A 55,228-nucleotide genomic window follows, 5' to 3' on the forward strand; every position below is an offset into this window, starting at 1 on the left:
GTGGTCGACCACGGCATCGAGGAAATCCCGGTCGTGGGAGATCAGCATCAGGGTGCCGGGATAACTCTTGAGCCACTCTTCGAGCCAGATGATGGCGTCGAGGTCCAAGTGGTTGGTCGGTTCGTCGAGCAGCAGCAGGTCCGATGGACACATCAGGGCCTGCGCCAGGTTCAGACGCATCCGCCAGCCGCCGGAGAAATCCCCGACCTGGCGATCCATCTGCTCGTTGGTGAACCCAAGGCCGGCCAGCAACTTGCGCGCCCGGGCGTCGGCGGTGTAACCGTCGGCGCTGTCGAGCTCGGAGTGCAGACGGGCCTGAGCGGCACCGTCATGGGCCGCTTCGGCGGCCGCCAGGTCGCGTTGCACCTGGCGCAGGCGCAGGTCGCCATCGAGCACGTAGTCGACCGCCAGGCGCTCGAGGGTGTCGACCTCCTGGCGCATATGGGCGATACGCCAGTCGGCCGGCAGGAAGCAATCACCCGAGTCAGGGTGCAGCTCGCCTCGAAGCAAGGCGAACAGGCTCGATTTGCCGGCGCCGTTGGCACCGATGAGGCCGGCTTTCTGGCCGGCGTGCAGGGTCAGCTCGGCGTCTTCTAGCAGACGTTGCGGGCCACGCTGTAAAGTCAGGTTCTGAAGTCGAATCATAATGGCGGCGGAGTCTACCAGCTTCGCTCGCAACTGGCGCGAGTAGCACTATGTCCTCTGACCTGTGGAGCTTTTCCCTGACCACTTACGCCCGTCCGGGTGTTGAGCAGGCTTGCCTGCAATTGCAGTCGGCGGGAGCCAATGTGTGCCTGTTGCTGTGCAGTGCGTGGCTGGGACAACGAGGCGTGGCCTGCGATGAGCAGCGCTTGCAGCAACTACGCAGCATGGCTGTCGCCTGGGACACCGATGTCGTGCGACCGTTACGTGCCTTGCGCACACAGTGGAAAGCCGCGGCCATGGAAGACGCTGAATTGCATACCCTGCGTGAACAGGTGAAGGCACTGGAGCTGGAAGCCGAACGGCATCTGTTGTTGCGGCTGGAGAGAGCGGCGCAGAGTTGGCCGCAAAATGCCGAGACCGATCTATCGGCCTGGCTGGAAGGTGTGGCAGCTGAAGCCGCCCACCTGCACCGCGACGCGCTGCATCAGCTGCGCGTCGCGGTAACCGGCACTTAGGAAGCGCTGGCTGGGGTGGTTACAACACTCGAAGTTGCGGCAGGCGTTGGCGCTGGCGCGGCTGTCGAGGTAGTTGCTGCCGGAGCAGGTGCTGCCGGCGCAGCCGGAGCGGCTGGCTTGGCAACCGGCGCGGTGGCTGGCTTGGCGGCAACCGGCTTTTTCACTGCAGGTTTGGCTGCTGGTTTTGCAGCGGGTTTTGCAGCAGCCGGTTTGGCGGCAACTGGCTTGGCAGCGGCTGGCTTGGCGGCAACGGCTGGTTTCGCTGCAGCTGGTTTTGCGGCTGGTTTGGCAGCAGGTTTTGCTGCCGCTTTTACAGCAGGTTTGGCAGCCGCTTTTACAGCAGGTTTTGCCGCTGGCTTGGCAGCGGGTTTTGCTGCCGATTTCGCAGCGACAGGTTTTGCAGCCGGTTTGGCAGCAGGTTTCGCCGCCGCGGTGCGGGCAGCTGGTTTAGCGGCCGGTTTTGCAGTTGGTTTGGCAGCCGGTTTAGCGGCAGCGGTTTTAGCCACGGCTGGTTTGGCAGCAGCAGCTCTTGCAGCGGCAGGTCGGGCGGCGGCTGGTTTGGCAGCCGTGGTTTTAGCCGCAGGTTTTGCAGCGCTGGCAGCAGCCGGTTTTCTCGCAACCGGTTTGGCAGCAGGTTTGGCTGCGGCAGTTTTAGCGACTGGCTTGGCAGTGGCTGTTTTGGCAGCAGCAGGCTTGGCCGGTGCTTTTGCAGCAGCCGGTTTGGCGGCGGCTTTCTTCGCAGGTGCCGCAGCAGGCTTGGCTGCACGCAGGGACAACGCCTTGCCGACAGCCTCTTGTACACGACCGATGCCCTGGGCCAGTTTCAGGCTTTCCTGAGCATCGCGCTTGAGTTGCAGAATGTAGCCACGGGTTTCCGATTGACGATTCTTGAGGGCATCGAGCAGCTCCTCAAGATCGCTCACCGCGCCCTTGGCCTTGGCTTGTGCCTTGGCTTTTCCGGTCGCCGCGGCGTCCTGCAATTTGGTGCGGGATTTGTGCAGTTTTTCTTGCGCTTTTCCGCGCTGCTTTTCCAGTTTGGCGAGCAGTTTTTCAGCATCAGCCAAGGCTTCGGAACAAGCGGTTTCCAGATGCTCGAGCAGGCTGCCCGAGAGTTGTTGGAGCAAGTGCAACGGAGTGTTTACTGGCTTCTTGGTGGCCGACATGGTTTACCTCCTGGCTGAAGTGCGTGCGGCTCATACTAGACCTCTGCTGCAACCGCCGCTAGGGCATGTTGACACTATCGAAAGCGCTGTGTTGCAAAGGATTGAAAAACTTCTGCATCAGCGCAAAAGCAGTTCACCGCTGTGCGCATTCTCGCTGGCATAATCGCCCGCAATTCAGGTCGGAGAGTGATCATGTCGCGCTACCTTTTTTTATCGCTGTGCGTGTTTTTTTCGGTGGCCCAGGCCGGCGAAACAACGCAGGAAAATGAAGCCCGCGATCTCGCTTACAGCCTGGGTGCAAGCCTTGGCGAACGCTTGCGCCAGGAGGTTCCCGACCTGCAACTCCAGGCACTGGTCGAAGGATTGCAGCAGGCCTATCAGGGCAAACCGCTGGCGCTGAAGGACGAGCAGATCCAACAGATATTGGCCGAGCATGAGGCCCGGATCGCCATGCAGTCAGCCGGGCCGCAAAGCGAAATGGCACTGGAAAAAGAGCAGCGCTTTCTCGCCACGGAGAAAGCCAGACCCGGCGTGCGCGAACTGGCTGATGGCGTGTTGCTGACCGAGTTGACGCCAGGCACTGGCGCCAAGGCCGGACCGAACGGCAAGGTGCAGGTGCTGTACATCGGTCGCTTGCCCGACGGTACGGTGTTCGATCAGAACAGTCAGCCACAATGGTTCAGCCTCGACAGCGTGATCGCCGGATGGCGCAGCGCGCTGCAAAACATGCCGGTCGGGGCGAAATGGCGACTGGTGATTCCATCGGCTCAAGCCTATGGCGCCGACGGTGCCGGTGACGTGATCGCTCCGTTCACTCCGCTGGTATTCGAAGTCGAATTGCGCGGCGCTACCGGCTGACAACACAAATGAAAAACGGCGTGCCTTGGCACGCCGTTTCAGGGTCTTGCAGGAAGCGCTTCAGGCCTGAACCGGATCGGCTTCCTTGTGAGCGGTGTGCAGCACTTCGATCAGGCAATCTTCCAGTTCGAAGCGTTCGTGCAACAGGCCACCCAGTTCCTTGAACTTCTGCGCAACGCATTTGCCTTCGTCGCAAAGGTCATTGAACGCAAGCAGCTTTTCAGTGATGACATCGATGCGCGGGTAGATGGTCTCGGCGAGCTCCAGCCCACGCTTGTCGTTGAAGGCCTTGGCCTCCCCCGTCAGTTGCTCGTAGATCTCGAAATGCCCAGCCGATACATAATCGACCAGCACGCCGCAGAACTCCTGCAAAGGCTTGCGATTCGTGGACAGTGTCTCTGGATCGGCACCGAGCTTGTCGTATGCATCGATCAGCTCTTTGCGCTCCTGCAACCAGCGATCGATCAGCAGGTGCACTCCACCCCAGCGTTCCTGAGCATTCTGACAACTTTCGAGCATGGTGATCTCTCTTCCCTTGTGGGTCAGCTGCTCAATGCCCGTCGCCCTCTTGTTACGTCGGGGGCGATTTCAGGCAGAGCGTCATCGAGCAACATAATTCCAATGACACGTGCGGGCCAGATTATGCCCGCACGACACTGGCTTCAAGGTACGCAGGCGATAAAGTTCATACAAGTGTTTAATCGCCCGCAAGGGCCCGGTGCGACGACTCGCCGCTGAGTGGTCGCTGATAGCGGGTCCAGACCAGTCGCAGCGACTGGTAAACGGCCAGAATCATCATTGCGACAAAGAACAGCAGGCTCCACTCGGTGAGACTCAGATCGAACAGCGTCCAGGAAATTTCCACGCAATCGGCAGCACCCTTCAACATTTGCTGTACGACCGATAGCCACGGCGAATTGGTCAACGGGTCCGCCAGATGCGTCGAGCACGCTGCGACCTGTTCAGCCGGAAGGCTTTGCAGCAGGACTTGTCGCCATGCAGTGACAGTGCCGGCCAGGCTGCAACAAAGATTGAGCAGCCAATACAGAACGTTACCGATGCGACCGGGGCCATGGACCGAAGCTATCAGGCAGACACTGGTAAGGAGCGCCAGGCAAAACCGCTGCACCAGACACAAGCCGCAAGGCCGCAGGCCGACTGCGTATTCCAGGTAATAGGAAACACCCATCGCCAGGGCACCCGCAATGAAAGCCATGAAAAACAAGGAGCGTGAGCAGGCCAAAGACATGGCTTTTCCGTAAAAGTAGTGACAGACCATTACGGTAGAGGAAAGCGCGACGGCCTTTCAAGGCAAGCGCCCACGGAGACTTCAGCACAGGTGTAGGGAAATCCCGACGCAGGCGAGAGGATAAAATGTAGTCCTCTGTAGGACTTTGCCCGCGACGAAATTTTGCGACTGAATTTCAACGATTCATCGCACGGAGGCGAGGGCGATTGCTCTCTCGCCGCAGGTCATCGCTCAGGCGCCGGAGCCCGGCGCAAGCGAATGGTTCAAGCGCGGACCGGCACTGGCAGAGGGGCCGCGAGCAAGCGTTCATCCAACAACCCAAGGCCTTCCTGAAACAGCTGGTTGCTGCGCTCGGCATCGCCCATTTGCGCCAGCAAGCGTGCCAGCTCGGCACAGGCTTCCGGATTGCGCTGTACACGCAGGCTGCTTTCCAGATAGTCCCGGGCCTTGCCCCACAAACTGTTTTGCAGGCATAGACGACCCAGTGTCAGCAGCAGGCCCGGATCAGCCGGATGGTCCTTGAGCCAGCCTTCGGCGGCCTGCAACTGGCGGGCCGGATCATTGCCGCGAACCAGTCCGTAGAGGCGTGCCAGATGACTGTCGTAGCTGCGTTTGAGCGCAGTGCGCAGCACTTCTTCGGCCTCGACCTGCGCCCCCAGTTGCCGCAACTGCTCGGCATACGCCAGCACCAGTTGCGGCTCCTGACGCTGTGCCGAAGTCAATTGTTGCCAGGCACGCTCCAGCGATTGCTGCCCCACCGTTCCGTCTTCTTCCCGTTGCGCCGCCAGGGACAGGTTCGCCCCCCAGGCCCGACGCTCCAGTTCGGCGAGTTCGGCCGCCGGAAGAATTTTGTCCTTGCGCAACTCCGGAAGCAGGCGAATCACCGCCGACCAGTCACCACGCTGCGCAAGCAGGCGCTGCAACTGCCGCAGGGTCTGTGCGTTATGAGGATGGCGTTCACGCATCGCTTGCAGGGTGGCGAGGGCACCTTCGGTATCACCGCGATCGGTCTGCAACTGGGCGTGGCTCAAGGCGATCGCCAACTCGGCCTGAGGCTGACGCTCCAGGGCGCGCTCCAGCAAGTTGTCGCTTTCTTCGTAGTTGCCGAGTTCGTTCGCCGCACGAGCAGCGCCGAGGTAGTAAAGCAACGGTTGCCGCTCGGCTTCGGCAGCCCGATACAAGTGCCGTTGCGCGCTGGCCCAGCGACCCTCGGCCAGGTCCAGTTGACCGTGCTCGATCGCCACTTGCACCCGACGGCTGCGGTTACGTCGTGACCACGGATTGACCACGCCACTGGAAGCCATCACCAGCTCGATCAGCGACTTGATGCCCCAGATCACCAGCCAGAGCACAGCCACCAGCGCCAAGGTAGCCCACAGGCTCGACTCATAGCGGAAGGTCTTGTAGGCAATCAGCACGTAGCCGGAGTGTTCGGCAATCGCCAGCCCCAGCGCAGCGGCAGCGGCGATCACGAGGAACACGATCACATAGAGGCGTCTCATGGCGTGGCCTCCGGCGCGGCATTCGCGGCAGGCCTGGCGAGTGGCTTGACCGAATCCTCGGTGTTGACGTTGCGCCGCTCCAGATACCCCTGCACCGCGCTCAGGGTGCCGGTCATATCCGGCGTGACGACCGTGACGGGTTGCACGCTCAACTCTGCCACCTGCTCAAGCATGACTTTGCTTTGTGCGTTGTCCGGGTTGAAGTTGCCCTTGAGGATGTCCCGCGCTTCGTCCAGCACTTGGGAGTAAACCGCCGCCTGGCCATTGAGTGCGGCCCACTGCGCTTGCTCCAGCGCCAGGCTCAGGGCCAGGCGTACCTGACTCAGGCTCTGGCCGGCCAGCAATGGGCGAACGTTTTTGTCGGCATTGAAATCGATACGGATGTAGCGCGAAATCTGATCCCACCATTGCGCCCAGCGACTGGCACCGTCGCCATCGGCAGTCAGGCCCAGCAACGAATCGCCACGGTCCTTGTACTCCGGTGCCAACTCGGTGAGGCTGGCCACTTGATCGCGCAGCGCGCCCAGACGCAGGAACAGCCCGGTGCGATCCGGTTGTTCGGTGCTGCGCAAGGCGATCAGGGTCTTGGCCACCTGCTCGCGAGCGGCAAAGGAGCCCGGGTCGTTCTGCTCGCGCAGTATCTCGTCGGCACCCTGGACCAGTGCCTGGGCGCTGCTGATGTCCTGCAAGGCGGACAGTCGCAGGCTGGCCAGACGCAGCAGGTGCTCGGCCTCGGCCAGGCGCCAGTCCTTGCGACTGGCGCCGAGTACGGTTTCCAACCGTTGGTTCAACCGCTGCTGATCACCTTGCAGTTGAATCACCAGACGACTGCGTGCCTCCAGTTCATCGGCGGGAGGCAATTGCGCAAGGCGCGCGCTCAGGCGTTCCTCATTGAGCTTGAGGCTTTGCGCCTGGTCATTGAGCGCCTGCACCTGGCTCAGTTGCTGCTGATTATTGGCCTGCAGGTGACGCACCTGCCAGACACCCCAGCCGCCCACCGCTACACCGGCCGCGCCCAACAGCAGCGCGATGATTGCCAGACCATTGCCTCGACGCTGCTCGGCAACGGGTGGTGGTGGCGGCATTTCATCAACAGGAGCATCAACAGGTGCATCGAGCACCCGTCGCGAGTCATCTTTAGGCAAGGCTGTTTCGCTCACGTATCCATCCTTTGCATCAGAAAACGGGTACGGGATGCTCCCGCAACGCCGTCAGCAAGGCCGCGGCACTGGCGCCGCGACAATCCACAACTGTTTTGGCCCCGGCGGCACGTGCCATTTCGGCAACCCTGGGGCTCGGTACAAACAACGGCAACCGTGCCAACTGCGGCCAGGCATCGCCGGCCAGTTGATGCAGGTGCTCAAAGCCTTGTCCACTGCTGACCACCAACCCGTTCAGGCGTTCCGCCTGGATCCGTTGCGGCAGCAGTGTCGGCGGATAAATCGGCAATCCCCGGCGGTACAGCTCCAGATACTCGACACTAGCACCAAGCTCACGCAAACGCTCAGCCAGCAACTCCCGCCCGCCCTCCCCTCGCAGGATCAGCACTCGCGCATCGGGTTGTGCGATAGCTTCGCGCAGTCGGGAAAGTTCGAGCAAGGCTTCACTGTCATCGCCTTCTGCCGGGAAGCTCACGTCCAGCCCGTGATCCTCGAGGATCTGCGCAGTCGCCGCGCCGACGCTGAACCACTTCACACCGGGCGGTGTTGGCCAATACTGCTCGAGCAGTTCGACGCCGATCCGGGCGGCCGGCTTGCTGACCACAATAACGGCGCAGAACTGATCCAGTGCCAGAATCACCTGGCGCATTGTGTCAGTGGCCGCAATGGGCATGATGTCCAAAAGCGGCAGACTGTTACTGAATATCCCCTGCTCGGCCAAAAGGCTGCTCAGCGCCGCCGCCTCATCGGCGGGACGCGTCAGCAGCAAGCGCCAACCGATCACTCGTGACCAGCCTCGCCATAGACCGCTTTGAGGATGGCGTCGGCACCCTGGCTGAGCAGGTCTTCGGCGACTCGAACACCCAACGCCTCGGCATCGCCGCGAGGGGCGCGGGCTTGTGCGCTGAGCAGCAGGCCCCCGGCTGGATCGCCCACCAATCCGCGCAACCAGACCTGCTCACCTTCCAGCACGGCGTAGCAGGCAATCGGCACCTGGCAGCCACCATTGAGGTGCTTGTTGAGGGCTCGCTCAGCGGTCACGCGGGTGGCGGTGTCCTGGTGATGCAGAGGTGTCAGCAACGCATGGATTTCACTGTCACCGCTGCGGCATTCGATACCCACCGCGCCCTGGCCACCGGCCGGAAGGCTGTCGTCGACGCTGATGGCCGAGGTGATGCGATCTTCGAATCCCAGGCGGATCAGGCCGGCAGAGGCGAGGATGATGGCGTCGTATTCGCCGGCGTCGAGCTTGGCCAGGCGGGTGTTGACGTTGCCGCGCAGGAAACGGATTTCCAGGTCCGGGCGGCGGGTCAGCAATTGAGCCTGGCGGCGCAGGCTGGAGGTGCCGACGATGCTGCCCCGGGGCAAATCATCCAGGCTGGCGTAGGTGTTGGAAACGAAGGCATCGCGCGGGTCTTCCCGCTCGCAGATGCAGAACAGGCCAAGGCCTTCGGGGAAGTCCATCGGCACGTCCTTCATGGAGTGCACGGCGATGTCGGCTTCATTTTCCAGCAGCGCGGTTTCGAGTTCCTTGACGAACAGGCCCTTGCCGCCAATTTTCGAGAGCGGTGAGTCAAGCAGCTTGTCACCACGGCTGACCATGGGGACGAGGGTCACCAGCAGGCCCGGATGAGCCGCTTCAAGACGGGCCTTGACGTATTCGGCCTGCCACAGGGCGAGAGCGCTTTTGCGGGTGGCGATGCGGATCTGGCGAGAGGACATGGATCAATCCGTACTGAATAGATATGACGGATAATAACAGCTCAGCCAAATCCACTTTGACTTGTATCAGATACTACTCGGCCTCCCTGGCCCCGGATGTCCGGCAATCGGGTGTAAAATTGGCCTGCGAACAGCTGTTTAAAGCTGTTGCATCATTTTGCGTACCCCAGCCACATGACGACGGCTGACGATCAGCGCATCACCGTTGAGGCCTTTTAGGAATAGCTGAAAATGCCCCAGGGGTGTGCGTTGCAATCGCTCGATACGCTCACGGGCGACCAGTGCATTGCGATGGATACGCACGAAACGGTCACCGAATTCATCTTCGAGGGCCTTGAGCGGCTCATCGAGCAGTACTTCGCCGCTTTCGTGGCGCAAGGTCACGTATTTGTGGTCGGCAATGAAATACACCACCTGATCCAGCGGAATCAGCTCGATCCCTTTACGGGTCCGGGCGCTGATATGGCTGCGCGGGCCGTTGCCGCTTTCGGCAGCGGGGCGGGTCAGGGCGCCGAGCTGAGCACGATTGGGGCGCTCGGCTCTCTTTAATGCTTCATGTAATTGTTCAGTTCTCACAGGTTTCACCAGATAGCCTACGGCGCTGGCCTGTAAGGCTTCCACGGCAAATTCATCGGGCCCGGCGCAGAACACCACGGCGGGGGGAGTTTCGCGTTCACACAACCGAGCAGCCACTTGCAGGCCATCCAGGCCGGGCATGCGGATATCGAGCAGCACGATATCCGGCTTGTGGCTGTCGATCAGTGCCAACGCCTCTTCGCCATTCGTGGCACTAGGCTCCAGGACACTGTACCCCTCGAGTTCGCCAACCATTCGGCTCAGGCGCTCGCGGGCCAAGGGTTCGTCATCAACGATCAGGACATTCATATTGCGCTGGATTCCTGCGTGAGTCTCGCACAAGGATAGCGTAGACAGGTGAAGTGACGTCCGTCACCGCGATCCACGCTAAGACTAGCGCGAGCGCCAAAAAGTGCCGTTGGTCCGGCGGCTAAATTTTCATCTGCCGGGCGATTGGCGGCCCAGGCCCGCGTTGGCGATGCATCGCCACAGGGTTTGCTGATACGCAATATGAACACCCCACTCTTCTTATAGCCAGCGGCTGCACCGAGAAGTGCGCTGGTCCTACTGTCCAACTGTAGACGGTTGCCGGGACGATATTGCTCAATTGGAAAATATCGTTCGGCAAAAATGCGCGAATATTGTCCGAGCCCGGGCTCTCGCCCCCCAAAAAACGTATCGACCAGTGTCAGCGACAGGATTGGCAACCCTGTTATTATCCGCGCCAGCGTTCCACGCCTTCTTACTTCAAGCCGATACGAGCGAATTCATGAGCACTGACAAGACCAATCAGTCCTGGGGCGGCCGCTTCAGTGAACCCGTCGACGCCTTCGTCGCCCGCTTCACCGCCTCCGTCACCTTCGACCAGCGCCTGTATCGCCACGACATCATGGGCTCGATCGCCCACGCCACCATGCTGGCCAAGGTCGGCGTACTGACCGATGCCGAGCGCGACAGCATCATCGATGGCCTGAACACTATCCAGGGTGAAATCGAGGCCGGCCAGTTCGACTGGCGCATCGACCTCGAAGACGTTCACATGAACATCGAGGCACGCCTGACCGACCGCATCGGCGTGACCGGTAAAAAGCTGCACACCGGCCGCAGCCGTAACGATCAGGTTGCCACCGACATCCGTCTGTGGCTGCGTGACGAGATCGACCTGATCCTGGCCGAAATCACCCGCCTGCAAAAAGGCCTGCTGGAACAGGCCGAGCGCGAAGCCGCCAGCATCATGCCGGGGTTCACCCACCTGCAGACCGCACAGCCGGTGACGTTCGGGCACCACATGCTGGCCTGGTTCGAAATGCTCAGCCGCGACTACGAACGCCTGGTCGATTGCCGCAAGCGCACCAATCGCATGCCGCTGGGCAGCGCGGCGCTGGCCGGTACCACCTACCCGATCGATCGCGAATACACCGCCCAACTCCTGGGTTTCGACGCGGTTGGCGGCAATTCGCTGGACAACGTCTCCGATCGTGATTTCGCCATCGAATTCTGCTCGGCGGCCAGTATCGCGATGATGCACCTGTCGCGATTCTCCGAAGAGCTGGTGCTGTGGACCAGCGCGCAGTTCCAGTTCATCGATCTGCCCGACCGTTTCTGCACCGGCAGCTCGATCATGCCGCAAAAGAAAAACCCGGACGTGCCGGAGCTCGTGCGTGGCAAGACCGGTCGCGTATTCGGCGCGCTGATGGGCCTGCTGACCCTGATGAAAGGCCAGCCTCTGGCCTACAACAAGGACAACCAGGAAGACAAGGAACCGCTGTTCGATGCCGCCGACACCCTGCGCGACTCGCTGCGGGCCTTTGCCGACATGGTGCCGGCGATCAAGCCCAAGCACGCGATGATGCGCGAAGCGGCCCTGCGCGGCTTCTCTACCGCCACCGACCTGGCTGACTACCTGGTGCGTCGCGGCCTGCCATTCCGTGATTGCCACGAAATCGTCGGCCATGCCGTGAAGTACGGCGTGGACAGCGGCAAGGACCTGGCGGAAATGAGCCTGGAAGAACTGCGCAAGTTCAGCGACCAGATCGATCAGGACGTGTTCGCCGTGCTGACCCTGGAAGGCTCGGTCAATGCCCGCAACCACATCGGCGGCACCGCGCCGGCGCAGGTGAAGGCTGCCGTGGCTCGCGGCCAGGCATTGCTCGCCAGCCGCTAAAAGCCAAAAGCATCGCAAGCAGGCTCGCTCCAACATTGGATATGTGTTCGCACATCTAACCCTGTGTGCGAGCCTGCTCGCGATGACTGACTTCAGAACACCACAGAACTACTTCCTGGCCGCGACCATCGCCATGAACGCTGGCATCGCCGCCTCTCTGTCCAGCGCAATTCGCTGAACGTTGGGGTTCTGTCCCAGACGCTCCAGCAACGCCTTGGCCGCTGGCATTTCTGCCAACAGATCAATCCCGAACACCTTCTGCCCGACCGCACTGGCCAGTGAAACGCTGTACTGGAAGTACAGGTCGGCAATGCTCAAGCTTTCTCCAGCCACATAAGGGGCGAATTTGCCGTGCCTGGCCAGGGAGGCAAACCCCAGTAGCAACTCAGCCTTGCTCTTTTCCTTGATCGCCTCCGGCACCGTCATGCCAAAAAATGCTTCCGGGAAGCAGGCACGCGCCGGCAGTTCGATGTACAGCTCGATTTCCTTGGCCAACGCCAGCACCTGCGCGCGCTCGAACGGCTCACTCGACAACAGCGGCTTGCCCTTTTGGGCTTGTTCGATGTACTCGAGAATCACACTGGTTTCGTTAATGTAGCCCTGCTCGACGCCCAGCACCGGGACCTTGCCTCGCGGGCTGATCGCCAATGACTCCGGGGTCTGGGTCGGGACGAACATGACCTCCTCGAACGGCAGGCCTTTTTCCAGCAACGCCAGTTTGACCATGTTGTAGTAGTTGCTGACGCAAAATCCATAAAGTTTAAACATCACAAAGCCTCCAGGCCGTGCGGGGTGGGCGGTGTCTGTTTATAGAACGCTCAAGGCGTTCCTGCCAGCAGCAACATGCAGGTGAATACGGGTAAACTGGCCGCCTTTCCCTGAGGAGCCTGCCATGAGCGAGCCAACCGATATCGACAACGACGAAGAAGAGTTCGCCGAAAGTACCCTGATCCAGGCCATCGAAAACCAGATCGAAAGCGACAACCCACCGGCTGCCAAAGCGACGTTCAACAAGCTGACGCTGGTGGGTTACGAACGCGAAGAAATTCTTAACCTGATGGCTCACGTTTTGGCGGTCGAAATCGACGCGATTCTCGAAGAAGACCGCGCGTTTAACACCGAATGGTACGAAGCTGCCCTGCGCGCATTGCCCGAGTTACCGCCGGAAAAGCAGTAAATCCACGCCCTCCCTGTAGGAGCGAGCTTGCTCGCGAAAAACCCGAGAGCGCCACGGGGCATCTGGTTTACGCGTCATCGTTGACGATCTTCGCGAGCAAGCTCGCTCCTACAGAGGCAAAAAACCCTGTCGCGAGCACTGGACATGCCGCGCAAGTGGGCTCACCTTAGGGGCGCTGTCGTCCAATTCCTAGAAAGTCTGGAGTCCTTATGTCGCTTACCCCTGAGTTGGTTGCCGAACTGGAAGTCCTCGCACTCTTCAACCTGGACAGTTCCCAGGAAGGTCTGAAAATTCATCAGACCGCTGCCCCGAAACACATCGCCGCCGCCAAACGCCTCTTTGAAAAAGAACTGACCGACCAGCCTGATGGCGGTTACCTGACCAGCCTGGGTCGTGACGCCGCGCAAAATGTGCAATCCGTGCTGACCATTCTTAACGCCGAAGTAACAGCCTGAATTCTGCCGCATCGCCCACGGAGACCCCGATCCAGGGATTTCCGCGGGCACACTCCCCTGATGCCTGCCTCAAGCCGTTAGAAATCTGACGCCAGAAAAACAAAATCAGCTTAAAAGTCCTCGCCTCAAGGCGCTAAACTGCCCCTCATCCGAAGAGCCCCACGTCCGAGCCCTGCGAGCCGGTTTGAGCTGACATGACGCGCACCCACGAAATCCGCCCTGATCTGGACGAGGGAATCGATCGCAAGGTTCTCAGCCAGCTGCGCGCACGCTTTCTGAAACTCAACGAAGGACGCATGGCTCGCGCCATGGAAGGGTTGTCGACCCGCCAGCAAGGGGTCCTGACCTTGCTGCCGCTGTTTTTCCACGTTAACCATCCGCTGTTGCCCGGCTACGTTTCCGGCAGTACGCCGGCCGGGCTGTCGAATTTCGAACCGGATGCCAATGTCCTCGCCGAAGCCCAGCGCCTGACCCGCTCGTTCTCCTACAAGCCGCGCCACGGCAGCAACCCGCCAAGGCCGATTCACGGACTGTTCCTGATGGGCAGCCTCGGCACCCTGGCGCAGGCCGACCAGAGCGACATGGATGTGTGGGTCTGCCATGGGCCGGACCTGACCGAGAACGAACTTGCCGAGCTGCGCAAGAAATGCCAGTTGCTGGAAGCCTGGGCCACCAGCCAGGGCGCCGAAGCGCATTTCTTCCTGATCGACCCGAGCCGTTTCGTCCGCGGCGAGCGCGATACCCAGCTGAGTTCGGAAGATTGCGGCACCACCCAGCACTACCTGTTGCTGGACGAGTTTTACCGCACCGCGATCTGGCTGGCCGGGCGCACGCCGATCTGGTGGCTGGTGCCGGTCTACGAAGAGTCGAGCTACGACCGCTACACCCATACCCTGATTTCCAAGCGTTTCATCCGTGCCGATGAAACCCTCGACCTCGGCAACCTGGCCTACATCCCGCCCGGCGAATTTGTCGGTGCCGGGCTCTGGCAATTGTTCAAGGGCATCGAGTCGCCCTACAAGTCGGTACTCAAGCTGCTGCTGACCGAGGTTTACGCCAGTGAACACCCCAGGGTCCATTGCCTGAGCCTGCGCTTCAAGCAAGCGGTGTTCGCCAACCAGCTCGACCTCGACGAACTGGATCCGTATGTCGTGGTGTACCGGCGTATCGAGGAATACCTGATCGCCCGCAATGAACCGGAACGCCTGGAACTGGTACGTCGCGCGCTGTACCTGAAGGTCAATCGCAAACTCACCGGCAACAGCCGCACCCAGAGCTGGCAGCGCTCTTTGCTCGAACGCCTGGCCCATGAATGGCACTGGGACCAGCGCCAACTGACTCTGCTCGACAGTCGCAGCCAGTGGAAAGTCCGTCAGGTCAGCTCCGAGCGACGGGCACTGGTCAACGAGCTGAACTACAGCTACCGCTTCCTCACCCAGTTTGCCCGTCACGAACAAACGGTCAGCCGCATCAACAAGCGCGACCTGAGTGTCCTCGGCCGTCGCCTGTACGCCGCTTTCGAGCGCAAGGCCGGCAAAGTCGAATTCATCAACCCCGGCATCGCCCCGGACCTGGCTGAAGACACCCTGACACTGGTGCACGCACCGAACAAGAAAGAACCGGGGCAAAGCCAGTGGGGCTTGTACAACGGCAGCCTGACGGCACTGGAATGGGAGCATTTCGCGCCGATCAAACGCAGCCGTCACTTGCTCGAGCTGCTGACCTGGTGCCACCGCAATGGCGTGATCGACAGCAGCACCCGCCTGGCCCTGCACCCCGGCACCAGCGACTTGAGCGAATTCGAACTGTTCAACCTGCTCGGCAGCCTGCAACAGACTATCGCCCTGCCCTTGCCCACCGTCGCCGAGGAACCTCTGTTGCGCGCCAGCGTGCCGAGTGAAGTGCTGATCCTGGTGAATGTCGGCATCGATCCGCTCAAGCACCATCGCGACCTGAACATCCTCATGACCACCGAGCGCACCGACTCCCTGAGCTACGCAGGTGTCCGGGAAAATCTGGTGCTGACCCTGGACCAGGTCACGCTCAACAGCTGGAACGAAGTGCTGGTCGGCCGCTACGACGGCCCCCATGCCCTGCTCGACTGCATCCGCGACTACCTCAACAATCTGCCCGCCGGGCCGCAACAGCCGAAGCTGAGGGTGCGCTGCTTCTGCCATAACCGCGCGCAGTTCATTGCCCAACGGGTGGAAGAAATCCTCGATACCGCGCAGAACCTGCTGCTGAGCCGGCTCAACCATCGCTACCTGATCCAGGTCCAGCAGCACTACCACGTTCTGGAGTTGGTGCCGGGCCAGGTCCAGCACATCGCGCTAGCCACTCTGCCGGCACTGATCGATTACCTGGGCAAGGAAATGGCGAGCTACAGCCCGCTTCACCTGGACCCAAAGGCTTTGGAAGACCACGATCTCGCGCTGTTCCTGCCAACGGGCCAGCCGGACTGCATCCAAGTGTTCTACCGGGTCAACGAAGATCAGGCCGATCTGTACGTGCTCGATGAGTTCAATGCCCTGTGGCAGCAACGCCTGCCCTGGCACGACGAGCAAAGCCTGCTGGTGCCGCTGCAGCGTTTCCTGCAATCGATCCAGTACCGTCGCGATGCCCTGATGCCAATGGACGCGGCCCACCCCCTGAACCTCGACACCCTGTATTGCCAGTTGCTGCCGTCAGGCCCTGGCCGGGCGCGCCGCATCGAAGCCCGGCCGGTGCCGCAGACGCCGGTGAACAAGCCGTTCTACGACGTGCAGGCGATCGTCGGCAAAGCCGCACCGGGTCAGGTGCAGGTGACGTTGTATTGCAATCAACGGGAGTTTTCCGAGCTGGAGCATGGCGACCAGTTGTTCCGCGTGGTCGCCAGGGAAATCGTCGGGCAGCGCCGGGAAACCGAACGCTACCGCTGCTACATCACCGACCTCGACCTGTCAGGCCTGCTCGGTGAAGGGCAGAGTTCCACCCATCTGTACCTGCGCTACAAAGCTGACCTGGAGCTGGCATTGAACGAGGCGCTCGATCAGGTCTGAGGGGTGTCACTCCGGGAACGCGCCGCCATTGGCCGGCTGCGATTCGACTTCCAGCAGCGTCAGCTTCAGGGTCTTGCCGCCCGGAGCCGGCCAATCGATGTGCTGGCCAACCTTCAGGCCGAGCAGCGCGCTGCCCACCGGCGCAAGGATCGAGACTTTGCCTTCGTCGGCGTTCGCATCCTTGGGATACACCAGGGTCAGGTGGTAGTCCTTGCCACTGCCTTCTTCGCGGCAATGCACACGGGAATTCATCGTCACGACATCCGCCGGCACTTCATCGTGGCCGACCAGGGTATCGGCGCGATCCAGTTCGGTTTGCAACGCAATAACGCCCGGCAGCGTCTCGTCCAGGCTGTCGATCAGACGCTCCAGACGCTGGACGTCCAGACGGGTAAGGGTGATGGAAGGTGCGGTCATGGTCTGGGCAGACTCCTTTCTTCTGCACGAAAAAAGCAAAACCCCGCCAGAAAAAGGCGGGGTTTTCACAAGCCTCGATGGGTTGAGGCGTTTCCGGACACTATCACAGCTCAAAAAATATACAAGCCAAGCCATTTTTTGTGGGAGCGAGCCTGCTCGCGAAGAACGTTAAAGCGCCGCGTTCAACCAGACAGCTCTCGTCATCGCTAACGCCCATCGCGAGCAGGCTCGCTCCTACAGGGGATTGGTAGCGGTTTTTCGCCGGGCGGCCTGCGCACAAATCACCCGTCGACGTTCGTCATCGGCCGAACGCCATTCGCGAATGTCTTCGACGTGACGGAAACAGCCCAGGCAGACTTTCCGCTCGTCCAGCCGGCACACACCGCTGCAGGGCGACGGTACCGCCGGGCTGACGTTGCTGTAGAGCGGCTTGGGAGCACGGACAGGCGCAGGCTGGGTCACGATCTCACAGGCCTTCGAAATCGAGTTCGACGCCGGCTTGCTGCTGGACGATACGCTCAAGCATCTCACCCAACTGCTCTTCGCTCTTGTCGCACATCCAGCGCTCGCTTTCTTCGTCGTAGTCGAAGTGGAAACCACCGGACACCGCCGCCAGCCACAGCTGACGCAGCGGCTCCTGGCGACTGAAGATCAACTGGCTGCCGTTCTCGAACTTGACGGTCAGCACACCGGCCGAGCTTTCGAGGTCGATATCCAGGTCGCTCTCGTCAAAGATGTCCTCCAGGGTTTGCTGGGTGGCATCGACAAGGTCATGGAAACGCGCTTCGGACAAACTCATTACGGCAACCTCAAAAAGTGTCTGATCAGGCTCAAGCGCCGCAAGATACGACTGAGCCCCGTCGATTGCAAAGGATAACAACCGAGGCCCCCCTTGTGGGAGCGAGCCTGCTCGCGAATGCGGACTGACATTCAACATTGATGTCGCCTGACACGACGCCTTCGCGAGCAGGCTCGCCCCACAGGGATTGCGTGATACCGGCCGGCCACGAGCCAAGCCCCGCCGGACGGGCGGTCCGTTGCATAGGCAAGCTGCCGGGTGGCCGGTATACTCCGGCGCAATTAATGCATTTTCAAGGATTTCGCCATGAAGCGCCTGATCTCTTCCCTTGCTGCGCTCCTCGCGGTTGCCTGCCTTGTGTCGGCCTGCGGTCAAAAAGGCCCGCTGTACCTGCCCGATGAAGACCAGGACCCTGTCGAGCAAGCCAAGTCGTCGCAGCAGCAGCCTGCTTCCAAAGCACACAAGCACGACGTCTACCAATAATAAGGGAACCTCATGGACGCTTTTAACTACCGTGACGGTGAACTGTTCGCGGAAGGTGTTGCCCTGTCTGCCATCGCCGAGCGCTTTGGTACACCGACCTACGTTTACTCGCGCGCGCACATCGAAGCCCAATACCTGGCTTACGCCGATGCGCTGGCCGGCATGTCGCACCTGGTGTGCTTTGCGGTAAAGGCCAACTCCAACCTGGGCGTGCTGAATGTCCTGGCGCGTCTGGGCGCCGGTTTCGACATCGTCTCCCGTGGCGAGCTGGAACGTGTGCTGGCGGCTGGCGGCAGCGCCGACAAGATCGTGTTCTCCGGTGTCGGCAAGACCCGTGACGACATGCGTCGCGCCCTGGAAGTCGGCGTGCACTGCTTCAACGTCGAATCCACCGACGAGCTGGAACGCCTGCAAGTGGTCGCCGCCGAACTCGGCGTTCGCGCGCCGATTTCGCTGCGCGTGAACCCGGACGTCGATGCCGGCACCCACCCGTACATTTCCACCGGTCTCAAAGAGAACAAGTTCGGTATCGCCATCGCCGACGCCGAAGACGTGTACGTGCGTGCCGCGCAGCTGCCAAACCTGGAAGTGGTCGGCGTCGATTGCCACATCGGCTCGCAACTGACCACCCTGCCGCCGTTCATCGACGCTCTCGACCGTCTGCTGGGCCTGGTCGATCGCCTCGGCGATTGCGGCATCTACCTGCGCCACATCGATCTCGGTGGCGGCCTGGGCGTGCGCTACAAGGACGAGGAGCCGCCACTGGCTGCCGACTACATCAAGGCCGTTCGCGAGCGTCTCGACGGTCGTGACCTGGCGCTGGTGTTCGAGCCGGGCCGCTTCATCGTCGCCAACGCCGGTGTATTGCTGACCCAGGTCGAATACCTCAAGCACACCGAGCACAAAGACTTCGCCATCGTCGATGCAGCCATGAACGACTTGATCCGCCCGGCGCTGTATCAGGCGTGGATGGACGTTACCGCCGTACGCCCGCGCACCTCTGCTGCCCGTGCCTACGACATCGTCGGCCCGATCTGCGAGACCGGCGACTTCCTGGCCAAGGACCGTCAGCTGGCGCTGGAAGAGGGCGACCTGCTGGCCGTGCATTCGGCCGGTGCCTACGGGTTTGTCATGAGTTCCAACTACAACACCCGCGGCCGTGCCGCTGAAGTGTTGGTGGACGGTGATCAGGCATTTGAAGTGCGTCGCCGTGAAACGGTAGCCGAGTTGTTTGCTGGCGAAAGCCTGCTGCCGGAGTAAAACCATGCTGCTGCGTTTTACCAAGATGCACGGCCTGGGCAATGACTTCATGGTCCTCGACCTGGTCAGCCAACACGCGCATATTCTGCCCAAGCACGCCAAGCAATGGGGCGACCGGCACACCGGCATCGGTTTCGACCAGCTGCTGATCGTCGAAGCGCCGAGCAACCCGGACGTGGACTTCCGCTATCGGATCTTCAACTCCGACGGTTCCGAAGTGGAACAGTGCGGCAACGGTGCGCGTTGTTTCGCCCGCTTCGTGCTCGACAAGCGCCTGACCGCAAAACGGCAGATCCGCGTCGAGACCAAAAGCGGCGTCATCGAGCTCGACGTGCGTAACGACGGCCAGATCGGCGTCAATATGGGCGCCCCGCGCCTGGTGCCGGCGGATATTCCGTTCCAGGCACCGGAGCAGGCCAAGAGTTATCAGGTCGACGTCGACGGCACCCCGGTCGATCTGGCTGCCGTGTCCATGGGCAACCCCCATGCCGTACTGCGGGTCAGCGACATCAATAACGCGCCGGTGCATGAACTGGGGCCGAAAATCGAACATCACCCGCGCTTCCCGGCACGGGTCAATGTCGGTTTTCTCCAGGTCATCGACCGGAGCCGCGCGCAGTTGCGCGTCTGGGAACGCGGGGCCGGGGAAACCCAGGCTTGCGGAACCGGCGCCTGTGCCGCCGCAGTGGCCGCGATCAGCCAGGGGTGGATGGATTCGCCGCTATTGATCGACCTGCCTGGCGGGCGTTTGTCCATCGAGTGGGCAGGCCCTGGCCAACCGGTGATGATGACCGGCCCGGCAGTGCGCGTGTATGAAGGACAAGTGCGTCTTTGAGTGAGCGAAATCCATGACCGACAAGCCTCAGGTACCCGCACGACAAGCTGACGAATCACCGTCCGAAAGCCTTGAGGCGGCGGCTGTAGCCGCGTACCTGGAGGCTCATCCGGACTTCTTCGTCGAGCACGAAGAACTGCTCCCGTCCCTGCGCATTCCCCATCGGCGCGGCGATACCGTGTCGCTGGTGGAGCGTCAGATGACCATCCTGCGCGACCGCAACATTGAACTGCGTCATCGCCTGTCGCATTTGATGGACGTGGCCCGGGACAACGACCGGCTGTTCGAAAAGACTCGTCGCCTGATCCTGGCATTGATGGATGCTGCAAGCCTGGAAGATGTGGTGATGTGCGTCGAAGACAGCCTGCGCCAGGAATTCCAGGTGCCCTTCGTCAGCCTCATCCTGCTCGGTGACAACGCCATGCCGGTGGGCCGCTGGGTCACCCACGCCGAAGCTCAAGTGGCCATCGGCGGTTTGCTCTCGGAAGACAAAAGCGTCAGCGGCAGCCTGCGCGAACATGAACTGGACTTCCTGTTCGGCGAAGAACAGCGCAAGCAGATCGGTTCCACCGCTGTCGTCGCCATCAGCCACCAGGGCATTCACGGCATCCTGGCCATCGCCAGCCGTGATCCGCAGCACTACAAAAGCTCGGTGGGCACCTTGTTCCTGAGCTACATCGCTGAAGTCATGGGTCGCGTGCTGCCACGGGTCAACAACTCCCTGCGCTCGGTACGCTGAACATGGAACGGCAACTGGACGCTTACTGCGAACACCTGCGCAGTGAGCGGCAGGTGTCGCCGCACACGCTGTCGGCCTACCGCCGCGACCTCGATAAAGTGCTGGGCTGGTGCGTCAAACAGAATATCGGCAGCTGGACGGCGCTGGACATCCAGCGCCTGCGTAGCCTGGTTGCCCGCCTGCATGCCCAGGGGCAATCGTCCCGCAGCCTGGCGCGATTGCTGTCGGCCGTTCGCGGGCTCTATCACTATTTGAACCGCGAAGGCCTGTGCAACCACGATCCGGCCAATGGCCTCGCGCCGCCCAAAGGCGAACGCCGCCTGCCGAAAACCCTCGATACCGACCGCGCCCTGCAACTGCTTGAAGGCGGGGTCGAGGATGACTTTCTGGCACGTCGGGACCAGGCGATTCTCGAGCTGTTCTATTCCTCCGGGCTGCGGCTGTCGGAGCTGACGGGGCTCAATCTCGATCAGATCGACTTGGCTGACGGCATGGTCCAGGTGCTCGGCAAAGGCAGCAAGACCCGCCTGCTACCGGTAGGCAAAAAGGCCCGCGAAGCGCTGGAGCAGTGGCTGCCATTGAGAGCCATGGCCAACCCGGCGGACGATGCGGTATTTGTCAGCCAGCAAGGTCGCCGTCTCGGCCCCCGGGCGATCCAGGTACGGGTCAAGGCTGCCGGCGAGCGCGAACTGGGGCAGAACCTGCATCCGCACATGTTGCGACACTCCTTCGCCAGCCATTTGCTGGAATCCTCCCAGGATCTGCGCGCGGTGCAGGAACTGCTCGGCCACTCGGACATCAAGACCACGCAGATCTACACCCACCTGGACTTCCAGCACCTGGCCACGGTCTACGACAGCGCCCACCCACGGGCCAAACGCATTAAGGGCGACGATTCATGAGCATTCAGTTGATCACCTTCGACCTCGACGACACCCTGTGGGACACCGCCCCCGTCATCGTCAGCGCCGAAGCCGTTTTGCGCGAATGGCTGACCGAGCACGCGCCCAATCTGGGGGCAGTGCCGGTTGAACATCTGTGGGCCATTCGCGAGCGTGTATTGAGCAACGAGCCTGGCCTCAAGCACCGCATCAGCGCCCTGCGTCGACGGGTACTGTTCCATGCACTGGAAGAGTCCGGTTATGGGGATGACGAAGCCTCGGATCTGGCGGACAAGAGCTTTGAAGTGTTTCTGCACGCTCGCCATCAGATCGACGTGTTTCCGGAGGTCGAACCGACCCTGGAAATCCTCGCCAACCATTACGCCCTCGGCGTGGTCACCAATGGCAACGCCGATGTGCGTCGGCTGGGCCTGGCGGATTACTTCAAGTTTGCGTTGTGCGCCGAAGACATCGGCATCGCCAAACCCGATGCACGACTGTTCCAGGAGGCCTTGCAGCGCGGTGGCGCGACCGCTGAATCGGCGGTGCACATTGGCGATCATCCGGGGGATGACATAGCAGGTGCGCAGCAGGCGGGAATGCGGGCGATCTGGTTCAACCCGGCGGGCAAGGCCTGGGAAGCCGACCGCTTGCCCGATGCGGAGATTCGCAGCCTGACCGATTTGCCGGCGTTGCTGGCGCGGTGGAATTCGGTGTCGGCCTGACAAAAAAACCTGTGAGCTTGCTCGCGATAGCGGACTGACAGTCAGCCTATCGGCGCCTGATTAATTGTCATCGCGAGCAAGCTCGCTCCCACAGAGGACTGTGCTCAACCCGAAGTTTTGTTTCAGGCATGAAAAAGCCCGCAGCGACGGCGGGCTTTTTCAGCAAGCGGATAGCAGGCTCAGATAGGCCGGCTGCCGTACTTGTTGTCCGGCTTCTTGGGCGGATCGGCGACCACATTGGCCTCCACTTCCTGCACCTTGCCGCCCTTGGCCAAAAACTCCTCCATGGCCCGCGCGAGAGCATCGCGTTCCTTGTTCTTGGCTTCGACACTCGGCAGCTCATCGACCGATACCGCTGCCTTGGCCTTGCCTTTGGCGGTCGGAGCCGGCGCATCACCGCCGTCGTCTTCAGCGACGTCTTCCGCCGCTGCTTCCAGACCTTCCTCGGTTTCGTCGTCGTCGCCTACTTCGAGGTCGTCGTTTTCCAGATCATCGTCGCTCATGTTCTACCTCATGACTTGCGAAAAGCAGATTAGTTATAGCCCAGCTTTGCCCTCTGTCGAAGGCTGCCGGAAAAAATCAACAGCCGCTGCTGACCAGCGGCTATGCCTCTTCACCGTGCACGGTGGCGAGGACTTTACGGGCACCGCCATGATCACGGTGCTCGCCCAGATAAACGCCTTGCCAGGTCCCCAACGCCAACCGGCCTGCCGAAATCGGCAAACTGAGCTGACAGCCAAGCACGCTGGCCTTGAAGTGCGCCGGGAGGTCGTCCAGGCCTTCGTCGTTATGCTCATAGCCGTCTGTTCCTTGTGGGATCAGACGATTGAAAAATCGTTCGAAGTCGCGACGTACCGCCGGATCGGCGTTCTCGTTGATGGTCAACGACGCCGAGGTATGCTGTAGCCACAAATGCAGCAGACCGACCCGACACGCCTTGAGTTCAGGCAAGCCGGCGAGTAACTCGTCCGTTACCAGATGAAAGCCCCGGGGCCTCGCCCGCAAGGTAATCAGAGTCTGTTGCCACATACAGTTCTCCGCACGTTCGGGGCGCATTCTAGCGCGCTCTGGGAAAAAACAAAGGCCCTAATATTCCTTCAATCCTGTAAGCCTTTGGCTGCACAAAAACACCCGACGCAAACATCGTAAAACCTGTAGGAAAAAACCTTTCAGCTCAGCCTTCAATGACAAATTCCAGACAAAAAAATGCCCGGCAAGCCGGGCAAGTTTTTTATCCGCGTGCTTACAAGTTGTAGCCGCGTTCGTTGTGAAGCGCCAGATCGATGCCGACCGCTTCTTCTTCTTCGTTGATGCGCAGGCCCATGACCATATCCAGCACCTTGAGGATGATGTAGGTAGCGATCGCGGTGTAGATCACCGTGAAGCCCACGCCTTTGCACTGAATCCACACTTGTGCGGCGATGTCGGTCACGGTGCCGAAGCCACCCAGGGACGGAGCAGCGAACACACCGGTCAGGATTGCGCCGAGGATACCGCCGATACCGTGCACACCAAAGGCGTCCAGGGAATCGTCATAGCCGAGCTTGCGCTTGAGGGTGGTGGCGCAGAAGAAGCACACCACGCCAGCCGCCAGACCGATAACCAACGCGCCCATCGGGCCAACGGTGCCGGCAGCCGGGGTGATTGCCACCAGTCCGGCAACCACGCCCGAAGCGATGCCCAGTGCGCTAGGTTTGCCGTGGGTGAGCCACTCGGCAAACATCCAGCCCAGTGCGGCAGCAGCGGTAGCGATTTGAGTCACCAGCATCGCCATGCCGGCGGTGCCGTTGGCCGCAGCGGCGGAACCGGCGTTGAAACCGAACCAGCCGACCCACAGCATGGCCGCGCCCATCAGGGTGTAACCGAGGTTGTGCGGCGCCATCGGCGTGGTCGGGAAGCCCTTGCGCTTGCCCAGCACCAGGCAGGCAACCAGACCAGCCACACCGGCGTTGATGTGCACCACGGTGCCGCCGGCGAAATCGAGCACGCCCCAGTCCCACATCAGGCCACCGTTGCCGGACCAGACCATGTGCGCGATCGGCGCATACACCAGGGTGAACCAGATACCCATGAACACCAGCATCGCGGAGAACTTCATCCGCTCGGCGAACGCACCGACAATCAGCGCCGGGGTGATGATCGCGAAGGTCATCTGGAAGGTGACGAATACCGCCTCGGGAAACAGCGCCGCAGGGCCGGTCAGGCTGGCTGGCGTGATGCCGGCGAGGAACGCCTTGCCCATGCCGCCGAAGAAGGAGTTGAAGTTGACGACGCCCTGCTCCATGCCCGTGGTATCGAACGCGATGCTGTAGCCATAGATGACCCACAGGACGCTGATCAGACCGGTAATGGCGAAGCACTGCATCATCACGGAAAGAATGTTTTTCGACCGAACCATGCCGCCGTAGAACAGCGCGAGGCCGGGAATGGTCATGAACAGCACCAAGGCTGTCGAGGTCATCATCCAGGCGGTGTCGCCGGAGTTGAGGACCGGGGCCGCCACTTCGTCTGCCGCCAGAGCAAGGCTGGGCATTACGATGGACAACAGGGCTCCTAGCCCTGCGAATTTACGCAGAGTCATATTGTTTTCTCCTGGGGCGTTGGGTTTGTGGCGGCTTAGATTGCGTCGGTATCGGTTTCGCCGGTACGGATGCGAATCGCCTGTTCCAGATTGACCACGAAGATCTTGCCGTCACCGATCTTGCCGGTGTTGGCAGCCTTGGTGATGGCCTCGATTACCCGGTCCAGATCCTTGTCGTCGATGGCGACGTCGATCTTCACCTTGGGCAGGAAATCGACCACGTATTCCGCGCCGCGATACAGCTCGGTGTGACCCTTCTGCCGACCAAAGCCTTTGACTTCAGTGACGGTAATGCCCTGCACGCCGATCTCGGACAGCGACTCGCGTACGTCGTCCAGCTTGAACGGCTTGATGATGGCAGTGACTAGCTTCATGAAAACTCTCTCCCGAATTGGTGGACTTGCCCCAGGAAAACAAACCCGACTCAAGTCTAAGCGCAGTGCCTGGCTTTGTAACGCATCGTCGGCCCTGACCTGCCCGTCCGACGCTCCTCACGAAACACTCCCCCGCTTCGCTTGGCGCACTGCGTTCGTCACAGTGACTGCATCAGTGCATGGGTCATCAGGGTCTAAGCAGAAAGCTTGCCATCTCCACAAAAACTACTGTTTTCAAGCCTTTACCCGCAGATGACTGCCACTTCGCAACAACAGCCGACGCGATACGCACAACAACGGTGCGACACCGCCCGTCCCCATGCGCGAAAAGCGTGCATCCCTTGCCCGCGCAAATGACTATAGACACTGCGTGATACACTGCCCGTCATTGTTTCCAGGACATTGCCCATGCTCGCGCCAAAAGACTTCCTCGACGCCCTCACCGGCACCGCCTCCCGCCTCTTCAGCGGCGACACGCCTCTGCCGAAAGCTGAAATCGAAAGCCAGTTCAAGATGTTGCTGCAGAGTGGCTTCAGCAAACTGGATCTGGTGAGCCGGGAAGAATTCGATAGCCAGATGGTTGTGCTGGCGCGCACGCGGGCGCGGCTGGAGAGCCTTGAAGCGAAAGTGGCGGAGCTGGAAGCGAAGCTGAATCCGCCGACCGAATAAATTCTGATGTGAAATGCAGCCCCCCTGTGGGAGCGAGCCTGCTCGCGATTGAAGGTCGGAACGACCTTGCGCTTCACCTGTAGGACCTGCCGAAGGTTCGGGCCGCGTTCGGACGATCTTTTGATCTTCAGCCCCGCAACAATCCCGGCAACGTCCTACAAACATCACACCGCCGTCCGATTGCGTCGCCAGGTATCCGGTCTCTAAGCTCATCCCAATGCTGAATATTCAGCACTGGGTTTGGCGACCTGGAACCAAGCAATGCACCGCAACCATCCGTTTTCGGGCAATTATCTCGATTCGAATTATGGCGGCTGTGTGTGGGAGACCTTAAGGTCTGCCGGTATTCGCTTGGCCGGTTCGCCAACCCGCACGCAGCTGCCACCCTTATTGTTTGGCGACGATAAATGGCAGTTATCTATCAAGCGAACTTGGGTACTGCTCCATGGAAGAAAACTTTCTAATCCCTCACATCTTCACCCGCCACAAGCTTCACCTCCACGCCTTACTCCTTCAAAACCAACCGTGGCTCTGCGCTCGCGACCTTGGCCGACTACTACGCATCTATCTCAACGAACGCCTAGTCCAGAAACTCGATCCTGACCAATATCAAACCACCAAAATCCTGATCCACGGCCGCATCGAAAACGCCCTGCTGATCAGCGAATCCGGCGTCTACGCCTTGCTGGTCTATCACTACTGCCCCGAATACCGAGCCTTACGCGAATGGCTCACACACGAAGTCGTTCCCGCCCTGCGAGACGCCCAACACCCCACCACAATCGAGCGCCCACAACTGAGCCTGCTCAACTGGCCGGAAATGTCATTGAGCCTGCTGCACTGGAACAACCAGCCGTGGATTCGGCTGCAGGATGTGCCGCAGCTATTGCCTGATCAGGTTACTCCCAGGCCTGCTATCAATGCGCCTTGGTGGAAAAGAGCCACCAAGATGCTTCACGCATTCTGAATAAAAACCCCCACGCTTTCGGCGTGGGGTTCAAAGGCTCCAGGTATTCCTCTTTGAGGGTCTCGCCAGGATGCACCGGGCGCAATCCATTCTTAGTCATTACTCACCTCAGTGAAAATCGACAATTTCGACATTCTCGGGTCCGTTAGGACCCCAAATGAAGCAAATGCGCCATTGAGCGTTGATGCAGATGCTGCCCTTTTCGACCGCCCTCCAACGCTTCCAGGCGATTACCCGGTGGAGATCGAAGATCTACGTGGGAGCCTGCTCGCGATAAAGTCGGAACGACCTTCAGATTTACCTGTAGGAATTGCCGAGCCTGCGATCTTTCCACCCGCAGTAATCCCGGCAATGCCCTACAACGTTCTCGTCCGCGGTCTGATTGCGCCTCAAAGCCACCCTTTCTAAGCTCACATCTCAAAGCGCGAGCGCTGCACTCACTCGGAAAAAATTCAGTCCAGCTTGAATAATGGATTATGACGAGTGCGATACACCCAAAGGAATGTTCATAACTCTACAAGGAGCAATACCCATGGAAACCTATAAGGCTCTGATTGTCGCTTTCACATTGATAGCACTTTATACAGGCCCAGTTATCGCGGGACCACCTGTAACGGTCACATTTAAAAACATTGGAAGCCAGACTGCTACGTATATACCCACAACCAATAACGAATTCATTACTAAAACAAACGCTTCCCCTACTCCTCAAGCCTCCGTCACCTCAAACGACTCAAATACATACTTAGTACAAAACAATGCAAGCCCTGATTACACGCATGCCAACTTGCGCTACCAGATCGGCAGTAAAAAATGTGTTTATTTATCAACATTTGTGACTACTCCCGGCCCGGGCGCAACCAAAGTCCCAAAATGGAATAGCACGGCCACTCCTAGCGGCGGTGCTACCTGTACCATCAGAACAACTAGAACAAATCCGACTACCTATGCCTGGTCAGTGGAAATCACCATGAGGTAAAGCATGCCTCGAGGCACAAGGACGCTCGGTAGACCTTACCAACAGTAAAGCAAAATATCATTTCCTACTCATAAAACATCAGGAGCTAAAATTATGATCAATTCAATAAGCAGCCCTGTAAGTAATACCGGTCAAGCCCTGACTGGGACAAGAAAAGTGACACCTGTTTTCAATGACGACAGAGGCATCAGCCACAGCACCCTCCGAGATTCCCCTGGCGCAATCGGCAGCAATACGGTGTCCCCGTTAGCGAGCCAATTAAGCGAGGCCTCTATACGCGCCCAGGCTCGCGATATACGGCTGACCAGAACAGAACTGGCCTCGATGGCCAGAAACACATTCAACGAACTGACAAGCCCTCACTACACCACGAATAAATCAAAGCACGACACCGAAGTCCCTGACACAGACAGCCCCGAGTTATTAGCACTAGCCAAAAATGCAACCCAATATACAAGAGGGGCAGGCAACAATCCGTTTTCCGGGATGCCCTTGGATCAGCTGGCTCTGATTATTTACGATGAGAGCGGCACCTTTACCGTCAACGAAAGACGAGCCGCACTGAAAGAATCGGCCAAACAAGAATTTGCATGGCAACAAAAAGTCGTTGCCGAAGCAGAATATGAATACAACACCACTGGAAAGCTAGTGAAAGCCTTCCAAAGCTTCCTTGATCATTACAAGGGACTTCCCTTAGTGGAGCAAGCCCAGTATCCCGACAACTACGAAACAAAACTGCAGGGGTGGATTGATTTGGATTTCAACTATTTCACGCATACTGCAGAAGGCAAAAACAAGCTGGATATCGAAAGTTTCGTAAGTAAGGTGCTGACGGGCAGAAGCAGTTTATTTGACAATACGACATCACCCGAATAAATCGTTCAAACTAATCGACAATTTTTGAATCCACTCGTGCATTGCAATAGCTGTGGTGAGGGAGCTTGCTTCCTCGCCACAGAGGCAAATACGTTGCCCGTCGCACTCTCGCAACATCCTGCGAACATTCCTTACCCACTCTGCACCGCCAATACTTCGCTGCCCGACCACCCTTCACACAACCGCAGGAAGCGGTCCAACGTCAGTTCAAGGAACTTTCATCCGGCAAGACCATCCACGCTCTTTCACCGACGGCCTTCATCTTTCTCGGCACGATCCTACAAAAAAGCGGCGCTCCGGCCTGATTTATCAGCCCTCACCCTTTTCTTTACGCTTTTCGCCTTGTTACTCGATAGACGCCAGCAATGAGAAGAAAAGGAAAAGGCACCGAACTTCGAAACCAGACTTACAAATCAGATGCACGAAAGCTCGCATATAAAATGTTCGTCAAGGACTGTAAATCTCGGGCCAGGAAACTCAACACCGAGGCGGTTAGGTTCGACCCAATAACTCCAGCTGCGATTACTGCCTGCCTCCCATGGTTGGAAGCAGCACACTTCCCATGGGAAAGCGTGCCGAACTGGAAGTGCAAAGATGCCAAGGGACTGGATTTGGCCATCTGGTACGAACAGAAACTATGTGGTCTGTGTTATGCCACTCCGCGTAAAAGTGCTATTTGCATAAAGATCATTCTTTTGCAGGGTCACCCAGACAGGTCTCATCCTCTTCGTGGCTTGATCGCTCCGATGGCACTGCTGGCTACAGATACCTATGCACGAATGCTGGGGTGCAAAGAAATAGAGATTCAGGATCCTGGCCTAAATGTCGTCCCCTACTACCAGAACCTCGGATTCAGCTTCGACCAGAACAATCGACTTGTCATTTACCTGGACGATTAATAGTATCGATCTCACTCCAAGGCACAGGAGGTGTCCATGATTCAAAGAAAGCGAAAAGCCAAGCTTTTACTCATCATTCAATATCATGCTGAAGCACTTCGGCTAGGCGGCAAGATTTCAGCCAATCAACAACGATTTCTTGATGTCGCTGCGGTTCACGGCAAAGACCTTGAACCTCCGGGCTTACTTGCCGGTAAAAGAGCCTGAAACTGTCTACCAAAGAACCGCCTGAGATGGCGGTTTTTTTCTGCCCGCCCGTCCGGTGATGGCTCGCAACATCCTGCGAAAATTCACCTTCCCTGACACCACGCGAAATGCTCATCTCCTGACTACCCTTGAGAAACCGCAGGAAGCGGCTCCCCGTAATTTCAAGGAACGACCATGTCCCTCTCCATCGTCCACAGCCGCGCCCAGGTGGGCGTGGAAGCGCCTGCCGTTACCGTAGAAGTTCATCTGGCCAACGGCCTGCCGTCATTGACGATGGTCGGTCTACCTGAAGCCGCAGTGAAGGAAAGCAAGGACCGGGTGCGCAGCGCGATCATCAATTCGGGGCTGCAATTTCCAGCGCGACGGATCACGCTGAATCTGGCGCCGGCGGATTTGCCCAAGGATGGCGGGCGATTCGATCTGGCGATTGCGCTGGGGATTCTCTCGGCCAGCGTGCAGGTGCCGACGCTGACACTGGATGACGTGGAGTGTTTGGGGGAGCTGGCGCTTTCCGGCGCAGTGCGGCCGGTCCGCGGGGTGCTACCGGCGGCATTGGCGGCGCGCAAGGCCGGGCGCTGGTTGATGGTGCCGCAGGCGAATGCCGAAGAGGCTTGCCTGGCGTCGGGGTTGAAGGTCATTGCAGTGGACCATCTGCTGCAGGCGGTGGCGCACTTCAATGGGCACACCCCCATCGAGCCTTACGTTTCCAACGGTTTGCTCTACGCCAGCAAACCCTATCCCGACTTGAACGAAGTTCAGGGGCAAATGGCGGCCAAACGCGCGCTGCTGATTGCGGCAGCGGGTGCGCATAACCTGCTGTTCAGCGGGCCACCGGGTACGGGCAAGACACTGCTGGCGAGCCGATTACCAGGGCTGCTGCCACCCCTGGCCGAGAGCGAAGCACTGGAAGTCGCAGCGATTCAATCCGTCGCCAGTTGTGTGCCACTGAGCCATTGGCCGCAGCGCCCCTTCCGACAACCACACCATTCCGCCTCAGGACCGGCACTGGTGGGCGGTGGCTCGAAACCACAACCGGGCGAAATCACCCTCGCTCACCATGGCGTGTTGTTCCTCGATGAACTCCCGGAATTTGATCGCAAGGTATTGGAGGTATTGAGAGAGCCACTGGAATCCGGCCACATCGTAATTTCCCGCGCCAAGGACCGCGTACGCTTCCCGGCGCGCTTTCAATTGGTCGCCGCGATGAATCCCTGCCCCTGTGGATATCTTGGCGAACCGAGTGGCCGTTGTTCCTGTACGCCGGACATGGTTCAGCGCTATCGCAACAAACTGTCGGGGCCACTGCTGGATCGTATTGATCTGCACCTGACGGTTGCTCGCGAAGCCACGACATTGAATCCTGCGTTAAAACCCGGCGACGACACTGCCACCGCCGCCGAGTTGGTTGCCGACGCACGAGAACGGCAACAAAAGCGCCAAGGCTGTGCCAATGCCTTTCTCGACTTGCCGGGCCTGCGCAGTTACTGCAAGTTATCCACAACAGACGAAACCTGGCTGGAGACGGCGTGTGAACGACTGACCTTGTCACTGCGAGCGGCCCATCGACTGCTCAAAGTAGCGCGCACTCTTGCGGACCTTGAACAAGTCGATGAGATCAGACGCGAGCACTTGGCCGAAGCGCTGCAATATCGGCCAACAACACTTTAGTCAGCGTCACCCCTTGCTGAGATCAACCAACGGCGTCTGCCGCACCTCAGTCTCCCGCCCACCCTGGATCTCGCTCACCTGCTTCAACGCCTTATCCACAGCGGTCTTATCCGCCAGCAAGGCGTAGCTGATGCGGAACTGCTTCTGCTCCTTCGGCCCGATCATTGGCACCAGGTTCAGTGGCCGCTGATACCGGCGGTTGTAGGAAAAACTCGTGCCTGGCTCCAGCCCCGTGACATAGCCCTGCCCTTGGGTATCGGTGTTTTTCCACAAGGAGAACACCGGCAGTGTTTGAGTGTTGAAGCCGACCGAGACGCCCAGGCTGCCGGCCTTGTTATACAGGACGGTCAATGTATCGCCCTTGGCATCGGCGTACGGCACTACGTTGTAAACCGTTTCGTCGTAGTCCTTGGTGGGTCCTCGATAGGTTTGCCAGTCCGGTAAATCGCTTTTGGCTTTATCGTTGAACGGCGACACCTGTTTCACCGGCGCGGCGAAGCGGGCGCCCTGCTCCAGGAACGGGGTGCTGAAGTTACTGTGATACAGCGCCTGGTATTCCTTCGGATAGTCGCCGTTGTTGGTCAGGGTGTCGTTGAGGGCGAACGCTACGCTACCGGGCTCGGTGACCAGTTCGGTCGCGACCGAGAAGTCGACTTTCTTGAAAGCCTGCTCTTTCAGCTCGCCGCGCAGGCTGATGGCGTACGGCGGTTTTTCATCAATGTGCAGGGTGACTTTATTGGCCGGGATATTGGCAGCACGACCGTGCAGGGTCAGCAGTTCGCCGTTGTCGATGCCGGGGTGGCCGACCCATTCGTAGCCACAGCGGGTGACCAGCTCATTGAAGCCTTCCAGCCAGCCCAGGCCACCACGGCCGTTGAGCTCGATGAAGGACGGATTGACCACTTCCTTGACTGGCGAATCCCAACCCATGCGCACGTTACCGACCGAGGCCTGCAGGACGTTCATGCCGCGAGTAGGAACTACCGAAAGTTTCATCGTGCCGTTATCGATGTCGACGATGCTGACACCTTCTTGCCGACCTCCGTGCAAGGTGCGCAGGGTCACGCTGAAGGGTTTGTCGGTTTTTACGCCGAGTTGCTGGCTGGTGATTTGCCAGTTCTGGGCGGCTTTGTCGGTGTCGAGCAGGGCGTAATCCCAGGCCACGGCGTGGGAGGCAGCGGACAGTGCGCTGAGGGCAACGAAGAGTTTGAGTGGAGTCATGGCAACAGCCTTTCTTGGAGTTGTGCGATTTTTATAGACCTGAAGAAACGTTTCAGCAAGCATAAAAATCGAAACATCGATGGCAAATGCCAAGAAAGACAATTGCCTGAAGCCGTCATTGCGCCGGCTTCATCGTTCAGCTCAGATGCACGACATCCGGCAATTCCATGGCCCGGACTTCGTTTTGCAGAAAGTCGCTGAGCCGGCGCATGCGCTCGCCGCCGGGCCGGGTTTTCGGCCAGACCAGGTAATAATTCTCACCACTGGCGACGGCGGTCGGCCACGGCAAACTCAGACGTCCCTGCGCGACATCCTCCGCCACCATCAGCAGATCGCCCATGGACACACCGTAACCTCGAGCGGCAGCGATCATGCCCAGCTCCAGGGTATCGAACACCTGTCCGCCCTTGAGCGACACCTGATCGGCCAACCCCATGCGCTCCAGCCAGTTGCGCCAGTCGCGACGGTCCGGTGTCGGGTGCAGCAATTCGGTATTGGCCAAACGCGTGACATCCCAAGGCTGATCGTTCAGCAGGTTGGGGGCGCCCACCGGGATCAATTCCTCGGGGAACAGGTAACTCGCCTCCCAGTCCGGGGGGAAATGTCCATTGCTCAGCAGCACCGCACAGTCGAACGGCTCGTCATTGAAATCCACCGAATCGACGTCCATCCACGCACTGGTCAATTGCACTTCATTGCCCGGCTGCAGATGACGGAAGCGACTGAGGCGCGCCAGCAACCAGCGCATGGTCAGGGTCGACGGGGCTTTCATGCGCAGGATGTCGTCTTCGGCGCGCAAGGTATTGCAGGCGCGCTCCAGGGCGGTGAAGCCTTCGCGAATGCCCGGCAGCAGCAGACGGGCCGACTCGGTCAGTTGCAGGTTGCGGCCACTGCGGTGAAACAAGCGGCAAGCAAAATGCTCTTCGAGCGTACGAATATGTCGGCTGACCGCGCTTTGGGTAATCGACAGCTCTTCGGCAGCGCGGGTAAACGAACTGTGCCGCGCCGCCGCTTCGAATGCGCGCAGGGCATACAAGGGAGGAAGACGACGAGACATTGGGAAAGCTCCTACTGCGGGGTTCGTCTACCCTAGCAGAAACTCTCCAGCATGAGTTTTAATCATGCCACCCATCCTTTTTATCCCTTTGTGCAAACCGCGCAGAGCGCCGAGAATCGGTGTTTCCTGTTCCCTTTGATAATCGAGCGTGATGACCATGCAGCATCCGGCACGTACTGAACTCTGGGCCATTTTGCGGCTGGCGGGGCCGCTGATTGCCTCGCAGTTGGCGCACATGCTGATGGTCCTCACCGACACCCTGATGATGGCGCGCCTGAGCCCCGAGGCGCTGGCCGGTGGCGGGCTCGGCGCGGCGACCTATTCGTTCGTGTCGATTTTCTGCATCGGCGTGATCGCGGCGGTCGGCACACTGGTGGCGATCCGTCAGGGTGCCGGCGATATTGTCGGTGCCACTCGCCTGACCCAGGCCGGGTTGTGGTTGGCGTGGTTGATGGCACTGGCCGCCGGCTTGCTGCTATGGAACCTCAAACCGATGCTGCTGCTGTTCGGCCAGACCGAAAGCAACGTCCAGATGGCCGGGCAGTTTTTGATCTTCCTGCCGTTCGCCCTGCCCGGCTACCTGAGCTTCATGGCCCTGCGCGGGTTCACCAGCGCCATTGGCCGTGCGACGCCGGTGATGGTCATCAGCCTCGGCGGGACAGTGGCTAACTTTGTGCTCAATTACGCGCTGATCACCGGTATGTTCGGTCTGCCGAAACTGGGGCTGGTCGGCATTGGTCTGGTCACGGCCATAGTCGCCAACCTGATGGCACTTGCGCTGGCGTGGCACATTCGTCGGCATCCGGCTTATGAGGCCTATCCGCTGCGCCAGGGCCTGTCGCGGCTGAACCGCCAGTACCTGAAGGAACTGTGGCGCCTGGGCCTGCCGATTGGCGGCACCTACGCGGTGGAAGTCGGGCTGTTTGCCTTCGCCGCGCTGTGTATGGGCACCATGGGCAGCACGCAACTGGGCGCACACCAGATCGCCCTGCAAATCGTTTCAGTAGCGTTCATGGTCCCGGCGGGTATTTCCTACGCAATCACCATGCGCATCGGCCAGCACTACGGTGCCGGGCAATTGCTGGATGCGCGCCTGGCCGGACGGGTCGGTATCGCGTTCGGGGCCGTGGCGATGCTGTGTTTCGCCATGGTCTTCTGGCTATTGCCAAACCAGTTGGTCGGTTTGTTTCTCGACCACAACGACCCTGCGTTTCGCGATGTCATCAACCTGGCCGTGAGCCTGTTGGCGGTGGCGGCATGGTTCGAGCTGTTCGACGGCGTGCAAACCATCGCCATGGGCTGCATTCGCGGGCTCAAGGATGCCAAGACCACTTTCCTCGTCGGCCTGGGTTGCTATTGGCTGATTGGCGCACCGGCGGCGTGGTGGATGGCGTTCCACCTGGACTGGGGGCCAACGGGTGTCTGGTGGGGGCTGGCGCTGGGGCTGGCGTGTGCGGCGGTGAGCCTGACGCTGGGGTTTGAGTGGAAGATGAAGCGGATGATCAAGCGCGATACGACATCAGAGCAGCGCTTCGAGATCGCTCAGACAGACTGATATCCCTTGTAGGAGTGAGCCTGCTCGCGATAGCGAACTATCAGCCGACATGAATGTTGACTGACCTGGCCTCATCGCGAGCAGGCTCACTCCTACAGGGGGGCGCGCGGAGTTTTTAACTCATGATTTCCAGCATCGGCTGCTGACTGGAGCCAACCGTCAGATACTCCACCAACTCATCCAGCGGCAATGGCTTGCTGATCAAATATCCCTGCACCTGATCGCACTCAAACCCGCGCAGCAGATCCAGTTGCTCCGGCGTTTCCACACCTTCTGCGACCACCTCGAGGTTGAGGTTGTGCGCCAGATTGATCATCGCGTGGACCAGCTTGCGGTTTTCCTCGCGCTGTTCCATGCCCCCGACAAAGCTCTTGTCGATCTTCAGCAAGGTGATCGGCAGGCTGTTGAGGTGCACGAACGACGAGAACCCGGTGCCGAAGTCGTCGAGTGAGAACCGCACGCCCAGCCGTCCGAGGGCGTCCATGGTCTGCTTGACCAGATCGCTGCGACGCATCACGGCGGTTTCGGTCAGTTCGAACTCCAGCCACTGCGCCTCGACACCGCGCTCGGCAATCAGTCGACTGAGTGTCGACAGCAACTGGCTGTCCTGGAACTGCCGGAACGACAGGTTGACCGCCATGTGCAACGGCGGCAATCCGAGTTCAAGCAACGCCTGCATGTCGCGCAAGGCCCGGGAAATCACCCAGTAGCCCAGCGGCACGATCAGGCCGCTCTGCTCGGCCAGCGGCACGAACTCGCTCGGCGGCAACAAGCCGCGCTCGGCATGGCGCCAGCGCACGAGGGCTTCGAGGCCGACAATTTGCCCGTCTTCGAGGTTCAGCCGTGGCTGGTAGTGCAGCTCCAGCTCATCGCGGCGCAGTGCCCGACGCAGCTCGGTTTCGAGGTCGGCAATGCTGCGGGCATTGCGGTTGATACGCTCGTTGAAAATGTGAAAGGTACAGCCCTGGGTGCTTTTGGCCTGCTGCATGGCGATGTGCGCATGCCACATCAGCGGGTCCGCACCGGTCTGGGCCCGGGCGTGGGCGATGCCCAGGCTGGAACCGATCAGCAGGCTTTCGCCATCGACCCAATAAGGCTCGGCCAGTGCTTCGCTGATACGCTCGGCCATCCACTCGGCACGCTGGGGAGCTCGACGGGTGTCGATCAGCAGCGCGAATTCATCACTGCCCAGGCGCGCCAGTTGATCGCCGGCCTCAAGCTGATTCTTGAGCCGCGCCACCACTTGCAGTATCAGGCGGTCACCGGCCTGATGGCCAAGGGCATCGTTGGCATAACGGAAGTTGTCGAGGTCGAGATGACCGAGGGCCAGGCCGCGACCATCGTTTTCCGCCAAGCGCGCCGTCAGCAGGGTCTGGAAGCCCTGACGGTTGGCGATGCCGGTCAGCGGATCTTGCTCGGCCAGGCGTTGCAGGGTGTTTTCCAGGACGCCGCGTTCGCGCACATGGCGCAGGCAACGGCGCAACATGCCGGAATCGAGCAGGTCGCGCACCAGCCAGTCACTCACGCCATCGGGTGGGGTCTGCGGCTCATGGTCGAGCAGCAGCACCGTCGGCAGGCTGCAACGGCCCGGCGCCGGTTGAAGTTGCGGGATGGTCAATAACACCGCGCTGCGGTTGTCATCGAACAGACTGCTGACCGACTCCCAACTCGGCGCGCTGATGAGCACGGCCGAGCTCCCCATAGGAGCCAGACACTCGCGCAACAACGCTGCCCACGCTGGCTCTTCGGCCAGTAGCAGCAAACGCAAGGGTTCGACAGGCGTAGACAAGCTAGCTCCCTAGACTCTGCAAAGATGTAGGCGACGGGCATTATGCCGTTCCGATGACCAATGACAATGACATCAGTGAGCAAAACCAGCCCTTTGTATCCGCAATTACGAACATTAGCCGCAAATTCGTTGCGCATCCTGCGTGAAAGTAACAAAACCGGCAATTACAGATAGCGTGCTGCGTCACAAGTCGGACAGAGCAGCACAATTCGCTGAGCCTGTTAAAATGCCGGCCCATTTCGTGACTGACTCCTGAATTTACCTATGTCCCGACTCAATCCCCGGCAGCAAGAAGCCGTGAACTACGTCGGCGGCCCTCTATTGGTGCTCGCCGGTGCAGGCTCCGGCAAGACCAGCGTGATCACGCGCAAAATCGCGCACCTGATCCAGAACTGCGGCATTCGCGCCCAGTACATCGTCGCCATGACCTTTACCAACAAGGCCGCCCGCGAAATGAAGGAACGGGTCGGCACCCTGCTGCGTGCCGGTGAAGGGCGCGGGCTGACGGTCTGCACGTTCCACAACCTGGGCCTGAACATCATCCGCAAGGAACACGTGCGGCTGGGCTACAAACCGGGCTTCTCGATCTTCGACGAGACCGACGTCAAGGCCCTGATGACCGACATCATGCAGAAGGAATACTCGGGCGACGACGGTGTCGACGAGATCAAGAACATGATCGGCGCCTGGAAAAACGACCTGATCCTGCCAGCCCAGGCCCTGGAAAACGCGCGCAACCCCAAGGAGCAGACCGCTGCCATCGTCTACACCCACTACCAGCGCACGCTCAAGGCGTTCAACGCGGTGGACTTCGACGACCTGATCCTGCTGCCGGTGAAGCTGTTCGAAGAGCACGCCGACATCCTGGAAAAGTGGCAGAACAAGGTGCGTTACCTGCTGGTCGACGAGTACCAGGACACCAACGCCAGCCAGTACCTTCTGGTGAAAATGCTCATCGGCAAGCGCAACCAGTTCACCGTGGTGGGCGACGACGACCAGTCGATCTACGCCTGGCGCGGCGCTCGACCGGAAAACCTGATGTTGCTCAAGGAAGACTACCCGTCCTTGAAAGTGGTGATGCTGGAGCAGAACTACCGCTCCACCAGCCGCATCCTGCGCTGCGCCAACGTACTGATCTCGAACAACCCCCACGAGTTCGAAAAACAGCTGTGGAGTGAAATGGGCCACGGCGACGAGATCCGCGTGATCCGTTGCCGCAACGAGGACGCCGAGGCCGAGCGCGTGGCCATGGAAATCCTCAGCCTGCACTTGCGCACCGACCGACCGTACAGTGATTTCGCGATCCTCTATCGCGGCAACTACCAGGCCAAGCTGATCGAGCTGAAGTTGCAGCATCACCAGGTGCCGTATCGCCTGTCCGGCGGCAACAGCTTCTTCGGGCGTCAGGAGGTGAAAGACCTGATGGCCTACTTCCGCCTGATCGTGAACCCGGACGACGACAATGCATTCCTGCGGGTGATCAACGTGCCGCGCCGCGAGATCGGCTCGACCACCCTGGAGAAGCTGGGCAACTACGCCACCGAGCGCAAGATCTCGATGTACGCCGCCACCGACGAGATCGGCCTGGGCGAGCATCTGGACAGCCGCTTCACCGATCGCCTCTCGCGCTTCAAGCGTTTCATGGACCGGGTGCGCGAGCAGTGCGCCGGCGAAGACCCGATCTCGGCCCTGCGCAGCATGGTCATGGACATCGACTACGAGAACTGGCTGCGTACCAACAGCTCCAGCGACAAGGCCGCCGACTACCGCATGGGTAACGTCTGGTTCCTGATCGAGGCGCTCAAGAACACCCTGGAAAAAGACGAAGAAGGCGAGATGACCGTCGAAGACGCCATCGGCAAACTCGTCCTGCGCGACATGCTTGAGCGCCAGCAGGAAGAGGAAGACGGCGCCGAAGGTGTGCAGATGATGACCTTGCACGCCTCCAAGGGCCTGGAATTCCCCTACGTGTTCATCATGGGCATGGAAGAGGAAATCCTCCCGCACCGTTCCAGCATCGAAGCCGACACCATCGAAGAAGAACGTCGCCTGGCCTACGTGGGCATTACCCGCGCGCGCCAGACCCTGGCCTTCACCTTCGCCGCCAAGCGCAAGCAGTACGGCGAGATCATCGACTGCGCGCCGAGCCGCTTCCTCGATGAGTTGCCGCCGGACGATCTGGCCTGGGAAGGCAACGACGACACACCGACCGAAGTCAAAGCCGTGCGAGGCAACAACGCACTGGCGGATATACGCGCGATGTTAAAGCGCTAGAATTGACCACTTTTTTACAACCTTAGGGCGCATAAAGCGCCAACAGAGGACAGCTTCATGGAAGCCCTGCACAAAAAAATTCGCGAAGAAGGCATCGTGCTTTCCGACCAGGTCCTGAAAGTCGACGCCTTTCTGAACCACCAGATCGACCCGGCCCTGATGAAGCTGATCGGCGACGAATTCGCCACGCTGTTCAAGGATTCGGGTATCACCAAGATCGTCACCATCGAAGCTTCGGGCATTGCGCCTGCGATCATGACCGGTCTGAATCTGGGTGTGCCGGTGATTTTCGCCCGCAAGCACCAGTCCCTGACCCTGACCGAAAACCTGCTGTCGGCGACCGTGTACTCGTTCACCAAGCAGACCGAAAGCACCGTGGCCATCTCCCCGCGCCACCTGACCAGCAGCGACCGCGTGCTGATCATCGACGACTTCCTGGCCAACGGTAAGGCGTCCCAGGCACTGATTTCGATCATCAAGCAGGCCGGCGCCACCGTGGCGGGCCTGGGCATCGTGATCGAGAAGTCATTCCAGGGCGGCCGTGCGGAACTGGACTCGCAGGGTTATCGCGTAGAGTCCCTGGCGCGCGTTAAGTCGCTGGCCGATGGTGTCGTGACCTTCATCGAATAAAGCCGGGACAAAGTAGTACCCCTGTAGGAGCGAGCCTGCTCGCGATTGCATAGTGTCAGCCGACATAGTCATTGGCTGATACACCGCTATCGCGAGCAGGCTCACTCCTACAGTTGTTTTTGGGCGAGCAGTTATTGCGTAGTGGCCTTGAGACCCATGAGCAACAAGCGCTGAAACAGGTCTTCCATCAAGCCCTCCGGGTTGGCCAGTTGCATGCGCTGCAGGTGCTCCTGGAACAACGCAGGCTCCGGCGCATCCAGCGCTGCCTTGCCCAACTCCAGCACCTCGCTCAGCTTGAATTTGCTCTTGAGCCAGTTCAGCGCCCGCAACAGATCGCGCTCGACCTCGGTGAAATCACAGCCCAGCGGATACTCCGGAAACAGCCGTGGATGCCGCGCCTGAATCGCCTGCAAACGCTGCGGACTGTTATCGGTAAAGCGCGGATCGAGACAAAAGTCCTTGGGCAATTTGCCGACTTTCTGCGCCTGCTCGATCAATCCCGGCTGAAAACGCGAGTCGCTGATGTTGAGCAAAGCCTCGATCACTGCCGCATCGGTTTTGCCACGAAGATCGGCGATGCCGTATTCGGTGACCACGATGTCCCGCAAGTGCCGGGGAATCGTGCAGTGACCATATTCCCAGACGATGTTCGAGCTGACGTCGCCACCAGACTCGCGCCAGCTGCGCAGCAGCAACACCGAGCGCGCGCCTTGCAACGCATGCCCCTGCACCACGAAGTTGTATTGCCCGCCTACGCCGCTGAGCACACGTCCATCTTCGAGCTGATCCGCCACCGCGGCACCGAGCAAGGTCACGGTGAACGCGGTGTTGATGAACCGCGCATCCAGGCGCTGCAAGCGCTTGAGTTCTTCCTGGCCGTAGAGCTCGTTGATGTAGCTAATGCGGGTCATGTTGAATTCGAGCCGCTTGTTTTGCGGTAATTCGCGCAAGCGTTCGTAGTAGCTGCGCGGACCGAGGAAGAAACCGCCGTGCACCGAGATACCATCGGTTTGTGCCGCCTCGTCGAGGGTGCCGGCATTCGCCTGCTGTTGGGTCGCCACGTCCGGGTAGACCTTGCGCCGCACGATCCCGGCATCCGCCAGCACCAGCAAACCGTTGACGAACATTTCGCTGCAGCCATACAGGCCTTTGGCGAAGAGGCCGATGCCGCCTTCGCGCTCGATCAGTTGCGCCCAATGGCTGAGCTCTACGTCTGCCAGCAAAGCCCTGTATTCGTCATTGTCGGCTTGCCGTACCAGCAGCGCCGCCGTCAGCGCATCCCCCATGGAACCGATGCCGATCTGCAAGGTGCCGCCGTCACGCACCAGAGTGCTGGCGTGCAGGCCGATGAAGTGGTCCTGACACCCCACCGGCATGTTCGGCGTGGAAAACAGTGTGGTGTTGTCCTTCTCATCGATCAACAGGTCAAAGGTGTCGATGCCGAGTTCCGCATCGCCGGGCATGTAGGGCAGATCGTTGTGCACCTGCCCGACCATCAGGATGGTTTCCCCCGTAGCGCGGCGCTTGGCGATCATCGGTAACAGGTCGAGGGTGATGTCCGGGTTGCAGCTCAGGCTCAAGCGGTCGGGATGCTCGGCATGGCTGGCCACCAGTTGCGCCACCAGATTCAAACCGGCGGCATTGATGTCCCGCGCCGCATGGCTGTAATTGCTGCTGACGTAATCCTGTTGCGCCGTGGCACTGTTGAGCAGGCTGCCGGGCTGCATGAAGAACTGCTGGATGTGGATGTTGCCCGGCAGACCATCGCGACGCAGATCGGCAAGAAAATCCAGCTCGGGATAATCGCCGAAAACCCGTTCGATGAAGGGTTCGAGAAAGCGTTTTTGCAATCCATCGCCCAAGGGCGGGCGCCCCAGGCACAACGCGGTGTAGATCGTCAGCCGTCGTTCGGGTGACTGTGCGATTCGCCGATACAGCGCGTTGACGAAGTGATTGGGTTTGCCCAACCCCAGAGGCAGGCCCATGTGGATATGCGCCGGCAACCGTGCCAAGACGTCATCGACTGCCTGTTCGATAGAGCACAACTGAACCATCGGGTCCTCCCTCACGTTCCATGACTTGGGCCTGGACCGAGCTTGCCGTGTCTTTGCTGCATTGACCAGCCTATAAAAACTGTAGGAGCGAGCTTGCTCGCGATAGATTCACAGACGCCGCGGGGCATCAGGTTCGCCGCGTTATCGTTGACGACCATCGCGAGCGGGCTCGCTCCTACAGATGGGCAGCGGTGTTCATTGAAACGATGGGCACAAAAAAGCCGCTCGAAAGCGGCTTTTCACCAGCAAGACTCAGGCTTATTTCAAGCCGGACATCTTCTGGATGGCGCCTTTGAGCTCGGCGTCTGCACAATCGGCGCAGGTACCTTTTGGCGGCATCGAGTTGATGCCGGAGATCGCCTTGGCGAGCAGGCCGTCAACACCACCTTCTTTCTTGGCGCGCTCGCCCCAAGCGGCGGCATCACCGATTTTCGGCGCGCCCAACAGGCCTGAACCGTGGCAAGCGTTGCAATGTTTTGCAATCACTTCATCCGGAGTTTTCGCACCGCCACCGCCGCCGGCCGAAGCGGCGACTTCCATGCCCTTGCACTCTTTACCCTGAACACAAACCTGGCCGACTGGCTCAAGGCGTTTGGCAATTTCGTCGTTGGTCGCAGCCTGAGCGCTGACACTGACAGCCCATAGGGCCAATACGGTTGCTGGTGCAGCCAGCATTTTCATAATTAGGTTCACGCGTTCACCCTCAATGGTGGCTAGTCACGCCTACGGCCACGGTTCGCAGGCGGGCGCAAGTATAGCGGTAAGCCCGTCGCACTGAAACAACCCCAAAGTCGGAGGGGTCTTAGGCCGCGACGGAAAAACAGCCCGGGCGCCTCTGCGATGCTGGCAGGACGCCTCTTTTCTTAGAAATTTGCCGGCGTGGCTGCGCTGATTAGTCGCGCCGGCACGTCGAACGGATTACGGAAACGGTGTGGCTTGGTACTTTCAAAGTAGTAGCTATCGCCGGCTTCGAGGACAAAAGTTTCGAGACCGACCACCAGTTCCAGTTTTCCTTCGACCAGGATGCCGGTTTCCTCGCCCTCATGGGTGAGCATCTCGTCACCGGTGTCGGCACCTGGCGGATAGATTTCATTGAGGAATGCGATAGCCCGGCTCGGGTGCGCCCGACCGACCAGTTTCATGGTCACCGCGCCATCGGAAATATCGATCAGCTCGTTGGCCTTGTAGACGATCTGAGTCGGTTTCTCCTGCAGGATTTCTTCGGAAAAGAACTCGACCATGGACATGGGAATCCCGCCCAACACCTTGCGCAGCGAACTGATCGAAGGGCTCACGCTGTTCTTCTCGATCATCGAAATCGTGCTGTTGGTGACCCCCGCCCGTTTGGCGAGCTCACGCTGGGAAAGGCCTTTGAGCCTACGGATGGATTGCAGTCGTTCACCGACGTCCAAAGCTTGCGCCTCCAGGATTCAGATTGTTGGAATAGTGAGCGTTATCATGGCGACAGCGTTCAGTATTTACAACACCTTGACCTGAATCCTGCTCAGCGAGGCGACTTCCGGTCTGGAGCCCTGCGCACTAAGCCCCGGAATAGAGCAGTGGCACTCGGCGCAGGTTGCAGAAAATCTGGTAAGGAATCGTGCCGGCAGCCATGGCCACATCACTGGCGAGGATGTTTTTGCCCCACAATTCGACGGTCGAACCAAGACCGGCCTGCGGCACATCGGTCAGATCGATACAGAGCATGTCCATCGACACCCGGCCGATCAACTGGCTGCGCTGCCCGGCAACCAGCACTGGCGTGCCGGTCGGTGCCAGACGCGGGTAGCCGTCGGCGTAACCCATGGCCACGACGCCAATGCGCATCGGTTTAGGGGTGATGAATTTGGCGCCGTAACCGACGGGCTCGCCAGCCGGCAACTCGCGCACACTGATCACTTTCGATTCCAGGGTCATGACCGGTTGCAGCCGCGATGCCACTTCGTTGGCTTCTTCGAAGGGCGTGGCGCCATAGAGCATGATGCCCGGGCGCACCCAATCGCTCGGAATCTGCGGCCAACCGAGCACCGCCGGCGAGTTGCGCAGACTGACCTCGGCGGACAAGCCCTTGCGCGCCGCTTCAAATACCGCCACCTGATCGGCACTGGCCTGCTCGTGCAGTTCGTCGGCACGCGCAAAGTGGCTCATCAACACGATTTTTGCGACCTTGCCGCTGGCCAGCAGCCGTTGATAGGCCGCCTGATAATCCGCCGGGTGCAGCCCCACGCGGTGCATGCCCGAATCGAGCTTCAGCCACACGGTGATCGGTTTGCTCAACGCCGCTTTCTCGATGGCTTCAAGCTGCCACAGCGAATGCACCACGCACCAGAAATCATGCTCGACGATCAGCGCCAACTCATCGACTTCGAAAAAACCTTCCAGCAGCAGGACCGGCGCGCGAATGCCCGCCGCCCGCAGCTCCAACGCCTCTTCGATGCAGGCCACGGCAAACCCGTCCGCCTCGGCTTCCAGCGCCTGGGCGCAACGTACCGCGCCATGGCCATAGGCATCGGCCTTGATCACCGCGAGGGCTTTGGCCCCCGTGAGCTCACGGGCGATTCGGTAGTTGTTGCGCAGGGCTTGAAGGTCGATCAGGGCACGGGCAGGACGCATGGCGGCAGACTTCTGGTCGGGTTATCGGGAAGAAAAACCGGTGCTGGCTGACGGCGTGAACCGCCAACAGCACCGGGAGAGGGATCTGTCTGAAAGCTTATGGCAGAGCGGCTACAACCGACAGCTCGACCAGGATTTGCGGTTCGCACAGTTTCGATTCGACTGTGGCGCGGGCCGGAGCGACGCCTTTTGGCAGCCACTGGTCCCACACCGCGTTCATGCCTTCGAAATGCGCGTCGATGTCTTTCAGGTAAATCGTCACCGACAACAGATTGTGCTTGTCGGTGCCGGCCAGATCGAGCAACCGCTCGATGTTGGCGAGGGTTTCACGGGTCTGCTGTTCAATCCCGGCGTTCATGTCATCGCCGACCTGTCCGGCAAGGTAAACCGTACCGTTATGAGTGACGATCTGACTCATGCGCTCATTGGTGAGCTGGCGCTGGACTGACATGCTTTGCAGGCTCCTGGGTTTTGCTGCCATAACGGGAAATATCGAGGCCTTCGGCGCTGATCTGCGGCTTTTTCTTTGCCATCAAGTCAGCCAGCAAGCGACCCGAGCCGCACGCCATGGTCCAGCCGAGCGTGCCGTGACCGGTGTTCAGGAACAGATTCTTGAACGGGGTGGCGCCAACGATCGGCGTTCCATCCGGCGTAGTCGGACGCAGACCGGTCCAGAAATCGGCCTGGGCCAGATCGCCGCCCTGAGGATAAAGGTCGTTGACGATCATCTCCAGGGTTTCCCGGCGACGCGGGTTTAGCGACAGGTCAAAACCGGCGATTTCAGCCATGCCGCCAACGCGGATGCGGTTGTCGAAACGGGTGATCGCGACCTTGTAGGTCTCGTCGAGAATGGTCGAAGTCGGAGCCATCGCCGGGTTGGTGATCGGCACGGTCAGGGAATAGCCCTTGAGCGGGTACACCGGTGCCTTGATCCCCAGCGGCTTGAGCAGTTGCGGCGAGTAGCTGCCGAGGGCCAGCACGTAGCGGTCAGCGGTTTCCAGCTTGCCGTCGATCCATACGCCGTTGATGCGGTCACCGGCGAAGTCGAGGCGCTGAATGTCCTGGCCGAAACGGAATTGCACACCGAGGTTCGCAGCCATTTCTGCGAGCTTGGTAGTGAACATCTGGCAGTCGCCAGTCTGGTCGTTCGGCAGGCGCAAGGCACCGGCGAGGATGTCAGTGACGCTGGCCAGGGCCGGCTCAACGCGGGCAATGCCGTCGCGGTCGAGCAGCTCGAACGGCACGCCGGACTCTTTCAGCACGGCGATGTCTTTCGCGGCGCCGTCGAGTTGAGCCTGGGTGCGGAACAGTTGGGTCGTACCAAGGCTGCGGCCTTCATAGGCAATGCCGGTTTCGGCGCGCAGTTCATCGAGGCAGTCACGGCTGTACTCAGACAGACGGACCATGCGCTCCTTGTTCACCGCGTAACGGCTGGCGGTGCAGTTGCGCAGCATCTGCGCCATCCACAGGTATTGGTCGATGTCAGCGGTGGCCTTGATCGCCAAGGGCGCGTGGCGCTGCAACAGCCACTTGATGGCCTTGAGCGGCACGCCAGGCGCGGCCCACGGCGAGGCATAACCCGGCGAAACCTGCCCGGCGTTGGCGAAACTGGTCTCCATGGCGGCAGCTGGCTGCCGGTCCACAACCACCACTTCAAACCCGGCACGGGCCAGATAATAAGCACTGGTGGTACCGATGACGCCGCTACCCAAGACCATGACGCGCATTTTCATATCCCTCATCGCGGCTAACCGCTGACGTTTGTTATTCAGAGCTTTAGATGCGCGCAGTGTAAAAAAGATTCGCCAGTGCTTTTCACTATATAAGCGCCTATATTTGGCGACAATTCTCGGCAAAAACCCTTTTCACGGAGGCGCATCCCCTATGCGTACCAACACTCAGACCAAACGTGAGCTGGACAAGATCGACCGCAACATCCTGCGGATCCTGCAAGCGGACGGGCGGATTTCCTTTACGGAGCTTGGGGAAAAGGTCGGGCTCTCGACCACGCCCTGTACTGAGCGGGTCCGGCGTCTGGAGCGCGAAGGGATCATCATGGGCTACAACGCCAGGCTCAATCCGCAGCATCTGAAGGGTAGTCTGCTGGTGTTCGTCGAGATCAGCCTGGACTACAAATCCGGCGATACTTTCGAAGAGTTCCGACGTGCGGTGCTGAAATTGCCCCACGTGCTGGAGTGTCATCTGGTGTCAGGGGATTTCGATTACCTGGTGAAAGCGCGGATTTCCGAGATGGCCTCGTACCGCAAGTTGCTGGGCGACATTCTGCTCAAGCTTCCTCATGTACGGGAATCCAAGAGCTATATCGTGATGGAAGAGGTGAAGGAGAGCCTGACTTTGCCGATTCCGGATTGACATTTGTGGTGCTGTTATCGCCAGCAGGCTGGCTCCCACAGGTTCGGTGGTGAACACAAATCTGTGGCTCACCCACATTCCCTGTGGGAGCTAGCCTGCTAGCGATGCGGAAACCCGGTTCGACGGTCTAAACCAACACCTGTCGGTTCGAAGCCATGTACTCGAACACCTGTTTCTCCACCCGCGGATGAATCAGCTCCACCGGCCCGCGCCCATTGGGGCACGGCAAGGTCTTGGTGGTGCCGAACAACCGGCAGATCAGCGGCCGCTCGCCATACACCGTGCAACCATTGGGCCCCAGATGCACACAGTTGAGCTCTTCCATCGCGGCATCCTGCTCGGCGCGGGTCTTGCGTGGCAAGCGCGACATTTCTTCCGGCGAGGTGGTCACCGGCCCGCAGCAGTCATGGCAGCCGGGCACGCACTCGAACGAGGGAATCTGTTGTCGCAATGTGCGGATTGTCTGGCTGTTGCAGCTCATTGAAGCGGTGACCAATTGCGGAATAGAGCGCGATTCTGACGCAAAAGCCTCGATCCAGACAGCACCAGCCGACCAATGTTGCCCGTCCGGGAAGGTCCGGCTTATGCTCCGTCAGGTTTTCCAAACGCAAGAATCAGGAACACGCACATGAATGCCCGTGCTCAACAGCCTGCCCTGAACCATACCGCTTCTTACTACGCCGCCAGCAGCCTGCCGCAGCCCGAACTTGCGGCGCTCAAAGGCGAAGTGCTGGCTGATATCTGTGTGGTGGGCGGCGGGTTTTCGGGGTTGAACACGGCGCTTGAACTGGCCGAACGCGGGCTCAGTGTGGTGTTGCTTGAAGCCCATAGAATCGGCTGGGGCGCCAGTGGACGCAATGGCGGGCAGCTGATTCGCGGCATTGGCCACGGACTCGATCAATTCACCAACATCGTCGGCGCCGAAGGCGTGCGGCAAATGAAACTCATGGGCCTGGAAGCCGTGGAGATCGTCCGGCAGCGGGTCGAGCGCTTCCAGATCCCCTGCGACCTGACCTGGGGTTACTGCGACCTCGCCAACAAGCCCCGTGACCTTGAAGGCTTCGCCGAGGATGCCGAAGAACTGCGCAGCCTCGGTTATCGCTACGAGACCCGTTTGCTGCAAGCCAACGAGATGCACACCGTGGTCGGCTCCACGCGCTATGTGGGTGGCCTGATCGACATGGGTTCGGGGCACCTGCATCCACTGAACCTGGCTCTGGGCGAAGCCGCAGCGGCGCAGCGATTGGGGGTCCAGTTGTTCGAGCACTCGGCCGTGACCCGCATCGACTATGGCCCCGAGGTCAAGGTCCATACCGCCCAGGGCTCGGTGCGCGCCAAGACCCTGGTGCTGGGTTGCAATGCCTACCTCAATGACCTCAACCCGGAGCTCAGCGGCAAAGTCCTGCCCGCCGGCAGCTACATCATCGCCACCGAACCACTGAGCGAAGAACAGGCCCACGCCCTGCTACCGCAGAACATGGCGGTCTGTGACCAGCGGGTGGCGCTGGACTACTACCGGCTCTCGGCGGACCGGCGCCTGCTGTTTGGCGGTGCCTGCCATTACTCGGGCCGCGACCCGAAAGACATCGCCGCGTACATGCGCCCGAAAATGCTCGAGGTTTTCCCGCAGCTGAGCGCAGTGAAGATCGATTACCAATGGGGCGGCATGATCGGCATCGGCGCCAACCGCCTGCCGCAGATCGGGCGACTCAAGGACCAGCCGAACGTGTACTACGCCCAAGCCTATTCCGGCCATGGCGTGAATGCCACGCACCTGGCCGGCAAGCTACTGGCCGAAGCTATCAGCGGGCAGCACAGTGGTGGTTTTGATCTGTTCGCCAAGGTGCCGCATATCACTTTCCCGGGAGGCAAGCATTTGCGTTCGCCGTTGCTGGCGTTGGGGATGTTGTGGCATCGGCTTAAAGAGTTGGCCTGAAGGATTGTTTGTGGCAGCTCTGACGCCATCGCGAGCAGGCTCGCTCCCACATTGGATTTGTGGTCATACGCAAATCCCCTGTGGGAGCGAGCCTGCTCGCGAATGGGCCTGAAAATCACCATGGATTTCAGATCCGCCAGAAAGGCTTCAGCCCCTCCTCCCGCGCCTGCTCCCGTGTCAGCCCGATATCCTTGAGCTGATCGGCCGTCAGGGCCAGCAAGGCCTTGCGCGTGTGCAGGCGACGCCAGAACCGGTCCCAGCGACTCAGGCCGGACGATGCATTGCCCATGCCCGCCTCCCGCGTGCCGTTGTTCTGCCCGGTCGCCAGTTCCTGACTGTGTAACGTCAGCCGCACATCGCTCAAACCGTTCATCTTGGATGCTCCTGTTTACTTGGGTAGCCAGAGGTTCCATGATGCGTGGGCGCGAAAAAGCATTACAGATTCAAAACAACTGTATTAATTCCATACAGTTTTGCCGATTCCGCCACTGAATCCCGTTTTTTCACCCGATCTGTACTGGTTACCCGAATCACCCCAATCGAGGCTGCACCATGACCCTTTACGTCAACCTTGCCGAGTTGCTCGGCACACGTATCGAACAGGGCTTCTATCGCCCCGGTGACCGGCTGCCCTCGGTACGGGCGCTGAGCGTCGAGCACGGCGTCAGCCTGAGCACGGTGCAGCAGGCCTATCGGGTGCTGGAAGACAGCGGGCTGGCCATGCCACGGCCCAAGTCCGGGTACTTCGTCCCGGCCAGTCGCGAACTGCCGGATTTGCCGGCAGTCGGCCGCCCTGCCCAACGGCCGGTGGACATTTCCCAATGGGATCAAGTGCTGGAGTTAATACGCGCCGTGCCGCGCAAAGACGTGGTGCAACTGGGCCGCGGCATGCCGGACATCACCAGTGCGACCATGAAACCGCTGCTGCGTGACCTGGCGCGAATCAGCCGTCGGCAGGACATGCCTGGCCTGTATTACGACAACATCCACGGCAACCTCGAACTGCGCGAACAGATCGCTCGCCTGATGCTCGATTCAGGCTGCCAGTTGAGCGCCAGCGAACTGGTGGTCACCACCGGTTGCCACGAAGCGCTGTCCACCAGCATTCGCGCAATCTGCGAGCCCGGCGACATTGTCGCGGTGGACTCGCCAAGCTTTCACGGTGCTATGCAGACCCTCAAGGGTCTGGGCATGAAGGCCCTGGAGATCCCCACCGATCCGCTGACCGGCATCAGCCTGGAGGCGCTGGAACTGGCCCTGGAGCAGTGGCCGATCAAGGTCATACAGTTGACCCCCAACTGCAACAATCCATTGGGCTACATCATGCCGGAGTCGCGAAAACGCGCATTGCTGACGCTTGCCCAGCGCTATGACGTGGCGATCATCGAGGACGATGTGTATGGCGAACTGGCCTACACCTACCCGCGTCCGCGCACGATCAAGTCCTTCGACGAAGACGGTCGCGTCCTGTTGTGCAGTTCGTTTTCCAAGACCCTGGCGCCGGGCCTGCGCATCGGCTGGGTCGCGCCCGGCCGCTATCTGGAACGGGTGCTGCACATGAAATACATCAGCACCGGATCCACCGCGCCACAGCCGCAGATTGCCATCGCCGAGTTCCTCAAGGGCGGCCACTTCGAACCGCATTTGCGGCGGATGCGCACGCAATACCAACGCAATCGCGACGCGATGATTGATTGGGTGACCCGCTACTTTCCGGCCGGTACCCGCGCCAGTCGCCCACAGGGCAGCTTCATGCTGTGGGTTGAACTGCCGGAAGGCTTCGACACCCTGAAACTGAATCGGGCATTGCACGACCAGGGCGTACAGATTGCCGTGGGCAGCATCTTTTCCGCCTCCGGCAAGTATCGCAATTGCCTGCGCATGAACTACGCTGCCAAGCCGACACCGCAGATCGAAGACGCTGTGCGCAAGGTGGGTGCGACCGCGATCAAACTGCTGGCGGAAACCGATCAGCTCAGCGACTGACTTTTCTTCGGGAATCGGCGTCCATATGCCTATCTGCGCCGCCAAACGGAACGATCCTACGTGAGAGTCAGACAGCCCCTGCTTGCTCTTCTGCTACTCGCCGCGTTCCTGGGCGGCTGCTCCAGCTTCGACGTTCAGCGTGTACCGAGCCAGGCACTGCCGGCTGCAGACTCCGCATTCGGCCGCTCGGTCCAGGCGCAAGCCGCACCCTACAACGGTCAATCGGGCTTTCGCCTGCTATCGGACAGCACCGAGGCCTTCACCGCCCGTGCCGAACTGATCCGTAACGCCCAAAGCAGCCTCGACCTGCAGTACTACATCGTGCACGACGGCATCAGCACGCGCATGTTGATCGAGGAGTTGCTCAAGGCCGCCGACCGGGGCGTGCGGGTGCGGGTACTGCTCGACGACACCGCCAGCGACGGCCTGGACCGGGTGATCGCGACCCTCGCCGCGCATCCGAACATCCAGATCCGCGTGTTCAACCCGTTGAACCTGGGCCGCAGTACGGGTGTGACGCGCACCGTGGGCCGGCTGTTCAACCTGTCGCAACAGCATCGACGCATGCACAACAAGCTGTGGCTGGCGGACAACAGCATGGCCATCGTCGGCGGGCGCAATCTGGGGGACGAGTATTACGATGCCGAGCCCAACATGAATTTCACTGACATCGACATGCTCGGTGTCGGCCCGGTCGCCGAGCAACTCGGGCACAGTTTCGACCAGTACTGGAACAGCGCTCTGAGCAAGCCGATCGACGAATTCCTGTCGAGCAAACCCACACCCCACGACCTGGAAAACACCCGCACCCGACTGGAAGAGTCCCTGGCCGAAACGCGTAAACAGAATCACACGCTCTACAAACACCTGATGACCTTCACCACCCACCCACGCCTGGACATCTGGCGCCGCGAACTGATCTGGGCCTGGAGCCAGGCATTGTGGGATGCGCCAAGCAAGGTACTAGCCAAGGGCGAGCCCGATCCGCAATTGCTGCTGACCACGCAACTCGCACCTGAACTCAATAACGTCAGCAAAGAGCTGATCATGATCTCGGCCTACTTTGTGCCCGGCCAGCCGGGGCTGGTGTACCTGACCGGGCGCGCCGATGCCGGCGTATCCGTGAGTTTGCTGACCAACTCACTGGAAGCCACGGACGTTCCCGCCGTGCACGGTGGCTACGCGCCCTATCGCAGGGCGCTGCTGGAGCACGGTGTGAAGCTGTACGAATTGCGTCGCCAACCCGGCGACGGAGGCGGCAGCGGTAGTGGGCCGCATCTGTTTTCCAGTAGCGCCTATCACGGCTCCGACTCCAGCCTGCACAGCAAGGCGATGATCTTCGACCAGCAGAAATCCTTTATCGGCTCTTTCAATTTCGATCCGCGCTCGGTGCTGTGGAACACCGAAGTCGGCGTGCTGGTGGACAGCCCGGAATTGGCCGCACGGGTCCGTGAACTGGCGCTACAGGGCATGGCGCCGGCCCTGAGTTATCAGGTGGAGCTGGAAAACGATCAGATCGTCTGGACCACCGAAGACAACGGAAAGATGCACACCCTGACCAAGGAGCCAGGGAGTTGGTGGCGGCGTTTCAATGCGTGGATGAGCAATACGGTTGGGCTGGAGAAGATGCTGTAACGCTCGGCCGTCACCATTGTCCCGATGCCCATCAGGCTGGCTGAGCGGTACCAAAAGCCCCTTGCCGCGACACCACAATCAACACACCCAAGGCCCCCACCGCCATCAGCAACGGCAACGCATGGCCGTTGATCCACTGGCTGCCGGCTCCCGCCAGCAGCGGCCCGATCAGACAACCAATCCCCCACAGCTGTGCAATGTGCGCGTTAGCCCGCACCAGCGCATCGTCACGATAACGCTCGCCGATCAGGATCAGTGACAAGGTGAACAAGCCGCCGGCACTGGCGCCGAACAGCACCCACAAGGGCCAGATCAGCAGTGTGTCGATCAGCAGCGGGATTGCCAGGCTCGACACCAGCAGGACCACCGCACAACCGGTGAACAACGCCCGTCGCGACAAGCGATCGGCCAACGCACCGATCGGCAATTGCAGCACCGCATCGCCGACCACCACTGTACTGACCATCGCCAGGGCGATCTCCGTGGTGAAGCCCTGGCGCAGGCAATAGACCGGCAACAGCGTCAGGATCATCGCCTCGAACGCGGCGAACAGCGACACCGCCCAGGCAATCGCCGGCAGGCCACGACAGAACTCAAGCAAATCACGCAGGGTCACACTGCTGGCTTCACTGCTCGGCGCACCAGTGCGGCCCAGCAACAGGAACGGAGCAGCCATCAGCAAACCGACCCCCACCCAAAAGCCATAGTCGTGTTCGGTACCGAGGAAGCCCAGCAACACCGGCCCGGCCAGCTGACTCAATGCATAGCTGCTGCCATACAGCGCCACCAGCCGCCCACGCCATTGCTCGACCACCAGTTGATTGATCCAGCTTTCACCGATGATGAATACGAGGGTCAGGATCACCCCGATCATCAGCCGCAGCACCAACCAGACCGGATAGCTCGGCAACAGCGCCAGCAAACCGATCGAAACCGCCCCGGCCCACAGGCACAGGCGCATCAGGTTGGCCGTGCCGAATCGCGCCGCCAGATGGCTGGAGATTTTCGCCCCCAACAGAACGCCGATGGCCGGCATCGCCGCCATCACGCCAATGGCAAACGAGCCGTAGCCCCAGCTTTCCAGGCGAAACGACACCAGCGGCATGCTGACACCCAGGGCCAGGCCGACACTCAGGACAGATGCCAAAACGGCGAAATAAGTCGCCCAACGCATGTTCCACGCTCCTGTGGATAATCATTGTTTTTACAGACGGTACAAAACACTGTGGGAGCGAGCCTGCTCGCGATGACGGAGCAACACTCAACATTTTCGTCGACTGTCACACCGCTATCGCGAGCAGGCTCGCTCCCACAAGGGATCTGTGTCGTTTCAGGAGGCCTGCTCTAAAACAGGCCTCCCTTAACGCTTACAACTTGATCCAGGTCGCCTTCAGCTCGGTGTACTTGTCGAACGCGTGCAGCGACTTGTCGCGGCCGTTGCCGGACTGCTTGAAGCCACCGAACGGGGCGGTCATGTCACCGCCATCGTACTGGTTGACCCACACGCTACCGGCACGCAATGCGCGGGCGGTGAGGTGAGCCTTGGAGATGTCGGTCGTCCAGACCGCAGCGGCCAGGCCGTACGGTGTGTCGTTGGCGATCGCGATGGCTTCTTCGGCGCTGTCGAATGCGATGACCGACAGTACCGGGCCGAAGATTTCTTCCTGGGCGATTTTCATCGCGTTGCTCACACCGTCGAAAATCGTCGGCTCAACGTAAGTGCCGCCAGTTTCCTGGAGCGTACGCTTGCCACCGGCCACCAGCTTGGCGCCGTCGGCATGACCCGATTCGATGTAAGACAGCACAGTGTTCATCTGCTGGGTATCGACCAGCGCGCCAACATTGGTCGCCGGATCCAGCGGGTTGCCCGGCTTCCAGGTTTTCAGCGCTTCGATCACCAACGGCAGGAATTTGTCCTTGATCGAACGCTCCACCAACAGGCGCGAACCGGCGGTGCAAACCTCGCCCTGGTTGAAGGCGATGGCGCCGGCTGCGGCTTCGGCAGCGTCTTGCAGGTTCGGTGCATCGGCGAACACGATGTTCGGGCTCTTGCCGCCGGCTTCGAGCCAGACGCGTTTCATGTTCGATTCGCCCGAGTAGATCAGCAGTTGCTTGGCGATCTTGGTCGAACCGGTGAACACCAGAGTGTCGACATCGTTATGCAGGGCCAGGGCCTTGCCGACGGTGTGGCCATAACCTGGCAGCACGTTCAGCACGCCTTTCGGAATGCCGGCTTCGACAGCCAGTTCGGCGATGCGGATGGCGGTCAGCGGGGATTTTTCGGACGGTTTGAGGATCACCGAGTTACCGGTGGACAGCGCAGGACCGAGTTTCCAGCACGCCATCATCAGCGGGAAGTTCCACGGCACGATGGCGCCAACAACACCCACCGGCTCACGGGTCACGAGACCCAACTGGTCGTGCGGAGTGGCTGCCACTTCGTCGTAGATCTTGTCGATGGCTTCGCCGCTCCAGCTCAGGGCTTGCGCCGCGCCGGGAACGTCGATGTACAGGGAATCGCT

Annotated in this window: 56 protein-coding genes and 3 pseudogenes (2 of these 59 running past the window's edge); 26 read left to right on the top strand and 33 right to left on the bottom strand. The window is 60.1% G+C overall.

Annotated elements, in window-relative coordinates:
* Positions 1-645: the beginning of an ATP-binding cassette domain-containing protein gene (locus tag AC3ITA_RS27875; protein WP_095946292.1), read on the bottom strand. Its footprint begins 1,266 nt before the window's first position; the window shows 645 of its 1,911 coding nt (coding positions 1-645); the start codon lies at positions 643-645; its stop codon lies beyond the left edge, outside the window.
* Between the two features lie 50 nt (positions 646-695).
* On the opposite strand from AC3ITA_RS27875, the gene AC3ITA_RS27880 reads away from it, so the two are divergent.
* The gene (locus AC3ITA_RS27880) at positions 696-1,160 is read left to right on the top strand and encodes a TIGR02444 family protein (RefSeq protein ID WP_489278944.1); all 465 of its coding nucleotides are present in this window, start codon (positions 696-698) and stop codon (positions 1,158-1,160) included.
* Here AC3ITA_RS27880 and AC3ITA_RS27885 read toward each other — a convergent pair.
* Positions 1,157-2,323, bottom strand: a complete 1,167-nt coding sequence (locus tag AC3ITA_RS27885) for an AlgP family protein (protein ID WP_489278946.1) — start codon at positions 2,321-2,323, stop codon at positions 1,157-1,159. The genes AC3ITA_RS27880 and AC3ITA_RS27885 overlap by 4 nt on opposite strands.
* Positions 2,324-2,515: 192 nt before the next feature.
* On the opposite strand from AC3ITA_RS27885, the gene AC3ITA_RS27890 reads away from it, so the two are divergent.
* Positions 2,516-3,181: an FKBP-type peptidyl-prolyl cis-trans isomerase gene (locus tag AC3ITA_RS27890; protein ID WP_095946288.1), complete on the top strand. Its 666-nt coding sequence runs from the start codon at positions 2,516-2,518 to the stop codon at positions 3,179-3,181.
* 60 nt (positions 3,182-3,241) lie between these two features.
* Here AC3ITA_RS27890 and rsd read toward each other — a convergent pair whose 3' ends face one another.
* From rsd to AC3ITA_RS27930, 8 genes and pseudogenes are all read right to left on the bottom strand, one after another.
* On the bottom strand, positions 3,242-3,700 hold the full coding sequence (rsd, locus tag AC3ITA_RS27895) for a sigma D regulator (RefSeq protein ID WP_095946287.1): 459 nt from the start codon (positions 3,698-3,700) through the stop codon (positions 3,242-3,244).
* A 178-nt stretch (positions 3,701-3,878) separates the two neighbouring features.
* Positions 3,879-4,430 (bottom strand): disulfide bond formation protein B, encoded by a 552-nt coding sequence (locus AC3ITA_RS27900; protein WP_489278949.1) that lies wholly within the window; start codon positions 4,428-4,430, stop codon positions 3,879-3,881.
* 263 nt (positions 4,431-4,693) lie between these two features.
* Positions 4,694-5,932, bottom strand: coding sequence for a heme biosynthesis protein HemY (locus AC3ITA_RS27905; protein ID WP_489278951.1), 1,239 nt, complete (start codon positions 5,930-5,932; stop codon positions 4,694-4,696).
* Entirely contained in the window at positions 5,929-7,092 is a 1,164-nt protein-coding gene (locus AC3ITA_RS27910) for a uroporphyrinogen-III C-methyltransferase (RefSeq protein WP_489278953.1), read from the bottom strand. Before AC3ITA_RS27910 ends, AC3ITA_RS27905 begins: the two co-directional genes overlap by 4 nt.
* 16 nt (positions 7,093-7,108) lie before the next feature.
* Positions 7,109-7,876 carry a uroporphyrinogen-III synthase gene (locus tag AC3ITA_RS27915; RefSeq protein WP_150671968.1) on the bottom strand — a complete coding sequence of 256 codons (768 nt, stop codon included), beginning with the start codon at positions 7,874-7,876 and terminating at the stop codon, positions 7,109-7,111.
* Entirely contained in the window at positions 7,873-8,814 is a 942-nt protein-coding gene (gene hemC, locus AC3ITA_RS27920) for a hydroxymethylbilane synthase (protein WP_150671967.1), read from the bottom strand. The genes AC3ITA_RS27915 and hemC overlap by 4 nt, the downstream gene beginning before the upstream one ends.
* Before the next feature lie 138 nt (positions 8,815-8,952).
* Complete coding sequence (locus tag AC3ITA_RS27925; RefSeq protein ID WP_095943358.1) at positions 8,953-9,699, bottom strand: LytR/AlgR family response regulator transcription factor; 747 nt, start codon at positions 9,697-9,699, stop codon at positions 8,953-8,955.
* A pseudogene (locus tag AC3ITA_RS27930) lies at positions 9,696-9,812 on the bottom strand (sensor histidine kinase); the annotation flags it as partial. The gene AC3ITA_RS27925 and the pseudogene AC3ITA_RS27930, both read right to left, overlap by 4 nt.
* 347 nt (positions 9,813-10,159) lie before the next feature.
* Between AC3ITA_RS27930 and argH the strand changes: the two are divergent.
* Positions 10,160-11,554: an argininosuccinate lyase gene (gene argH / locus AC3ITA_RS27935; protein ID WP_008001478.1), complete on the top strand. Its 1,395-nt coding sequence runs from the start codon at positions 10,160-10,162 to the stop codon at positions 11,552-11,554.
* A 108-nt stretch (positions 11,555-11,662) separates the two neighbouring features.
* On the opposite strand, the gene AC3ITA_RS27940 is transcribed toward argH, so the two are convergent.
* Positions 11,663-12,322, bottom strand: a complete 660-nt coding sequence (locus tag AC3ITA_RS27940; protein WP_150671966.1) for a glutathione S-transferase — start codon at positions 12,320-12,322, stop codon at positions 11,663-11,665.
* A 124-nt stretch (positions 12,323-12,446) separates the two neighbouring features.
* Here AC3ITA_RS27940 and AC3ITA_RS27945 point away from each other — a divergent pair, with 124 nt between their 5' ends.
* The 3 genes from AC3ITA_RS27945 (at position 12,447) to AC3ITA_RS27955 (ending at position 16,224) form a co-directional block, all read left to right on the top strand.
* On the top strand, positions 12,447-12,731 hold the full coding sequence (locus AC3ITA_RS27945) for a hypothetical protein (protein WP_046039010.1): 285 nt from the start codon (positions 12,447-12,449) through the stop codon (positions 12,729-12,731).
* Between the two features lie 209 nt (positions 12,732-12,940).
* Positions 12,941-13,186, top strand: coding sequence for a TIGR02647 family protein (locus AC3ITA_RS27950; protein WP_007980796.1), 246 nt, complete (start codon positions 12,941-12,943; stop codon positions 13,184-13,186).
* 194 nt (positions 13,187-13,380) lie between these two features.
* A complete protein-coding gene (locus AC3ITA_RS27955; protein WP_489278958.1) occupies positions 13,381-16,224 on the top strand; it encodes a class I adenylate cyclase in 2,844 nt (947 codons plus the stop codon).
* 6 nt (positions 16,225-16,230) lie between these two features.
* Here AC3ITA_RS27955 and rnk read toward each other — a convergent pair whose 3' ends face one another.
* The 3 genes from rnk to cyaY all read right to left on the bottom strand — a co-directional run bounded on the left by rnk (position 16,231) and on the right by cyaY (position 17,440).
* Positions 16,231-16,641, bottom strand: coding sequence for a nucleoside diphosphate kinase regulator (rnk, locus tag AC3ITA_RS27960; protein ID WP_095943361.1), 411 nt, complete (start codon positions 16,639-16,641; stop codon positions 16,231-16,233).
* A gap of 234 nt (positions 16,642-16,875) precedes the next feature.
* Positions 16,876-17,103 (bottom strand): DUF1289 domain-containing protein, encoded by a 228-nt coding sequence (locus tag AC3ITA_RS27965; RefSeq protein ID WP_414929690.1) that lies wholly within the window; start codon positions 17,101-17,103, stop codon positions 16,876-16,878.
* Positions 17,104-17,107: 4 nt separating this feature from the next.
* Positions 17,108-17,440 (bottom strand): iron donor protein CyaY, encoded by a 333-nt coding sequence (cyaY, locus tag AC3ITA_RS27970; protein WP_008050853.1) that lies wholly within the window; start codon positions 17,438-17,440, stop codon positions 17,108-17,110.
* A gap of 306 nt (positions 17,441-17,746) precedes the next feature.
* On the opposite strand from cyaY, the gene lptM reads away from it, so the two are divergent.
* The 6 genes from lptM to AC3ITA_RS28000 are packed head-to-tail and all read left to right on the top strand — an operon-like array spanning position 17,747 to position 22,363.
* Positions 17,747-17,923, top strand: coding sequence for an LPS translocon maturation chaperone LptM (lptM, locus tag AC3ITA_RS27975; protein ID WP_007980804.1), 177 nt, complete (start codon positions 17,747-17,749; stop codon positions 17,921-17,923).
* 12 nt (positions 17,924-17,935) lie between these two features.
* Positions 17,936-19,183, top strand: a complete 1,248-nt coding sequence (gene lysA, locus AC3ITA_RS27980) for a diaminopimelate decarboxylase (RefSeq protein ID WP_150671963.1) — start codon at positions 17,936-17,938, stop codon at positions 19,181-19,183.
* Positions 19,184-19,187: 4 nt separating this feature from the next.
* The gene (gene dapF, locus AC3ITA_RS27985; protein ID WP_150671962.1) at positions 19,188-20,018 is read left to right on the top strand and encodes a diaminopimelate epimerase; all 831 of its coding nucleotides are present in this window, start codon (positions 19,188-19,190) and stop codon (positions 20,016-20,018) included.
* Positions 20,019-20,031: 13 nt separating this feature from the next.
* Entirely contained in the window at positions 20,032-20,757 is a 726-nt protein-coding gene (locus AC3ITA_RS27990) for a DUF484 family protein (protein WP_015097340.1), read from the top strand.
* Positions 20,758-20,759: 2 nt separating this feature from the next.
* Entirely contained in the window at positions 20,760-21,659 is a 900-nt protein-coding gene (gene xerC, locus AC3ITA_RS27995; protein ID WP_489278961.1) for a tyrosine recombinase XerC, read from the top strand.
* Entirely contained in the window at positions 21,656-22,363 is a 708-nt protein-coding gene (locus AC3ITA_RS28000) for an HAD family hydrolase (protein ID WP_150671960.1), read from the top strand. Before xerC ends, AC3ITA_RS28000 begins: the two co-directional genes overlap by 4 nt.
* A gap of 179 nt (positions 22,364-22,542) precedes the next feature.
* Here the strand turns inward: AC3ITA_RS28000 and sutA are convergent, their stop codons facing one another.
* The 4 genes from sutA to glnK all read right to left on the bottom strand — a co-directional run bounded on the left by sutA (position 22,543) and on the right by glnK (position 25,318).
* A complete protein-coding gene (gene sutA, locus AC3ITA_RS28005; protein WP_095943368.1) occupies positions 22,543-22,866 on the bottom strand; it encodes a transcriptional regulator SutA in 324 nt (107 codons plus the stop codon).
* Positions 22,867-22,966: 100 nt separating this feature from the next.
* Entirely contained in the window at positions 22,967-23,392 is a 426-nt protein-coding gene (locus AC3ITA_RS28010) for a secondary thiamine-phosphate synthase enzyme YjbQ (RefSeq protein ID WP_008015517.1), read from the bottom strand.
* Between the two features lie 214 nt (positions 23,393-23,606).
* On the bottom strand, positions 23,607-24,944 hold the full coding sequence (locus tag AC3ITA_RS28015; protein ID WP_095943370.1) for an ammonium transporter: 1,338 nt from the start codon (positions 24,942-24,944) through the stop codon (positions 23,607-23,609).
* Positions 24,945-24,979: 35 nt separating this feature from the next.
* Positions 24,980-25,318, bottom strand: a complete 339-nt coding sequence (gene glnK, locus AC3ITA_RS28020) for a P-II family nitrogen regulator (protein ID WP_002555808.1) — start codon at positions 25,316-25,318, stop codon at positions 24,980-24,982.
* Positions 25,319-25,726: 408 nt separating this feature from the next.
* On the opposite strand from glnK, the gene AC3ITA_RS28025 reads away from it, so the two are divergent.
* Both AC3ITA_RS28025 and AC3ITA_RS28030 read left to right on the top strand, forming a co-directional pair.
* Positions 25,727-25,987 (top strand): accessory factor UbiK family protein, encoded by a 261-nt coding sequence (locus tag AC3ITA_RS28025; protein ID WP_046038993.1) that lies wholly within the window; start codon positions 25,727-25,729, stop codon positions 25,985-25,987.
* 445 nt (positions 25,988-26,432) lie between these two features.
* Complete coding sequence (locus tag AC3ITA_RS28030) at positions 26,433-26,954, top strand: BRO-N domain-containing protein (RefSeq protein WP_150671958.1); 522 nt, start codon at positions 26,433-26,435, stop codon at positions 26,952-26,954.
* A 13-nt stretch (positions 26,955-26,967) separates the two neighbouring features.
* Here the strand turns inward: AC3ITA_RS28030 and AC3ITA_RS28035 are convergent.
* Together AC3ITA_RS28035 and AC3ITA_RS28040 are read right to left on the bottom strand one after the other, a co-directional pair.
* Positions 26,968-27,054, bottom strand: a pseudogene (locus AC3ITA_RS28035) (addiction module antidote protein, HigA family); the annotation flags it as partial.
* An 8-nt stretch (positions 27,055-27,062) separates the two neighbouring features.
* Positions 27,063-27,249 (bottom strand): annotated as a pseudogene (locus AC3ITA_RS28040) (type II toxin-antitoxin system RelE/ParE family toxin).
* A gap of 237 nt (positions 27,250-27,486) precedes the next feature.
* Between AC3ITA_RS28040 and AC3ITA_RS28045 the strand changes: the two are divergent.
* The 5 genes from AC3ITA_RS28045 to AC3ITA_RS28065 all read left to right on the top strand — a co-directional run bounded on the left by AC3ITA_RS28045 (position 27,487) and on the right by AC3ITA_RS28065 (position 31,583).
* Complete coding sequence (locus AC3ITA_RS28045; RefSeq protein WP_489278962.1) at positions 27,487-27,933, top strand: hypothetical protein; 447 nt, start codon at positions 27,487-27,489, stop codon at positions 27,931-27,933.
* Between the two features lie 93 nt (positions 27,934-28,026).
* Complete coding sequence (locus AC3ITA_RS28050; RefSeq protein ID WP_489278964.1) at positions 28,027-28,809, top strand: hypothetical protein; 783 nt, start codon at positions 28,027-28,029, stop codon at positions 28,807-28,809.
* A 365-nt stretch (positions 28,810-29,174) separates the two neighbouring features.
* The gene (locus tag AC3ITA_RS28055; RefSeq protein WP_489278966.1) at positions 29,175-29,708 is read left to right on the top strand and encodes an N-acetyltransferase; all 534 of its coding nucleotides are present in this window, start codon (positions 29,175-29,177) and stop codon (positions 29,706-29,708) included.
* Between the two features lie 36 nt (positions 29,709-29,744).
* Positions 29,745-29,915 (top strand): hypothetical protein, encoded by a 171-nt coding sequence (locus AC3ITA_RS28060; RefSeq protein WP_191628365.1) that lies wholly within the window; start codon positions 29,745-29,747, stop codon positions 29,913-29,915.
* Positions 29,916-30,089: 174 nt separating this feature from the next.
* Entirely contained in the window at positions 30,090-31,583 is a 1,494-nt protein-coding gene (locus tag AC3ITA_RS28065; protein WP_150671955.1) for a YifB family Mg chelatase-like AAA ATPase, read from the top strand.
* Positions 31,584-31,589: 6 nt separating this feature from the next.
* Here AC3ITA_RS28065 and AC3ITA_RS28070 read toward each other — a convergent pair whose 3' ends face one another.
* A complete protein-coding gene (locus AC3ITA_RS28070; protein WP_095943378.1) occupies positions 31,590-32,804 on the bottom strand; it encodes an aldose 1-epimerase family protein in 1,215 nt (404 codons plus the stop codon).
* Positions 32,805-32,940: 136 nt separating this feature from the next.
* Positions 32,941-33,861: a LysR substrate-binding domain-containing protein gene (locus tag AC3ITA_RS28075; protein WP_414929684.1), complete on the bottom strand. Its 921-nt coding sequence runs from the start codon at positions 33,859-33,861 to the stop codon at positions 32,941-32,943.
* Between the two features lie 157 nt (positions 33,862-34,018).
* Between AC3ITA_RS28075 and AC3ITA_RS28080 the strand changes: the two genes are divergently transcribed.
* Entirely contained in the window at positions 34,019-35,416 is a 1,398-nt protein-coding gene (locus tag AC3ITA_RS28080) for a NorM family multidrug efflux MATE transporter (RefSeq protein ID WP_489280827.1), read from the top strand.
* A 115-nt stretch (positions 35,417-35,531) separates the two neighbouring features.
* Here AC3ITA_RS28080 and AC3ITA_RS28085 read toward each other — a convergent pair whose 3' ends face one another.
* Positions 35,532-37,205 (bottom strand): putative bifunctional diguanylate cyclase/phosphodiesterase, encoded by a 1,674-nt coding sequence (locus AC3ITA_RS28085; RefSeq protein WP_150671946.1) that lies wholly within the window; start codon positions 37,203-37,205, stop codon positions 35,532-35,534.
* 264 nt (positions 37,206-37,469) lie between these two features.
* On the opposite strand from AC3ITA_RS28085, the gene rep reads away from it, so the two are divergent.
* Both rep and AC3ITA_RS28095 read left to right on the top strand, forming a co-directional pair.
* Positions 37,470-39,479, top strand: coding sequence for a DNA helicase Rep (rep, locus tag AC3ITA_RS28090; protein WP_095943382.1), 2,010 nt, complete (start codon positions 37,470-37,472; stop codon positions 39,477-39,479).
* Between the two features lie 57 nt (positions 39,480-39,536).
* Positions 39,537-40,109 carry a xanthine phosphoribosyltransferase gene (locus AC3ITA_RS28095; protein ID WP_046038985.1) on the top strand — a complete coding sequence of 191 codons (573 nt, stop codon included), beginning with the start codon at positions 39,537-39,539 and terminating at the stop codon, positions 40,107-40,109.
* 131 nt (positions 40,110-40,240) lie between these two features.
* Here the strand turns inward: AC3ITA_RS28095 and AC3ITA_RS28100 are convergent, their stop codons facing one another.
* From AC3ITA_RS28100 to dadA, 6 genes are all read right to left on the bottom strand, one after another.
* Positions 40,241-42,163: an acetyl-CoA hydrolase/transferase C-terminal domain-containing protein gene (locus AC3ITA_RS28100; protein WP_095943383.1), complete on the bottom strand. Its 1,923-nt coding sequence runs from the start codon at positions 42,161-42,163 to the stop codon at positions 40,241-40,243.
* 258 nt (positions 42,164-42,421) lie between these two features.
* The gene (locus AC3ITA_RS28105; protein WP_095943384.1) at positions 42,422-42,844 is read right to left on the bottom strand and encodes a c-type cytochrome; all 423 of its coding nucleotides are present in this window, start codon (positions 42,842-42,844) and stop codon (positions 42,422-42,424) included.
* Between the two features lie 182 nt (positions 42,845-43,026).
* Entirely contained in the window at positions 43,027-43,575 is a 549-nt protein-coding gene (locus tag AC3ITA_RS28110; protein ID WP_008023455.1) for a cupin domain-containing protein, read from the bottom strand.
* Positions 43,576-43,702: 127 nt separating this feature from the next.
* Entirely contained in the window at positions 43,703-44,776 is a 1,074-nt protein-coding gene (gene alr / locus AC3ITA_RS28115) for an alanine racemase (protein WP_095943385.1), read from the bottom strand.
* Positions 44,777-44,873: 97 nt separating this feature from the next.
* Complete coding sequence (locus tag AC3ITA_RS28120; RefSeq protein WP_095943386.1) at positions 44,874-45,227, bottom strand: RidA family protein; 354 nt, start codon at positions 45,225-45,227, stop codon at positions 44,874-44,876.
* Positions 45,199-46,503 carry a D-amino acid dehydrogenase gene (gene dadA / locus AC3ITA_RS28125; protein ID WP_095943447.1) on the bottom strand — a complete coding sequence of 435 codons (1,305 nt, stop codon included), beginning with the start codon at positions 46,501-46,503 and terminating at the stop codon, positions 45,199-45,201. The genes AC3ITA_RS28120 and dadA overlap by 29 nt, the downstream gene beginning before the upstream one ends.
* 157 nt (positions 46,504-46,660) lie before the next feature.
* On the opposite strand from dadA, the gene AC3ITA_RS28130 reads away from it, so the two are divergent.
* Complete coding sequence (locus AC3ITA_RS28130; protein WP_007975155.1) at positions 46,661-47,149, top strand: Lrp/AsnC ligand binding domain-containing protein; 489 nt, start codon at positions 46,661-46,663, stop codon at positions 47,147-47,149.
* A gap of 127 nt (positions 47,150-47,276) precedes the next feature.
* Here the strand turns inward: AC3ITA_RS28130 and AC3ITA_RS28135 are convergent, their stop codons facing one another.
* Complete coding sequence (locus AC3ITA_RS28135; protein WP_126048280.1) at positions 47,277-47,630, bottom strand: YkgJ family cysteine cluster protein; 354 nt, start codon at positions 47,628-47,630, stop codon at positions 47,277-47,279.
* A 147-nt stretch (positions 47,631-47,777) separates the two neighbouring features.
* Between AC3ITA_RS28135 and AC3ITA_RS28140 the strand changes: the two genes are divergently transcribed.
* Complete coding sequence (locus tag AC3ITA_RS28140) at positions 47,778-49,085, top strand: NAD(P)/FAD-dependent oxidoreductase (protein WP_150671945.1); 1,308 nt, start codon at positions 47,778-47,780, stop codon at positions 49,083-49,085.
* A 127-nt stretch (positions 49,086-49,212) separates the two neighbouring features.
* On the opposite strand, the gene AC3ITA_RS28145 is transcribed toward AC3ITA_RS28140, so the two are convergent.
* On the bottom strand, positions 49,213-49,458 hold the full coding sequence (locus tag AC3ITA_RS28145; protein ID WP_150671944.1) for a DUF1127 domain-containing protein: 246 nt from the start codon (positions 49,456-49,458) through the stop codon (positions 49,213-49,215).
* A gap of 179 nt (positions 49,459-49,637) precedes the next feature.
* On the opposite strand from AC3ITA_RS28145, the gene AC3ITA_RS28150 reads away from it, so the two are divergent.
* Positions 49,638-51,071, top strand: coding sequence for an aminotransferase-like domain-containing protein (locus tag AC3ITA_RS28150; RefSeq protein ID WP_095943390.1), 1,434 nt, complete (start codon positions 49,638-49,640; stop codon positions 51,069-51,071).
* 60 nt (positions 51,072-51,131) lie between these two features.
* Entirely contained in the window at positions 51,132-52,706 is a 1,575-nt protein-coding gene (locus AC3ITA_RS28155; protein WP_489278972.1) for a phospholipase D family protein, read from the top strand.
* Between the two features lie 31 nt (positions 52,707-52,737).
* Here AC3ITA_RS28155 and AC3ITA_RS28160 read toward each other — a convergent pair whose 3' ends face one another.
* Entirely contained in the window at positions 52,738-53,880 is a 1,143-nt protein-coding gene (locus AC3ITA_RS28160) for an MFS transporter (protein WP_150671942.1), read from the bottom strand.
* 193 nt (positions 53,881-54,073) lie between these two features.
* On the bottom strand, positions 54,074-55,228 hold the 3' portion of the coding sequence (locus tag AC3ITA_RS28165) for an aldehyde dehydrogenase (RefSeq protein WP_150671941.1). Its footprint extends 339 nt past the window's final position; 1,155 of the gene's 1,494 nt are visible here — the last part of the coding sequence; its start codon lies off the right edge, out of view — the gene reads right to left on this strand; it ends in the stop codon at positions 54,074-54,076.

The sequence above is a fragment of the Pseudomonas sp. GL_090 genome, from assembly GCF_057837765.1.

Excerpts from the sequence above, each read along its gene's own strand:
- rsd (WP_095946287.1), bottom strand. The coding sequence starts at position 3,700 with ATGCTCGAAAGTTGTCAGAATGCTCAGGAACGCTGGGGTGGAGTGCAC.
- AC3ITA_RS27990 (WP_015097340.1), top strand. The coding sequence starts at position 20,032 with ATGACCGACAAGCCTCAGGTACCCGCACGACAAGCTGACGAATCACCG.
- AC3ITA_RS28135 (WP_126048280.1), bottom strand. The coding sequence starts at position 47,630 with ATGAGCTGCAACAGCCAGACAATCCGCACATTGCGACAACAGATTCCC.
- AC3ITA_RS28145 (WP_150671944.1), bottom strand. The coding sequence starts at position 49,458 with ATGAACGGTTTGAGCGATGTGCGGCTGACGTTACACAGTCAGGAACTG.
- AC3ITA_RS28160 (WP_150671942.1), bottom strand. The coding sequence starts at position 53,880 with ATGCGTTGGGCGACTTATTTCGCCGTTTTGGCATCTGTCCTGAGTGTC.
- alr (WP_095943385.1), bottom strand. The coding sequence starts at position 44,776 with ATGCGTCCTGCCCGTGCCCTGATCGACCTTCAAGCCCTGCGCAACAAC.
- AC3ITA_RS27925 (WP_095943358.1), bottom strand. The coding sequence starts at position 9,699 with ATGAATGTCCTGATCGTTGATGACGAACCCTTGGCCCGCGAGCGCCTG.
- AC3ITA_RS27890 (WP_095946288.1), top strand. The coding sequence starts at position 2,516 with ATGTCGCGCTACCTTTTTTTATCGCTGTGCGTGTTTTTTTCGGTGGCC.
- argH (WP_008001478.1), top strand. The coding sequence starts at position 10,160 with ATGAGCACTGACAAGACCAATCAGTCCTGGGGCGGCCGCTTCAGTGAA.
- AC3ITA_RS27955 (WP_489278958.1), top strand. The coding sequence starts at position 13,381 with ATGACGCGCACCCACGAAATCCGCCCTGATCTGGACGAGGGAATCGAT.
- AC3ITA_RS28140 (WP_150671945.1), top strand. The coding sequence starts at position 47,778 with ATGAATGCCCGTGCTCAACAGCCTGCCCTGAACCATACCGCTTCTTAC.
- AC3ITA_RS28060 (WP_191628365.1), top strand. The coding sequence starts at position 29,745 with ATGATTCAAAGAAAGCGAAAAGCCAAGCTTTTACTCATCATTCAATAT.
- AC3ITA_RS27885 (WP_489278946.1), bottom strand. The coding sequence starts at position 2,323 with ATGTCGGCCACCAAGAAGCCAGTAAACACTCCGTTGCACTTGCTCCAA.
- AC3ITA_RS28010 (WP_008015517.1), bottom strand. The coding sequence starts at position 23,392 with ATGTGGCAACAGACTCTGATTACCTTGCGGGCGAGGCCCCGGGGCTTT.
- AC3ITA_RS27950 (WP_007980796.1), top strand. The coding sequence starts at position 12,941 with ATGTCGCTTACCCCTGAGTTGGTTGCCGAACTGGAAGTCCTCGCACTC.
- xerC (WP_489278961.1), top strand. The coding sequence starts at position 20,760 with ATGGAACGGCAACTGGACGCTTACTGCGAACACCTGCGCAGTGAGCGG.
- AC3ITA_RS27900 (WP_489278949.1), bottom strand. The coding sequence starts at position 4,430 with ATGTCTTTGGCCTGCTCACGCTCCTTGTTTTTCATGGCTTTCATTGCG.
- AC3ITA_RS28105 (WP_095943384.1), bottom strand. The coding sequence starts at position 42,844 with ATGAAAATGCTGGCTGCACCAGCAACCGTATTGGCCCTATGGGCTGTC.
- AC3ITA_RS27945 (WP_046039010.1), top strand. The coding sequence starts at position 12,447 with ATGAGCGAGCCAACCGATATCGACAACGACGAAGAAGAGTTCGCCGAA.
- rep (WP_095943382.1), top strand. The coding sequence starts at position 37,470 with ATGTCCCGACTCAATCCCCGGCAGCAAGAAGCCGTGAACTACGTCGGC.
- cyaY (WP_008050853.1), bottom strand. The coding sequence starts at position 17,440 with ATGAGTTTGTCCGAAGCGCGTTTCCATGACCTTGTCGATGCCACCCAG.
- AC3ITA_RS28055 (WP_489278966.1), top strand. The coding sequence starts at position 29,175 with ATGAGAAGAAAAGGAAAAGGCACCGAACTTCGAAACCAGACTTACAAA.
- AC3ITA_RS28045 (WP_489278962.1), top strand. The coding sequence starts at position 27,487 with ATGGAAACCTATAAGGCTCTGATTGTCGCTTTCACATTGATAGCACTT.
- AC3ITA_RS28070 (WP_095943378.1), bottom strand. The coding sequence starts at position 32,804 with ATGACTCCACTCAAACTCTTCGTTGCCCTCAGCGCACTGTCCGCTGCC.
- AC3ITA_RS28095 (WP_046038985.1), top strand. The coding sequence starts at position 39,537 with ATGGAAGCCCTGCACAAAAAAATTCGCGAAGAAGGCATCGTGCTTTCC.
- AC3ITA_RS28000 (WP_150671960.1), top strand. The coding sequence starts at position 21,656 with ATGAGCATTCAGTTGATCACCTTCGACCTCGACGACACCCTGTGGGAC.
- rnk (WP_095943361.1), bottom strand. The coding sequence starts at position 16,641 with ATGACCGCACCTTCCATCACCCTTACCCGTCTGGACGTCCAGCGTCTG.
- AC3ITA_RS27880 (WP_489278944.1), top strand. The coding sequence starts at position 696 with ATGTCCTCTGACCTGTGGAGCTTTTCCCTGACCACTTACGCCCGTCCG.
- AC3ITA_RS28050 (WP_489278964.1), top strand. The coding sequence starts at position 28,027 with ATGATCAATTCAATAAGCAGCCCTGTAAGTAATACCGGTCAAGCCCTG.
- sutA (WP_095943368.1), bottom strand. The coding sequence starts at position 22,866 with ATGAGCGACGATGATCTGGAAAACGACGACCTCGAAGTAGGCGACGAC.
- AC3ITA_RS28120 (WP_095943386.1), bottom strand. The coding sequence starts at position 45,227 with ATGTCAGTCCAGCGCCAGCTCACCAATGAGCGCATGAGTCAGATCGTC.
- AC3ITA_RS28150 (WP_095943390.1), top strand. The coding sequence starts at position 49,638 with ATGACCCTTTACGTCAACCTTGCCGAGTTGCTCGGCACACGTATCGAA.
- AC3ITA_RS27940 (WP_150671966.1), bottom strand. The coding sequence starts at position 12,322 with ATGTTTAAACTTTATGGATTTTGCGTCAGCAACTACTACAACATGGTC.
- hemC (WP_150671967.1), bottom strand. The coding sequence starts at position 8,814 with ATGTCCTCTCGCCAGATCCGCATCGCCACCCGCAAAAGCGCTCTCGCC.
- AC3ITA_RS28100 (WP_095943383.1), bottom strand. The coding sequence starts at position 42,163 with ATGGTTCAGTTGTGCTCTATCGAACAGGCAGTCGATGACGTCTTGGCA.
- AC3ITA_RS28130 (WP_007975155.1), top strand. The coding sequence starts at position 46,661 with ATGCGTACCAACACTCAGACCAAACGTGAGCTGGACAAGATCGACCGC.
- AC3ITA_RS28080 (WP_489280827.1), top strand. The coding sequence starts at position 34,019 with ATGCAGCATCCGGCACGTACTGAACTCTGGGCCATTTTGCGGCTGGCG.
- lysA (WP_150671963.1), top strand. The coding sequence starts at position 17,936 with ATGGACGCTTTTAACTACCGTGACGGTGAACTGTTCGCGGAAGGTGTT.
- AC3ITA_RS28025 (WP_046038993.1), top strand. The coding sequence starts at position 25,727 with ATGCTCGCGCCAAAAGACTTCCTCGACGCCCTCACCGGCACCGCCTCC.
- dapF (WP_150671962.1), top strand. The coding sequence starts at position 19,188 with ATGCTGCTGCGTTTTACCAAGATGCACGGCCTGGGCAATGACTTCATG.
- AC3ITA_RS28065 (WP_150671955.1), top strand. The coding sequence starts at position 30,090 with ATGTCCCTCTCCATCGTCCACAGCCGCGCCCAGGTGGGCGTGGAAGCG.
- AC3ITA_RS28015 (WP_095943370.1), bottom strand. The coding sequence starts at position 24,944 with ATGACTCTGCGTAAATTCGCAGGGCTAGGAGCCCTGTTGTCCATCGTA.
- dadA (WP_095943447.1), bottom strand. The coding sequence starts at position 46,503 with ATGCGCGTCATGGTCTTGGGTAGCGGCGTCATCGGTACCACCAGTGCT.
- AC3ITA_RS27905 (WP_489278951.1), bottom strand. The coding sequence starts at position 5,932 with ATGAGACGCCTCTATGTGATCGTGTTCCTCGTGATCGCCGCTGCCGCT.
- glnK (WP_002555808.1), bottom strand. The coding sequence starts at position 25,318 with ATGAAGCTAGTCACTGCCATCATCAAGCCGTTCAAGCTGGACGACGTA.
- AC3ITA_RS28075 (WP_414929684.1), bottom strand. The coding sequence starts at position 33,861 with ATGTCTCGTCGTCTTCCTCCCTTGTATGCCCTGCGCGCATTCGAAGCG.
- lptM (WP_007980804.1), top strand. The coding sequence starts at position 17,747 with ATGAAGCGCCTGATCTCTTCCCTTGCTGCGCTCCTCGCGGTTGCCTGC.
- AC3ITA_RS28030 (WP_150671958.1), top strand. The coding sequence starts at position 26,433 with ATGGAAGAAAACTTTCTAATCCCTCACATCTTCACCCGCCACAAGCTT.